The sequence below is a fragment of the Consotaella aegiceratis genome, assembly GCF_036541425.1.
GTDB lineage: Bacteria > Pseudomonadota > Alphaproteobacteria > Rhizobiales > Rhizobiaceae > Consotaella > Consotaella aegiceratis.
Window position 1 is genome coordinate 114,838 of the sequence record NZ_JAZHFT010000005.1, and the last position, 48,764, is coordinate 163,601.

Sequence of the window (48,764 nt, forward strand, 5' to 3'; positions counted from 1 at the left end):
CGAAGACGTAGGCGCGCGCCAGATAGTCGAGAGGCGGGATATTCGACAGCCGCATCAGGGCCAGCGTGAGCGCCAGGACGGCCCCGAGCGAGGTCGAGAGAAACGCCAGTTCCAGTGTCAGCGGGACACCGGGCAGCAGCGTCAGGAGGGTCTCTCCGAGGAAGGCGAAATCCATCAGGCCCGCCTCACACCGCGATTGAAATAGCCTTCGGCGCGCTGAAAGGTGAAGCTGGATAGGCTGGTGATGACCAGATAGAGGATGGCGGCGGCGAAGTAGAAGGTGAAGGGCTGGCGCTCCGACCCCGCCCCGACCTGGGCCTGGCGCAGCAGCTCGACGACGCCGGTCACCGATACCAGGGCCGATTCCTTCAGGATGATCTGCCAGACATTGCCGAGGCCCGGCAGCGCGTGGCGCAGGACCAGCGGCGCGATGATGCGGCGAAACCGCAGGAACCGGTGCATGCCGGCGGCGATGGCCGCCTCGATCTCGCCGCGCTGGACGGCGAAATAGGCGCCGCGGAAGACTTCGGTGTGCTGCGCCCCGGAAACGAGGCCGATCGCCATGGCGCCGGTGGCAAAGCCCGGCAGGCCGATGAAGCCCTCATAGCCGAACAGACGGCCGATCGAGGTCAGCACCGAGCTGCCGCCGAAATAGAACAGATAGATGACGAGCAGATCGGGGATGCCGCGCAGCACGGTCGTATAGACGTCGGCGATCGTGCGGGCGATCGGGCCGCCCGCGACCTTGGCGAAAGCGGCGATCGCGCCGAAGACGGCTCCGATGGCAAAGCCGCACACGGCCAGCGCGAGCGTGACCGAGGCGCCCAACAGCATGACGGGCCCCCATCCGCCGGGGCCAAAGCTCATCAGTTCGAAAAAACCCGGATTTTGCATCGCGTTCCGTGGCTGGCGTCGGTCTCGAAGAACCGTCTTTCGATGGTGACGCGGCGGCCCCGAGAGGCCGCCGCGTCAGGCTGGGCGGTCTATTTCGACAGAGACTGCTCGGGCGTCAGATCGAGCTTGCTCCATTTGAGCGACAGCTCCTTGATCGTGCCGTCGTTGGCGGCCTCGTCGATCGCCTTGTTGAAGATCGCCGCGAGGTCGTCTTCACCCTTGCGCAAGCCGAGCGCCACGTTGGTCGCCAGCATCGCCCCCTTGAGCAGCGGGCCGGTCATCTTGAGATCGTCGTTGCCGGGTTCCGACAGCATGGAGGTCTCGTAGATGCCGCTGTCGAAGCCGGCGTCGATGCGCCCGGCCCTCAGGTCGAGGTCGCGCTCGCCGGAATTCGCATAGGTGCGCACCGTGACGGCATCGCCGAAATAGGCGTTGATCAGCTGTTCCTGGCTGGTCGACTGGACGACGCCGACGGACATGCCGTCGAGCATCCCGCCGATCTCGTCCATCACCGGATCGGCCTTGTCCTTGTCGTTGAGGTTCAGCCGCTCGCCGGTCATCGGCATGTCGGCGAAGTCCGTCGGCACCAGGAAGGAGGCCACGCCGTTGGCATAGGGCGTGGTGAAGTCGATGACCTCCTTGCGCTTGTCGTTGATGCCGATCGTCATGATGACGTCGTACTTGCCGGCCTGCAGGCTCGGAATCATCCCGCTCCAGGGACCGGAGATGAGCTCGCATTCCAGTTCGGCGCGGGCGCACAGGTCGTTGATGAGATCGACGTCGAAGCCCGCCAGCTTGCCGTCGGCGTCCATCGTGTTCCAGGGAGGGAAAGCGCCCTCGATCCCGACTTTGACGTGGCTCCAGTCCTTGGCCGAAGCGGCCCCCGACCAGACGGCCGCGGTCGCGGCAGCCAGGATCGCAAGCATGGTGGTGGTCTTCGTCATGGGAGGCCCCTTTCGGTGGACAAACATTGCAGTCTTGGTTCGCCGGCTCGACGTCGAACGAAAGAAACGGGCGATCCTGCGCAAGGCGAAGCAGGCCGGAACTTGCCCGCCCCGGCCGATGGCACGACCGCGATCACCGGGCGGCCGGTTCGACGGCCCGTGGCAGCTCCGGCTCGACGCCGTCCGGGATCGGATTGACGAAGGGCCGGCCGGCGCGACGCTTGGCGAAATCCATCTTCGCGGCCTCGATCTCGGCGGGATCGGAAAACAGCGCGACGGCGGTCGCAGCCATCACCTTGGCGGCGTGCTCCATGCCCTTGTGCGCGGCCGGCATCTTGCCCTGGGCGACGAGCTGCCAGGAGTGACCTGGCGTGCCGACGGCATAGGTGGCGCCGCGCATCTGCACCGTGGGCACGACCCAGCTCACGGTGCCGACGTCGGTCGAGCCGACATGAGTGCCGTCGCCTGCGCCGAGCGGAGTGACTGCGTCGCACAGCGGAACATCCAGACGCGGCTCCAGCCCGAAACGGGCATAGGCGGCCTCGATATCCTCCTGGCTGAGCGTCGACTGGATCTCGCGGGCGAAGGTGCGATCGGCCTGGTCGAACTGCGGCGGGCCGAGATGCTCCAGATGCCGGTGCATCAGCGCCTCCAAAGGCGTGTTGCCGATCAGGTTGGCATCGCCGCTGACGATCTGGCTCTCGACCATGGTCTCGGTCATCAAGGCGGCGCCTTGGGCGACCTTCTCGACGCGCCTGACCAGCGCCTGCATGGCCGGCAACTCGCGATCGCGCACCAGATAGCGCACCACCGCCCGGGGCTGGACGACATTGGGGGCAACGCCGCCGGAGTCGATCACGGCATAGTGGATGCGCGCCGTGGACGGCATGTGCTCGCGCATGTAGTTGATGCCGACACTCATCAGTTCGACGGCGTCGAGCGCACTGCGTCCGAGTTCGGGCGACGCAGCCGCATGAGCGGCCCGGCCCGTGAAGATGAAAACGATCTCGTTGCAGGCGAGCGAGATCGGCTTGTTGACGCCGGCAAAGGGGGCAGGATGCCAGGAAATCGCGATGTCGGCGTCGTCGAAGACGCCAGCCCGCACCATGAAGCCCTTGGCCGAGCCGCCCTCTTCCGCCGGACAGCCGTAATAGCGCACGCGGCCCTTGAGACCCTTGGCGGCCAGCCAATCCTTGACCGCGGCGGCGGCGAGCATCGATCCCGCTCCGAGAAGATTGTGGCCGCAGCCGTGCCCCGCCCCGCCGGCCTCGATCGGCCGATGCTCGGCGACGCCGGCCTCCTGGCTCAGCCCCGGCAGGGCGTCGTATTCTCCCAGGATGGCGATCACCGGACCGCCCTCCCCGGCTTCGCCCATCACGGCGGTGGGAATGCCGGCGACGCCCTTCACCGCCTTGAAGCCCTGCCCTTCCAGCATCGCCATATGCTCGGCGGAGGACCGCGTCTCGCCGTAGTTCAGCTCCGGCGTTTCCCAGACCCGATCGCTCAAGCCCACGAAGGCGTCGCTCAGGGCGTCGACATAGCCCCAGATTTCGTTCGCGTTGGCCACGGGCTTACTCCTTGCTGCCGCACGCCCACGCCCAACGGTTTTGCGCATTTCGATCTGCGCGCGACCTATGCCGGCGGAGGGGCGGCGTGGTATTGGCACTAAAATTGGTGCCAATAATGCATGCTTTGCCTCTATGTGCAACCGATATGCATGTCTAAATTTCAAGCAGGTATGCGGCCTGCACGGCAAGGGGACACTCGGCTCATGGATAAACCATCGGACGCGGTAGCGGCGGCTTCGAACCCTGTCGCCGAACGGCTCGCCCGCGATATCCAGGCCGGACGATTCTCGCCCGGCACGTGGCTCAAGCAGATCGACCTGCAGCAGCGCTACGGCGCCAACCGCTCGGAAATCCGCAAGGCGCTGGAGCATCTGGCGAGCAAGCGCCTGATCCAGTACCAGCCCAACCGGGGCTACTATGTCCACGACGAGGACGACGCGGCGGCCCGCGAGATTCTGGACATCCGCATCATGATCGAGACGGCGGCCGTCGAGACAATGGTGGCGAACGCCACGGAGGATCAGATCGTCGAACTGGAGGCGCTCGCCCGCCGGTTCGAGGCGCTTCTCGACGTCGGCACGATGGTCGAGATCTACGACACCAACCTAAGCTTCCACCGCGTTCTGCTCGGGACGACGCAGAACCGCAGCCTCGTCGAACTGGTCGACGAACTGCGTCTGCGCACGTCCCCGGCGCCGGCCTCGCAATGGTCGACCCGCCAGCGCATGGAACAATCCGGGCGCGAGCATCTGGAGATCGTCAAGGCGTTGCGCGAACACGATGCGGATCAGCTCCGGCGCACGATCAGGAATCATATCAGCCAGTCCGCCCTGAACTGAGCCCGCTTCGATAGCGGCGCCTGCCCGGTGCAGCCGCTGCCGCCGCGCCACAACGGACAGTTCGACTCGCCTCGGCCCGAACGGGGACTTCAACCGCTTGCCGTGCGCGCCAGCTGGCGCCGCAGCAGCATGCCGTAAAGATCGCGCGGCTCGTCCGGATCGGCGAGAAGGTCGAGCCGCTCGCAGCGGCCCGATTCGAGCAGCATGTCATGGACATAGCGGAGTGCCGAGAAGTCTTCGGTGGCGAAGCCGACACTGTCGAAGAGGGTGATCTCGGTCGCGGAGCGGCGCCCCGCTGCCTGGCCGGTCATCATCGTCCACAGCTCGGTCACCGGATGGTCCGCCGGCAGTTGCTGGATCTCGCCTTCGATCCGCGTCTGCGGCGGATATTCAACGAAGATGCTCGACTTGAGCAGAACGTCGCGGTGCATCTCGGTCTTGCCCGGACAGTCGCCGCCGACCGCGTTGATGTGAATACCGGCACCGACCATGTTGTCGGTCAGGATCGTCGCGTTCTGCTTGTCGGCGGTGGCGGTGGTGATGATCTCGGCGCCTTGGACGGCCGTCTCGCCGGTCTCGCAGACCTGGATGTCGAGCCCGAGACCCGACAGGTTGCGCGCGCAGCGTTCGCTCGCGGTACGATCGATGTCGAAAAGACGCAGTTGCTCCACGCCGAGCAGTGCCTTGAAGGCGAAAGCCTGGAACTCGCTCTGGGCACCGTTGCCGATCAGCGCCATGGTCCTGGCGTCCTTCGGCGCGAGATATTTGGCCGCGACGGCCGAAGTGGCCGCCGTTCGCAGGGCCGTCAGAATGGTCATTTCCGAAAGCAGAAGAGGATAGCCGCTGTCGACGTCGGACAGGACGCCGAAGGCCGTGACTGTCTGGCGTCCCGTCCTGGTGTTTTTGGGATGGCCATTGACGTATTTGAAGCCATAAAGCCGCCCGTCGCTGGCCGGCATCAGCTCGATGACGCCGTCCTTGGAGTGCGAGGCCACGCGGGCCGTCTTGTCGAACAGCTCCCAGCGCCGAAAATCCTCCTCCACATAACCCGCCAGTTCACCGAGGAAGCGCTCGATGCCGATGTCGAGCACCAAGTCCATCATGCGTTCGACGCTGATGAAGGGAACCAGATTGAGGTCCTTGAGAGCGCTCATCCGAAGCTCCTTGTGGGGCGGTCCATGACGGTGCGGCCCATGAGACTGGCCGTGAGCTCGACGAGCAGGATGGCGGTGCGGCCGCGCTCGTCGAGGAAGGGATTGAGCTCGACGAGGTCGAGGCTGGTGACCAGGCCGCTGTCGTGGAGCATTTCCATCACCAGATGGGCCTCGCGAAAGCTGAGGCCGCCCGGCACCGTGGTGCCGACGCCGGGGCCAAGCGACGGATCCAGGCAATCGACGTCGAAGCTGACGTGCAGGAGGCCCTGGGCCGCCTCGACCTCGGCCAGAAAGCCGCGAAGCAGCGCGGCCACGCCATGCTCGTCGATCGCCCGCATGTCGTGAATGACGATCTCCGTCCGGCGCAAGGCGTCGCGCTCGGCCGGGTCGACGCTGCGAATGCCGATCATGCACACGCGCGCCGGATCGACCGGCGCCGTCACCTCCGGGAAATGCGGCGCGAACGCGGGCCTGCCGGTGAAGTAGGCCACCGGCACCCCGTGCAGGTTGCCGCTGCGCGTGGTCTCCAAAGAGTGGAAGTCGGTATGTGCGTCCAGCCACAGAACGAAGAGCGGACGCCCGAGCTCGGCGGCGCGACGGGCGAGGCCCGTGACGGTTCCCGCCGACAAGGCGTGATCTCCGCCCAGAAAGATCGGCATTCCCGCGGCGCTTTCGCGATAGGCCGTTTCGCCGACCAGCCGGGTCCATTCCGCGACGCTGCCCAGATTGCGGAGCGCTCCGTTCGGATGCGATCGGGGTTCCACCGAAGGAACCGCCAGATCGCCGCAATCCGAAACATTGTGGCCGAGGTCGCGCAACGCCTCGCCAAGTCTCGCGATGCGAAGCGCCGCCGGTCCCATTCCACAACCGAGCTGTGCGGCACCCGCTTCGAGCGGGACACCGATCAATTTGCAATGCATGCCTCAATCTCCTGTTCGCACCAGCTAAGCAGAGGACGGCGGCAGATCGAATAGGCATAATTGCCAAAGAGATGAGAGTTTCTTATCAAAACGGAGGCTTGAATGGACATCCTGGCATGGACGACCTCGACACGAATCTGATCACGCTGTTGCGTCACAATGCGCGCCGTTCGATTTCGGACCTCGCTGCGGCGCTCGGCACCTCGCGCGCCACGGTTCGCGCGCACCTGGAAAAGCTCGAACGGTCCGGCAGCATCATCGGCTATACGGTGATCCTTCGGGCGGATGCGGTGGACCTGCCCGTGCGCGGCATCATGATGGTCGCGATCGAAGGGCGGGTGACCGACCGCGTGATCAATGCACTGGGCGGCTTTCCGGAGATTTCGGAGATCCACACCACGAACGGCCGCTGGGACCTCATCATCGAACTCGCTGCGGCAACGCTGAGCGAGTTCGACAGCGTCCTGAGGCGAATTCGGCTGGTTCCCGGGATCGCCGCCAGCGAGACCAACCTGCTTCTGGCCACGCCACGCAGCACGCGGGCGCGGCTTTAGAGCATGCCGAAAAGTTGCAGACTTTTCGGACCCACATCATGGGGGGAAAACAAGAGGCTAGAGCGACATCATGATCGGGCGAGCGCTGCCGGATCATGCGATCGCCGACGTGAGCCGCACGGCTTCAAATCCATCGTCCAAACCGCGCAGACGAGGCCGGCATGAGACCTCCCCGGCACTGCCGGATTGGAGGCCTCAGTCGCGGCAACTCTAGCCAGCGGTCCCCTCGCGCAGCGCCGCAAGGGCTTCGCGCAAGGCGTGGCCCACCCGATTGCGCGTCCGCCGCGCGTGAGCCACGTAGAACGGCGTCTCTTCGGCATCTGCGTCGAGGCGGGCCAGTTCACGCAATCCTTCAAGCGAAGGCCACGGCCTGTTGGGCAGAGCCGAATCGTGAACGAAGCGGTCGCCCTCGGTGTAGTTGATCGGCACCAGCGAGCGGGAGGCGCGCATCAGGGCTGCATCCGCCCGCCGGGCGGCATCGGGATCGGACACCGGCGATGCCGCGAGGACCTCGGCCGCGCGTTTCAGGTCCTCGGCCTGCGCAACGAGCTTCGACAGATCGAGCCGCGAGCCGATCGCCTCGGCGAGACCGGCGAGTTCCTGGCGCAGAGCGTCGGCATAATCGCCATAGGCCAACGGCAGCACCGGCGCCGTGAGCAGCCGGCCGAGCACATGCAGAATGACGCGGGTGTCCCTGTCCAAATTCTCCGGGTCGATGTTCTCGGCAAGGTCGAGCGGCGTGTGCCACCACCAGCCGAGCGGCACCAGCATCTTCTCCTTGCCCGGCGGCTGGTGGCTGAGGCTGCCGAACATGGATGGAATGCCAACGCCCCAGAACGACTGGTCGCCGGCACGCGACTGCCGCCGACCGGCATGCTGCTGGCCGCTGATCGCGGCGACGGCATCGGCGGCGACCGCCTTGAGCTCGTCGACCACCCCCGAGCGCGTGAGCACGCTGGCGCCTTTGCCGCCCGTCGAGTCGAGGTTGACGTGCACGGCGCATCGCCGGTCGAGTTCGTCCCAGAATTCGTCGGCATACCAGGCGGAGCCGGAATAGCGGCCGTGCGAATGGCCTGACCAGAAGCAGACCCGAAGGCCGCGACGCCAGTGGGCGGCTTGCGCGGCGAGCAGACGCGCCGCCTCCAGCATCGAGGCATTGGCGCCGCCATTGTCCATGACGCCGTAATGCCAGGTGTCGTGATGGCCGGAGAACATGACGAAGGGCGCCTCGTCGTCGCCCGCAAGATGGCCCGGCATGAGATCGGCCACCAGCAGCGGGGTCTTGCACCAGCCGGTGTCGACCGTCGTATGCATCACCGCGTTCAGCGTCTCGCCGGCCTGCAGCCGGGCGCGCAGCCGCTCGCCGTCGTCCCGGGAGACGGTGCAGACCGCCGTCACCGGCAGTCCCTCGCGGGTGTGCTGCGAGGGGCTGCCCCAAACGGCCGAGATGCACATCTCGTAAAGGTGCTCGGTCGGGCTGATGTGAATCTCGCCAACGGCGCCGGCCGCGCGGGCCGCCACCGACACGTCCTCGACCGCGATGCCATCGATCAGCGCGATCTTGCCGCGAGCATCGATGGCTCGGAAGGCCGCCTCGTCGCCTTCGCCGGCATAGACCAGTTCGGCCTCGAGACCGCCCGCCGGCGTCGAAGCCGCCATCGACTGGGTGATGCTGGCGATCTCCTGCCCCGCCACGGTCAACCGTGAGGCACCGGGCAGGCTGATATAGGCATCGTGGGACAAAAGCGTCGTCTGGAAGCCGTATTCGCGCATCCTGCGTTCCAGATAGCGAAAGCTCTCCAGCTCTTCAGGGGTGCCCGAAAGCTTGATGCGCCGCGCAAATTCGTCGATGTGCTCCATCAGCTTTTGCCGGCTGACCTGCTGCACGAGGTTGTCCAGGTCGATGGATGCGTCTGTCTTGTTCATTGCCGTTCCACTGCACTGCGCTGTGATTTCATCAAGGTTTCGAGCCGCCGACACGATTGCATCCGCGGCCCTCGGATATGCAATATCGATGGCGGCGTTTTTTCTGCCGCGCCGGAAGCCGCAAAGGATGAGAGGCAAGGCGTTTCCTGCACCACGCCGCCCGGCCGGAAAAAGCGGGATGCTGCGCCCGAGCGCCATCAGACGGGCTGCAAGGTTCCCGCCGTTCCCAGAGCAAGAAAGATCGCAGCCCCGATGGCAATCAGGAGCAGGGGATTGAGGCGGGTATAGAAGAGGGCCGCGGCGGAAGCCAGCGCCAGTCCCTGCGCCAGCCAGCCGCCCTCCAACGCCTGCAGGAGTATCCATACCGCTGACAGCAGCATGCCCGCGGCGACCGGTCGCAGCCCGGCCTCCAGCGCCAGAAGAATGCGTGCGCCCTTGAAGCGCGCCCAGAGATGGGCGACCCCGTAGATCAGCAGCGACGTCGGCCCGAAGATGCCGAGACCGGCGGCGACGGCTCCTCCGATGCCGGCGACCTGCCAGCCGATGAGGCAGGCGAGCAGCGAACCCGGGCCCGGAGCCATCCGCGAGATGGCGAAGTCGTTGACGAATTGCGTCTCGCTGAGCCAGTGGTGCACGTCCACCACCTGCCGATGAATGTCTGCGATCGCGCTCTGGCCGCCGCCCACGGTGATCAGCGACAGTGGCGCGAAGACCAGGAAGATCTGCCAGATCAGGCTCATGGCCGCTCCCGCCGACCGAGTTCGCGATAGGCCATCGCGACACCGACTGTGCCGGCGATCAGGACGGTCGAGACCAGCGACCATCGCAACACCCCGACGGCGACGAACGTGGCCGCCATGAGGGCGAGCGGGAACAGCTTCTTCGGCACGTTGCGCGCCGCGGTCAAGGCGACGGACAGGGAGAACCCAACGGCGGCGGTCGCCGCGCCCATCAAGGCCCAATGGGTCGCCTCGTACTGGCTGATCGAAGCGAAGCCGATGCCGATGGCGATGAGGACGAAAGCGGGCGGCACGATGATGCCGAAAAAGCCCGCAATCGCGCCGGATCGGCCACGCAACCGGTAGCCGATCCAGATCGCCATGTTCTTCACATTGACGCCCGGCAAGGCCTGCGACACAGCGAGGCCGTTGAAGAACTCCTCCTCGGTCAGCCAATGCCGATCCTGCACGAACTCACGCAGCAGCCAGGCGCTGATGCCACCGCCGAAGCTGGTCAGTCCGATCCGGCTGAAGATCAGAAAAAGCTGCAGCACGGAGGGGGCGTCGCCGGCCGGATTGCGCGTCTCGCCGCCGGATCCCGTGCCGTCGCCGGCGTCCTTGTCCAAGGTCAGAAACCGGCGGCCTGTCCGTCCTTGCGCGGATCGGAGCCGGCGACATAGCCGCCCTCGATGCGATGGATCAGTTGCGCGCCGCCGAAGCCGAAACTGGCGTCGGGCGCCTCCAGCTTGACGGCATGGCCGAGATCGGCCAGCGCGGAAAGGGTGGCATCGCCGAAGGCCGGCTCGATCGCCACCTCCCGGCCGTGGATGACGCGCCAGCGCGGCGCGTCGGCCGCCGTCTGCGGATCCTGGGCATGGGCCTGTGTGCGCAGAACCATCTGGACGTGGCCCTGCGCCTGCATGGGTCCGCCCATCAGCCCGAAGGCCATCAGCGGCTCGTCGCCCTTCGTCACGAAACCCGGGATGATCGTGTGGAACGGGCGCTTGGAGGGGCCGACCTGGTTGGGATGACCGGCTTCCAGCGTGAACCCGTAGCCGCGGTTCTGCAGCGCGATCCCGGTGCCCGGCACGACGACGCCCGAACCGAAGCCGGAATAGTTCGACTGGATATAGGAGACCATCATGCCGCTCTCGTCGGCAGCGCTGAGGCAGACCGTACCGCCCTCCCGAGGCGCGCCGGCGCCGAAATCCTGCGCCACATCCCGTTTCACCAGCGCTGCCCGCCGCGCCAGATAGGCGGGGTCGAGGAGATGATCGACGGTGACGGTCGTCATGAAGCGAAGCTCGGCGACATAGGCCGCGAGATCGGCAAAGGCGAGCTTCATCGCCTCGATCTGCAGGTGCAGCGCCTCCGGCGTATCCGGATCGAGTTCGGCGATGCCGAGCTGTTCCAGCATGCCGAGCGCCATCAGGGCGGCGATCCCCTGCCCGTTCGGCGGAATCTCGTGCAGGCTCACGTCACCGAATTTCTGGGAGATCGTGCCGCACCAGTCGAGCGTGTGGCTCGCCATGTCGTCGACCGTAAGGGCCGCCCCGTGCTCCTCGGCAAACGCGGCGATGCGTTCGGCCAGTTCGCCGCGATAAAAATCTTCGCCGCCCGACTCGGCGATCAGCCGCAACGTCCTCGCATGGGCTTCGCTGCGGAAAACCTCGCCAGCCATCGGCGCGCGCCCCTGCGGCATGAACGCCTCGGCAAATCCCGGCTGATCCTTCAGGACCTCGGCGCCCCGCCGCCAGCCTTCGGCGACGATCGGCGAGACTTGAAAGCCGCGCTCGGCGTAGTCGATCGCCGGCTCGAACAGGGTGGAGAAGTCGAGCTTGCCGTGCTTCTGGGACAGTTCCACCCAGGCCGAGACAGCGCCCGGCACCGTCACGCTCTCCCAGCCGCGAGAGGGCATCTGGCTTTGCCCGGCGAAGCGCTCCGGCGACCATGCGACCGGCGAACGGCCGGAGGCGTTGAGACCGTCGAGCTTGCTGCCGTCCCACAGGATGCAAAAGGCGTCGGAGCCCAATCCGTTGCTGGCCGGCTCGACGACCGTCAGCGCGATCGCGGTAGCGAGCGCCGCGTCCACGGCGTTGCCGCCGCGCGCGAGCATGCGCATTCCCGCCTGCGTCGCGAGCGGCTGCGAGGCGGCCACGACGTTGCGGGCAAAGATCGGCGAACGCCGGGATGCATAGACCGTGTTGTGACGGAACTTCATGAACCTGTCTTTCCTTTTCGTCCTCTGCGCTCGCAGGGCGCCTGCCTAGAGCGACATGCGTTCAGATTGAATCGCCATGTCGCTCCAGCCTCTTGTTTTCCCGCATGATGTGGGTCCGAAAAGTCTGCAACTTTTCGGCATCATGCTTTAATGCGGCGGCAGCATGGTTCCCGGCTCCACCACGATCGCCTCCAGTCCCGCCGCCTCGACGGCAGCGACGCCCTCCGGCGGCGTGACGAACCGGTTGCGCCCTGGAAAGGTCCGGCCGTTTTCCATGATACGGCAGCCATTGGCATAGACCAGTACCGGTTCGAGCCTGTCCATGTCGAGGACGGTGATGTCGGCGTCGGCGCCCGGCGCCAGATGCCCCTTGTCCGCAAGCCCCAGGGCGCGGGCGGGCATCAGGCTGGCCTTGCACGCGAACTCGGCAAGGGTCAGCGCCGACATCCGCACCAGAGGCAGGCCGCGCTGCACGATGTCGTTGCGCGGAATGCCGCCGCCGTCGGTGGCGAGCGCATCGACGGCAAAGCCGCCATCGGCTTTCTTGGCGGTGACGAGATGAATGCGTGGCTCCGGCGGATTGACCATGAAGCTCGCGCCGATGTTGGTTTGCGCGTCCTTCCAGGCGGCCAGTCCCTCGGCACCGGTGACGAGCACGATCACGCCGTCGATGGCCTTGTGGATATGGGTCCAGCCGGCCTCGATCGACTGCGCGACGCCGGCTTCCGTCGGCTCGAAGCCGCCGACCTGGACGCCACGCCGCGTCGCCAGGCTCTCTGGCACGCCATTGGCGCATTTCGCACTGACGCCGTTGAAGGGCGCGAGATAGGATTCCGACCAGATCGCGGGATGGCGCGCCAGAACCTCGACGGCCTCGACCCCCTCCTGGATCGCCGGCTTCACGAAGCCCCGCGCATAGCTGTTGATGTGAGCCAGGTGCAGGGGATGGCCGGCGGCGAGTTCGCAGGCCTCGACCATCGTGGCGATCGACGGCGCCGGCGTTTCGATCGTGCCCGCGTGGAAGGCCACATAGGCGCCCCGCTCGGCCGCGGCCGCGATCGTCGACGCCGATGCCTGTTGCGTCAGCGGGAAATGACCACCCAGGAGCTTCAGGCCGATCGCGCCCTGGGCCATGGAGGCAGCCAACGTATCGCGAAGCTCGGCGGCGCCCGGGTCGGACGATCCCACCGTATGGCCGGACCGCACATAGTTGATGCAGGCGATGGACAGTCCGGCTCCATGGCTCGCCGCAATGTCGACGACGCCCTCGATGGGCCCGGCCATGTCGAGCGCCGTCGTCACACCGGCGAGCGCCAGCATGCGGTGGCCGAAGGCGCCGCCGAGCCAGGGCGACAGATGCACGTGCATGTCGACGATCCCCGGCATCACCACCTTGCCGGTGAGATCGTGCTCCAGCATGGCACTGCCCGAGATGGTCGGCTCGATCCTCGCGATGCGGCCGTCCTTCACGGCCACGTCCATGACCGCCTCGATGCCGTTGCGCGGATCGACCAGCCTGCCGTTGCGCAGAATGGCGTCGAAGTGTTCAGCCATGAGATGCCTCTCTCCTTCCGGAAATCTAGAGAGCCGGCGGGACCCAGCTTGTGTCGGCGTCCATCGGCGCCACGGGTCGCGGCAGCCGCTTGAAGTCCAGCCGCGAGAAATTCGCGCTGACGAGGCCCGGCACGTCGATCTCGTGGATCTGTTCGGGCGGGAAGAATTCGTCGAAGCCGGCGCGGAAATGGCCGCGGCTCTTGACCGCCAGACAGCGGAGCTTGGCGATGTCGATCCCGTGCATCTCCAGCATGCGCGGCTCGGCCAGTTGGCGGCGCAGGCTTCCGACGACGACCAGAAGACCGGATTCCGTGAGACGCAGAAGCGCCGACGGCCCCATGGCGAACTGGCGGCCGGCCGAGCTGCCGCGCCGCCCCACACCTTTCCCATCGGTCAGGCACAGGATTTCGGCCTCGGCCTCGAAGCGCTTGGAATAGGTGCTTTCGACACGGTTGAACACGGCGTGGAAGCGTTGTCCTTCGCCTAGGGTATGGGCCTCGGCCGCCAGCGCGGGATCGACGAAGACCCCGAGTGCGGAATCGGGCAATCGCGCCTCGTGCAGCGCCGCCAGCACATAGGTGGTGTTGCCGCGCCCGCCGCCGCCGGGATTGTCGGCGACATCGGCAAAGATCACCGGCTTTTCGGCGGAGCGGGCGGTCTCGATCGCATCGTCGAGGCTCAGCATGTGGGTGACGTAGCGGTGGCGATCCGCCCAGGCCTGGCTTGCGAGGTCGAGGGCGATGCGGTTGGCCAGCGCCTGATCGTTGCGGGTGGTGACGTTGATCGTCATGCCGCATTTCGGCAGGTCGCTCTGCGCGAAGCTGCCGGTGATCGAGACGTTGGCGATGGGGCCTTCCCCGGGCGTCTGCATCAGCGCCTCGCCCTTGTGGATCATGTCCGCATAAGGCCCGGTGCTGGTCAGCAGCGTCACAGAGGGCGCCACCAGCGGCAGGCGGATGAAGGCGTTGGTCATTTTCGTCCCGGCCAGCATCTCGTGCAGAAGATCGGCGGCTTCCGCACCGCGCTCGCGCATGTCGACATGCGGATTGGTGCGGTAGGCGATCAGGGCATCGGCCGCCGCGACCAGACGTTCCGAGACGTTGCAGTGAAGATCGTGGGTGACGACGATCGGCACGTCGGGCCCGACGATCTCGCGCGCGAGGGAGACCAGCGTGCCGTCGCTGTCGTCGTCGCCGGTCGCGAACGATGCGCCATGGCTCGCCACATAGACCGCGTCGACCCGCATGGCCTGCTTCAGGCCGGCCACGACGGCATCGCGGATCTTTTCGAAGACAGGCTGCTCGATCGGGCCGCCCGGCGGCGCCGAGGCCGAGATCAGCGGCACCGGCTGCCAGGGACCGATCGCGTCCATGCGCGCATAGAAACCGGGCCATTCGGACGGCAGCGGGCTGACCTCGCGCGCCATTCGCGAGATGTCCTCGCCTTCGGCCCAGCATTGCTGGCGGAAATCCTCCTCGACCGTCGGCGGCGCGAAGGCGTTGGCTTCCAGATGCATGCCGAATAGAGCGACGCGGGGGCAGTCGACCATCCCGATGTCCTTTCTCTAGTAGAGGCCGCCCAGGGCATGGCGCGCCACGAAATGGCCGTTGCCCACGGCCACCAGCGGCGCCACCGCGGGCTCGTCGCCGACGGCCCGCACCGGGCTCGGGATTTCGGCGGTTTCCAAGGTCCGTTCCGGCCGCTGGCGCGACGGATCGGCGATCGGAACGGCGGCCATCAGCTTCCGGGTATAGGGGTGCTGCGGATTCTCGAAGACCGCGCGGCGCGGCCCGATCTCGACGATCTGGCCCAGATACATGACCGCCACGCGATGGCTGATGCGCTCGACCACGGCCATGTCGTGGGAGATGAACAGATAGGCGATCCCCAGTTCCTGCTGCAGATCGATGAGCAGATTGACGATCTGGGCCTGAATGGAGACGTCGAGCGCCGAGACCGCTTCATCGGCGACCACGACCTTGGGATTCAAGGCCAGCGCCCTGGCGATGCAGACGCGTTGGCGCTGTCCGCCGGAAAACTCGTGCGGGTAGCGGTTCGCCATCGCCGGCGACAAGCCGACGCGGTCCAGGAGCCAGTTGACCCGGTCGCGCGCCTCCTTTCCATGGGCGATACCGTGGATCGTCATCGGCTCCATGATGGAGCTGCCGATCGATTGGCGCGGGTCGAGCGAGGCGAAGGGATCCTGGAAGATGAGCTGCACGTTGCGGCGCAGATCCTGCAGTCCCACGCCCCTCGAACGGGTGATGTCCATCCCGTCGAAGACGATCGCTCCCCCGCTGTTTTGCACAAGCTGCAGGATCGATCGCCCCGTCGTCGTCTTGCCGCAGCCCGACTCGCCGACGAGCGACAGTGTTTCTCTCGGATAGAGATCGAAGGAGACTTTTTCGACCGCATGGACGCGCCGTTTCGTCCGGCCGAGGATGCCGCCCTTGATATCGAAGCGCGTTACCAGATCGCTGACCCGCAGCACGGGCTGGGCGGTCATGGGCGGCTTCATCGGCGCTTCCGGCGCAACCGGAGCCGGTTCGGCTTCGCTCGTCTTTTCGCTCTCGACGGCCAGAAGCGGGAAGCGCGCCGGCGCGTCCTTGCCGGTCATCGCGCCCAGGCGCGGCACGGCGGAAAGAAGCGCCTGGGTGTAGCGATGGCGCGGATTGGCGAACACCGTGCGGGCGTCCGCGCTTTCCACGCACTCGCCGCGATACATGACGAGCACACGGTCGGCGACCTCGGCGACGACGCCCATGTCGTGGGTGATGAAGATCACCCCCATGTCCATCTCGCGCTGCAATTCGCGGATCAACGTCAGAATCTGCGCCTGGATGGTGACGTCGAGCGCCGTGGTCGGCTCGTCGGCGATGAGCAGCGACGGGCGGCACGACAGCGCCATGGCGATCATCACGCGCTGGCGCATACCGCCCGACAATTCATGCGGGTAGCGGCCGAGCATCGCCTGCGCATTGGGAATGCGGACGCGATCGAGGATCTCGACGGCGGCGGCACGCGCCTTGCGCTCGCCCATGCCCTGATGCAGGCGGATCGCCTCGGTGATCTGCCTGCCGACGGTGAACACCGGGTTGAGCGACGTCATCGGCTCCTGGAAGATCATCGCCATGTCGCCGCCGCGCATCGCGCGCAAGAGTGGCGTGGGTGCAGACCTCAGGTCGACCGTCTCGCCGTTGTGGCGATGGAACTGCAGACGTCCGCCGGCGATCCGGCCACCGCCATATTCGATGATGCGCATCAGCGCGAGCGAGCTGACCGACTTGCCGGAGCCGGACTCGCCGACAATGGCCAGGGTCTCGCCGCGATCGACATGAAACGACAAGCCGCGAACGACGTCGGAGGGCGCCTCGTCGCCGCCGAACCGGACGATGAGGTCCTCGACGTCGACGAGGCGCTTTTTGGGCTCCGTTTCGAAGCGGGAACCGGCGGTTTCGATGGGGGCGTAGGCCGTCATCGCTGGTCTCCCGCTCAAAGCCGTCGCGTCATGCGCGGGTCGAGCGCATCACGCAGGCCGTCGCCCAGCATGTTGATGGCGAGAACCGTGATCGACAGGAACAGCGCAGGAAAGAAGATGATGTAGGGCTTGATCTGCCACAGCGCGCGCCCCTCGGCCATGATGTTGCCCCAGGAGGGCGTGGTGGGCGGCACGCCGGCACCGATGAAGGAGAGGCTCGCTTCGGCGATGATGGCGACCGCGCAGATGTAGGTCGCCTGCACCACGATGGGGGCAAAGGTGTTGGGCAGGATGTGGAAGATCACGATGCGCGTGAGGCTGGCGCCGGAGACACGCAGCGCCTCCACATAGGCCTCTTCGCGCAGCGACAGGACGATGCCGCGCACGAGCCGCACCGTGCGCGGCGTCTCGACCACGGTGATCGCAATGATGACGTTCCACATCGAGGCGCGCGTCAGGGTGATCAGGGCGATCGCCAGAAGGATCGACGGGATCGACATCAGACCGTCCATGATCCGCATCAGGATCGCGTCGAGCCAGCGGATGAAGCCGGAAAAGACACCGATCAGGACCCCGATGACGGTCGACAGGACGGCCACGGAGAAGCCGACGATCAACGACACGCGAGTCCCGTAGACGACGCGCGAATAGACGTCCCGTCCCAGCATGTCGGTGCCGAACCAGAAGGCCGCGGACGGGGGTTTGGTCCGGTCGAAGGGGGAGACGGCCTGCGGATCGACGGTGCCCAGCCAGGGCGCGAAGATGGCGATGCAGACGAGCAGCAGAATGATCGACGCGCCGAACGCCGTGCCGGGATGGCGACGGAGGAGCGTCGACCAGGAGCGCTTCGGAGCGCCGGTCGTCTCGAAGGTCACGGCAGTCAATAGCGGATCCTCGGATCGAAGACGGTGTAAAGGATGTCGACGAGCAGGTTGATCAGCACGTAGAGAAAGCTGAACAGCAGGATGACGCCCTGGATGACCGGGTAATCCCGCCGCAGGATGGCATCCACCGTCAGCCGCCCCACGCCGGGGATGGCAAAGACGGTCTCGGTGACGATCGCGCCGCCGATCAGGAGCGCCACGCCGCTGCCGATGGTGGTGATGATCGGGACAGAGCAGTTCTTCAGCGCGTGCCGGAAGACCACGTCTCGTTCCGCCACGCCCTTGGCGCGGGCGGTGCGTACATAGTCCTGAGACAGGCTGTCCAGCATGGTGGCGCGCGCAATACGGGCCAGAAGGCCGACATAGACGGAGCCGAGCGCCATCGACGGCAAGAGCAGGCTACGAATGGCCGGCCAGAGCCCCGCCTCCTCCAACGGCTTGAACCCCTGCACCGGCAGCCATCCGAGCTTCAACCCAAAGGTGTAGGCCAGGAGATAGCCGACCACGAAGGACGGCAGCGAGAAGCTGAGGACGGCCAACACCATGACCGCGCGATCGACGATCGTGTTGTGGCGCCAGGCCGCCAGCGCGCCGATCGGCACGGCGATTCCCACCGAAATGATCATGGTCATCAGCATCAGAAGGAACGTCGGCTCCATCCGCTGCGCGATCATCCCGAAGACCGGCTGGTTGGTGAAGATCGAGTGCCCGAGATCGCCGTGCAGGAGCGCCCAGATCCAGGTGCCGAAGCGGATGTAGAACGCCTGATCCAGGCCCAGCGTCGCGCGGATGCGGTCGACGGCGGCCGGCGATGCGGTATCGCCGGCCATGATCGCCGCCGGATCTCCGGGCGCCAGATACAGGAGCCCGAAGACGAAAAGCGCGACGATGGCCATGACCGGAATCGCGGCCAGCAGGCGCCGGACGACGTAGGTGCCCATCGAGCCCTCAGTCCGCGGGCTTCATCGTGAAGTAGATGGGCAGTTCCGGCGGAATGTCCGTCCACTTCTTGTTGTAGGCGGACACGGAGGTGTAGGCGCCGAGCGTGACGTAAGGCACCTGATCGAGCGCGCTTTCCTGGATCTGCCGGGCGAACTGCTTCTGCTCGTCGACACTCTCGGCGAAGAACCACTTCATGCGCAGGTCCTCGATCTCCGGGTTGTCGGGCCAGCCGTACCACGCGTCGTCGGCATTGCCGCGCAGGCCGAGCTGGCCGGCCGGATTGAGGTTGTTCGGGCCGTTGAGGCTGGTGAAGAAGATGTTCCAGCCCCCCTCACTCACCGGCTCCTTGATGGCGCGTCGCTGCACCACCGTGCCCCAGTCCATGGTCTGCAGGTCGACGTTGAAGCCGAGACGCTTGAGAAGGTCGTTGGCCAAGAGGGCGGCGGCATGGGACGAGGCGCTGTCGGCGGGGTCCAGGAGAACGATCGGCGAGCCGTCATAGCCGGCGTCGATGATCTTCTGCTTGGCGGCCTCGATGTCGTGGTCGCCGGTCACGAGATCCAGACCGGCGTCGTTGGCCATCGGCGTTTCGGGCGTGAAGACGCCGACGCCCGCCAGCCAGATGTCGGAATTCTCCGCGCCGAACATGGCCGTCATGAAGGCTTCCTGGTCGACGGCCGACTGGACCGCGCGCCGGATCTCGACATTGTCGAACGGCGGCAGCTGCGAGTTGAAGCGCATAATCGCGAAGGAATAGAGCGAGCGCTTGATCAACTGGATATTGGGATCCTGACGCAGGATCGACAGGAAGTCGGTCGGCACCGATTCCAGGGCATCGACCTCGCCGGATTGAAGCGCCGCGACGGCCGTCGAGGGGTCGGTGATGGTGCTCCACACCATGCGGTCGACATAGGCCACCTTCGGGCCGGCGGTGAACGACGGCTCGCCGTCTTCACGCGGCTTGTAGTCCTCGAACTTCTCGAAGACGGCCTTCGAGCCCGAGACCCACTCCTCGGCGACGAACTTGAACGGTCCGCTGCCGTTCTCGACGCTGATCTTTTCGAAGGGATCGGTGTTGGCCAGCTCTTCCGGCATCATCGCGGTCATGTTGCTGACCGGCTTGCCCAGGGCGAAGGGCAGCATCGGGAAACGGCGCTGGAGCTTGATGACGATCGTCTTGTCGTCGGACGCCTCGATGGAGTCCATGATCTCGACCAGCGTCTGGCCGATCGTGTCGCGCGCGCCCCAGCGCTTGATCGAGGCGACGCAGTCGGCCGCCGTGACCGGTTTGCCGTCGTGGAAGGACAGACCGTCGCGCAGGGTGATCGTCCAGGTCTTGCCGTCTTCGGAGACCTCATGGCCCTGAGCCATCTGCGGCTGCGGCGCATAGTTGGAATCGTACCCGTAGAGGCCGTCATAGACGACGTCGGCGTAGATCCCGACGATGAGAGCCGTGGTCCAGATCGGATCGAGCATATTGAGATCGTTGGCCGGGACGATGGTAAACGTGACCTTCTCCTGGGCCAGCACCGGCGATACCGAAAATCTCGGCGCAATGACCAGGGCGGCTGCGGCCGTACCGGCCTTCAGCAGATCGCGTCTTTTCATGTGTCTTCCTTTCGGTGATCCCTGGCTTCATCGAGCCGTTGATGGGTTGCTCGTTTCGATTGCCCTAGTGAGCCGAGACGGACTCGCCGCCGAAGGCATTGCGGTAGGCGAAGAGCCCTGCCGCGCCGCCGGTGTGCACGAACAGGACGTTTTCGGATTTCTTGAATCGGCCGGCCCGGATCAGACCGATCAGCCCGGCCATGCCCTTGCCGGAATAGACCGGGTCCAGCAAGATTCCGTCGAGCGCGGCAGCGAGCCTGACGGCCTCGGCCATGCCGGGCGTCGGCACGCCATAGCCGTCGCCGACATAGCCGTCGTCGACCTCGACTGCCGACGCGGGGATGTCCTGCCGCAGCCCGAGATAGTCGGCGGTTGCACCGACCAGGCGATGGACATTGGCCTCCTGCCTGGCCTTGGGCGCGCGCACGGAGATGCCGATGACGGGGATGCCGCTGCCGGAGCCTTGCAGCCCGACCACGAGGCCGGCCTGGGTCCCGGTGCTGCCGGTCGCATGGACGACATGGTCGATGCGCAGGCCGCGATCGTCGGCCTGGGCGACCAGTTCCTGGGCGCAGGCAACGTAACCGAGCGCCCCGACCGGGTTCGACCCGCCGCCGGGGATGATGTACGGCCTCTCGCCCGCCACGCGTAGCGTATCGGCGAGATCGACCATCTCCTGCTGCATGTCCGCGCCGCCCGGCCGCGTATCGAGATCGGCGCCCAGCAGGCGATCGAGAAACACGTTGCCGTTGGCCAGATAGTCCTCGTCATCGGTCTCGATGCGATGCTCGAGCAGCGCGCTGCACTTCATGCCGACGATCGCGGCGGCCGCCGCCGTCTGGCGGACATGGTTGGACTGGACCGCGCCCTGGGTGATGATCCGATCGGCACCCAAGGCCTGCGCCTCGCCGATCAGGAACTCCAGCTTGCGGGTCTTGTTGCCGCCGGTGGCGAGCCCCGTACAATCGTCGCGCTTGATCCAGATTTGTGGACCGCCGAGATACTGGGTCAGGTTTCGCATCGGCTCGATGGCTGTCGGCGCATGGCAGAAGCGAACCCGCGGGAAGCGGGCAAGGTGCACGAGGGCCTCCTGTGGAATGCGCTGATATCGCAGCGAATTGCAGCCGAGCTTATGAAGCGGTTTCCAGGCCGGCAAATGCCGTTTCAGCATGAAGCTGTGCCGAACCCGCATGCACCAGGCCCGTGACCGACGAGGGGATGGCGGGCCGCCGATCGTGGCCGCGCACGAGCCAGTTCCACAGCTCGTTCAGTACCGGCTTGCGGTTGTCGGCGGCGCGATAGAGCCGTACTTCCAGGGGGGCGCTCCAACGCCGCGCCGCGGCATCGTCGATGCCTTCCGGCAGGGCGCTGACCAGTTGCCCCTGCTCGATCTCCCTTTTGACCGCCGACAGGGGAAGCCAGCCGACACCCCTTCCCTCCAGCATCATCGCCTTCAGGGCCTGAGCCATGTCGGTGGCATAGCTGCGCTGAAGAAAAACGGGCTCCGGCGGCCGTTGCAGCAGCGTGGTGATTGCCCGCCCCATGAAGATCGTCGGCGTATAGGAAAGATAGGGGACCGGCTGGCTCGCCGCCCCCGGCAAAGCATGAAGCGGCTTGCCATCCGGCCGAGGTGCCGACAGCGGCACCATCCGGTCGCGGCCGATGGCCAGATACGGAAACTGCTGGGGATCGAGATCGACCGTCAGCTGCGGATGATGGTAGCTGATCAGGATGTCGCAACTTCGGTCGACGAGCCGCAGGATCCCTTCATGGGAATTGACGGCAATCAGGCTCGAATCGAAGTTGAGAGAACTCGCCGAGAGCTCGGAGATGAACTTCGGATAATAGTGGATGCCCAGCGTGTGGGAGGCGACCACCGTCAGGCTCGAGGCGGGGCGGCGTTCTTCGTCGCGCAGCACGATGCAGGTGTCTTCCAGGCGCTTTACGATGTCCGTCGCCACCTGCAGGAACAGCTTGCCGGCAGGGGTCAAGTTGGGACGCGCGGCCTCGCGATCGATCAGATCGACGTTGACCCATTCCTCGAGCGCGCGGATCCGGCGTCCAAAAGCGGGTTGCGTCACGTGTCGGAGCGTGGCGGCCTGCGAGAAACTTCTCGTTTCTGCGAACGCCACGAAATCCTCGAGCCACTTCAACTGCATCGGCTGGGTTCCCGTCATGCCGGGCTTCGCTGGGGCGAAGACGTGGTTGCGGTTCAACTTGATGTCATTTTAATCGCCCTGTCTAGATGCACATTTATTGGACAGCGCCCGATCGGGCAGTTCGAGACGAAGGCTGCGTCGGCCCGCCCCCTGATATGCAAGGACTTCGCGGCGACGGCCGCTGATTCCATTCCTTTTTCGACTGGCCTCATTCCCGATTGGCGTTGGACAAGGCCTGGAGGGATCTCAACAATTCGGCCAGACGGGCGGCGATGGCCGCGACAACGAAGAAGGCAGGACGCGATGAAGAACAGCGAACCGATCTGGGATCATGTGGACGCCCATCGCGAGGACCTTATCGGGTTGAGCGACCGCGTCTGGAGCATGCCGGAGCTGCTCTACGCCGAATACCGCTCGTGCGCGGAACACACGGCGATGCTCGGCCAGAAAGGATTCCGTGTCACTGAAGAGGTCGCGGGTCTGCCAACCGCCGTGATGGGCGAGGCCGGAAGTGGTGGCCCCGTCATCGCGATCCTCGGCGAATACGATGCCCTGCCCGGCCTGTCGCAGGTGGCGGGCATCGACACTCCTCAGCCCCTGGAAAACGGCGCGGCCGGTCACGGCTGTGGCCACAATCTCCTCGGCTCTGCGGCCCTGTTGGCGGCGACCGCCTTAAAGGACTGGCTGGAGGCCACCGGCACGCCGGGACGCGTGCGTTACATCGGCTGCCCGGCCGAAGAAGGCGGCGCGGCCAAGGCCTTCATGGTGCGCGCGGGCGTCTTCGACGACGTCGATGCGGCGATCACCTGGCACCCTGCGACCATGACGCGGGTGAGCGAGGCGGAGAGCCTGGCGAACACCCGCATCGACTTCGTGTTCACCGGCCGCTCCAGCCATGCGGCCGCCGCACCGCACCTCGGCCGCAGCGCGCTGGACGCCGCCGAACTGATGTCGGTGGGCGTCAACTACCTGCGCGAGCACGTGCCCCAGGAAAGCCGCATCCACTACGCCTATCTGGACGCCGGGGGAACGGCACCGAACGTCGTGCAAGGGCGGACCAAGGTCCGCTATGCGGTCCGCTCGACCACGTTGCGCGGCATGCTGGAGCTCAACGAGCGCGTGAAGGACGTGGCTCGCGGTGCCGCGACGATGACCGGCACGACGGTCGACATCTCGATCATGAGTGCGGTCTCCAACATGCTGGGCAACACGCCGCTCTCGGAGGCCATGCAGTCGGTGATGGACATGCTGGGCGGCGTGCAGTTCGACGACGCCGATCGGGACTATGCCGCGCGCATTCAGGCGACGCTCAGCCCTGAGGACATCGCCTCCAACTATCGTGCCGCGGGCCTGAAACCGCGCGAGGACGAACCGCTCTGCGACTACGTGGTGCCGCTCGACAGCCGCGGCGCGAAGATGATCGGCTCGACCGACGTCGCCGACGTGTCCTGGAAGGTTCCGACCGTGGAGGCCCGTGTGGCCACCCACGCGATCGGCACCCCTGGCCATTCCTGGCAGATCACCGCGCAGGGCAAGGCGCCGGCCGCGCACAAGGGTATGGTCTATGCGGCCAAGGTGATGGCGCAAATGGGCCAGATGCTGGTCTCCGACGAACTCCTGCTGGCCCGGGCGAAGAAGGACCATCAGGAGCGCCTGGCGGGCGAGCCCTATGTCTGCCCGATTCCCGACGATGTCGAGCCGCCGTTGCAGCCGCGGCCGATGGCGGCGGAATAGCGGCGACGTCGATGAGCTCCGTCATCGAGGATATCGCCGCCTGGTCGGCGGCCGGGCAGGACTTCTCAGCCGTCGCCCGACAGCGAGCCGTTCACGCCATTGCCGACACGATCGGCTGCATGATCGCCGGCGCCGATGATTTTTCCACCGAGGCGGTACGGCAAGGCCTGTCATCCGCCATCGGTGCGAACGGTCCCGCCCATGTGGCCGGCGGCGGGACCGCCGAGCCGACGGTCGCCGCCCTGGTCAACGGCACCGCCGCCCACGCCCTCGACTTCGACGACAATTTCGCGCCCGCCATGAGCCACGCATCGGCGGTGTTGGTTCCGGCGATCCTGGCGGTTGCCGAGGCCACCGATGCCGGCGGCTCGGAGCTGATCGACGCCTACCTGATCGGCCTGGAAGCGCAAGCCTGGGTCGGCCAGGGCATGCGACCTTGGCATTATACCGCCGGCTGGCATGCGACGGCGACGGTCGGCGCGATCGGGACGGCGGCAGCCACGGCATGGCTCGTCGGCCGCGATGCGCCGACCATCGCCCGCGCCATGTCGCTGGCGACGAGCACCGCCTGCGGCCTCAAGGGCCAATTCGGCACGCCCGTCAAACCGTTCCACGCCGGCGTGGCGGCGCGCGCCGCCGTCGAGGCGGCCCTGTTCGCCAAGGCCGGCCTGACCGGCCGGCTCGATATCCTTGAAGCCCCGCAAGGCTTCCTGGAGCTGTTCGGTGCCGGCGAGGCGCCGGGTTGGTCGGACGCGGGCCCTGGAGCGCGCCATGTGATCGAGGAAGACGGCTTGATGCCGAAGCGGCACCCTTGCTGCGGCTCGACCCATCTGGCCGTGGACATGATCCTGGACCTGCGCCGCGAGCACGGGTTCTCGGCCGAGGACGTGGCGTCGATCGCTTTGCGCGTCGGCATCGCCAATGCCCGCAACCTTGCCTATCCCGATCCGCAAAACGAGATGGAAGCGCGCTTTTCCATGCAGTATTGCGTGGCTCGGGCGCTGCGGCAGGACGTCCTGTCAGTCCGCGACTTCACGCCGGAAGCGGTGTTCGATCCAAGTGTTCGCGCTCTCTTGCCGATAACCTCCATGACCCCCTTCAGCGTCGAGGAAGAACGCGCGGAGCCGCGGCGGGCGCACGAGATCACTCTATCCCTCAAGGATGGACGCCGCTTCTTCGCCAAGCGCAAGCACGCCAAGGGAACGATCCAGTTTCCGTTCACCGATGGCGAGCGGCTGGCCAAATTCCGCGATTGCTGCGGCGGCACGCGACAGGCCGACGACCTCTATGCGGCCATCGACGATCTCGATCAGGCCTCGACCGTGGCCGCGCTCGGCGCCGGCCTGTCAGGCGACGATCGCCTCGTGCAGCAGGCCGCGCTCGGCTGACAGGTCGCACGCCACCTGCCAGATGCGCTCCACCACAGGACGGCCTCGCTTGCGCCGCCGCCACAGTTCGATGTCGGCCTGGAGCGTCCATTCCTCGCCGCCGGCCAGCACCAGCCGGCCGGCGGCCAGATCCTCGGCGGCCAGGCTTTCCGGCACCCAGGCCAGGCCGCAGCCGACCAGCGCCATCGACTGCAGCCCCACGCTCATGCTGTTGGCCGCGACGACCTTGAGCGGCAGCGGCCGTTCCGCAAAAAAGACGCTGAGCGCATTGGCGAAGAAGGATGCGGTTCCGTAGCTCAGGTAGCGGATCGGCTTCTCGCCGCCGATGGCATGCAACGGACGCCCGTCAGGCCCCGGCGCCGAGACCGGCAACACGCGCTCGCGGCCAAGCGTCAGCACGTCGAGCCCGCTGGTGTCGAACCCGGACGGCACCCTGGGATGGGTATAGGTCAGGAGAAAATCGACCTCGCCGTCCTGCACCATCTTGACGTTTTGAACATAGGCGGAGTTTTCCCGGGACGGCTCGATCTTCAAGGGCCCCGTCACAGCTTCGATCCGGCGCCGCCAAACCGGCATGAACGTCACCAGAAGCGTGTGCAGCGCCGCGAAGGTCACGGCATCCGAAGGCGCGTCCGACGAGCGGACCCCGGCCCTCATCTCGTTCATCGCCTGCACGATCTCGCGCGCCTGCGGCAGCATGGCCCGCCCTTCCGCCGTCAGGGCGATCGGATAGCAGGAGCGGTCCACCAGTTCCGCGCCGACCCATTGCTCGAGCGCCCGGATCCGTTTCGACAGGCTCGACTGGGTGACGTTCCGCTCCTCGGCGCTCCGCGAAAAGCTGCGAAGGTCGCTCAGGCACAGGAAATCCTCAAGCAGCTTCAGTTCCATCCACCGCTCCAATTCCATCGGCAGAAAGAACGATTAGGCCGAAGATCAGCGTCGCGGTCAATCCACCCGAAATCGTTTGATGGCGATCGAGCGATCCGACGCGTGTCTCTTCGGCGGTGCGCCCCGGACGAAAAGCCCCATCCTCACCTCTGATCCCGCGCGCCAGGTGGAACGGCCCGATGCCCGCAAGTGCGAGTGGGAGGCCGCCGGAACATTCGCGCCGCGCTTGCGGTCCATCCGGGACACCCCTTGGAGCACAAGGACGTCATCGAACCTGCCGATCTGCACCACCTGCCGTTCGTCGCCCTGGCACCGGAAGACACGACGCGGCATGAGGCGGAAGCAATCTTCGCCAGGCACGGCGTCGCTCCGAAGGTCGTCATCGAGACCGCGTTTTCCTCCACGATCTGCGCGCTTGTGCCCAGAGGCGCGCGCCTTTCCGAATCGGCAACTTGTCCTATAAGGTAGTCAAGTTCCGTCATGGTCGTCGGCAAGGCAGGGAGCCCTTCATGCAGCTTTCGATGTGGACCTATCCCTGGGATCTCCAGGATCAGGGGATAGCGGAGGCGCGCGGCGAACTCTGCAATCGTGCCGGCCTCAACATGGTGAGCCTGGCCACCTCCTATCATGCGGGCCGCTTCCTGCAGCCGCGCAGCCCGAACCAGAAGGCCTATTTTCCCGAAGACGGCACAGTCTACTATCAGCCGGACGAGTCGCTGTGGCAGGACAAGGAGATCCGGCCGCTGATGGCACGCAATGTCATCGAGCGCGGTGACATGCTGTGCCGCCTGGTTGAGGAGCGCGAACGCGGCGGCCCGCAAGTGTCATGCTGGACCGTCTGCCTGCACAACACGCGGCTGGGCATGAAGCATCCGGAGCATGTCACGCGCAACGCCTTCGGCAACCCGAACTACTACAATCTGTGCCCGTCGAGCCCTGCCGCACGCGCCTATGTAACGACGATGGCGCGCGACATCAGCCGCTACAAGCCGGACCGGATCGAACTCGAAAGCCCCAACTTCATGGGCTTCGCGCATGAATATCACCACGAGAAGGATGGCGTCGGGCTCAACGAGGAAGACGATTTCCTTCTGTCGCTGTGCTTTTGCGAGCATTGCATGGCGCGGTCGCGACTGGCCGGCGTCGACGGCGAGGCGGCACGGCGGACCGTTCAGCGCCTGATCGCCGACCTTTGCGAGCGCGAGGTTCCGCACAAGCAGTTTCCCGATTTTCCGAAAGCCGGGATCGACGCCTTTGTCGCGCTGCCCGAACTGCACGCCTATCTCGCTTGGCGCCGCGAGCCGGTGACCAGCCTCATCGCAGACATCCGCGAGGCTACAGATCCGGCCACCAAGGTCGTACTGATCGACCTCAAGGACGGCTGGCTGGGCGGCGTCGATCTGGCAGCGGCGGGGAGGCAGTGCGACGGCGCAATCCTGTGCTGCTATTTCATGCCGCCCGAGCAAGTGCGCGAATTGATCGCAGAAGGGCGGGCCGCCTTGGGCCCCGACAAATTCCTCGGTGCCGGGTACCGCGTGTTCTATCCGGAGGTCACGAGCGCCAGCGCCCTGGCTGCGCGCGCCAAGGCGGCGGTCGATGCCGGGGCCGACGGAATCAACTTCTACAATTACGGCCTGATCCCCCAGAAGCGGCTGGACTGGGTGCGGACCGCCGTCGACGCGCTCCGCTCCTGACGGGAGGCGTCCGCTCGCCTTACCGGCCGATCGCAAGTGGAGGAAGGCCGCGCCTTCGCCCCGGCCTGCCCCCTTCGTCCGACGTGACAACTCTTGTCCCCGCAAGCGCCGGGCGGCGAGCCGAATTGCCGCATTCCGCGACGCGCTGACTTTTTGAGCAATCCTACTTGACTACTTGTATAGACAAGATAGCATCCAGATCGTTATCAACCGAGCGCAGCGCGCTAGGCAGAGAGGACCGCGCATGACCTGGATGAAGACCTGTTTGGCGGCGACAGTCGCCTTCGGCTTGGCCGCGTCGGCGGCTCAGGCGGCAGACAAGGCCAAGATCGGCTATGACATCTATTTCAGCGGCAATTCCTGGTCGGTGCAGTTGTCCAAGGAGTTCGAGGCCGAGGCCGAACGGCATGCCGACGAGGTGGAGGCGACCTATACCGAGTCGGAGCTGAAGACCGATAAGCAGATCGCCAATATCGAGGATTTGATCACCAAGGGCGTCGACGCCATCATCGTCACCCCGATCTCGCCGACGGCCCTGATCCCGGTTCTGAAGAAGGCGCGCGCCAAGGGCATCAAGGTCGTCCTGCTTGCCTCCAAGATCAAATCCCAGGACTACGACCTGCTGGTCACCGTCGACGATGTGGACTTTGGCAAGGCCGGTGCCGAATGGCTCGCCGACAAACTCGGCGGCAAGGGCAAGATCATCGCGTTGAACGGTATCGCCGGCATCTCGGCCAGCGACGACCGCTGGGCCGGCGCGCAGGCCGTCTTCGAGGAATACCCCGATATCGAGATCGTCAGTTCGGTCGATGCCGGCTGGGACTACGCCAAGGCCAAAGTGGCGGTGTCCAACCTGTTGGCGGCCAATCCGGAGATCGACGGCATCTGGTCCCAGGGTGGCTCGATGACGCTCGGGGCGATCGACGCCCTGCAGGCCGCCCAGCGTCCTCTGGTGCCGATGACCGGCGAGGACAACAACGGATATCTGAAGCGCTGGGCCGCGCTGCAGGACGAAGGCTTCGAATCCGTCGCACCCTCCAAGCCCACCTGGCTCGGCTCCGAGACGCTGTTGGCGACGCTGAAGCTGCTTCACGGCGAAGAAGTAGAGAAGGACGAGACCCTGCCGGTGCCGATGATCACCGAGACCAATCTCGACGAGTATGTTCGACCCGACCTGCCGGATTCCTTCTGGAACAACACCCGGCTCTCGGACGAGCAGGTCCGCGCGACCTTCCAGGACTGACGCAGCCGGCCTCCATTGTCGTGAACCAGCCTCCCCGCCCCTCCGAACAGCCTCTGGTCCAGGTGACCGGATTGTCCAAGTCGTTCGGACAGAACAGCGTCCTCAAGAACGTCTCGTTCCGGCTGGAGCGCGGAGAGGTGCTGGCTCTCGTCGGCGAGAACGGCGCCGGCAAGTCGACGATGATGAACATCCTTTCGGGCGGTCTGTCTTACGACGATGGCACCATCACCCTGGCCGGCCGAAGCTATCGGCCGGCCAGCCCGCAGGAAGCGATACGATCCGGCATCGCCCTCGCCCATCAGGAAACGGCGGTGATGCCCGATCTCACCGTGGCCGAGAATATCTATTTCCGGCGCGAGCCGAAAAACCGCTTTGGCCTCATCCGCCAGAAACAGCTTCATGCCGACTGCGCGACCTTGTTCAAGGATCTGGGCTTCGACATCGATCCGTCCCGTTTCGGCTATGACCTGACGGCCGCCGAACGCCAGATCGTCGAGATTTCGCGCGCCATCCTGCGCGAGCCGCAGATCCTGATCCTCGACGAACCGACCGCCTCGCTCTCGGCCCAGGCCGCCCGGCACGTAATGGACCTGATGGCGCGTCTCAGCCAGGGCGGTACGTCCGTCATCTTCATCTCGCACCGTCTGGACGAAGTGATGACGGCAGCCGACCGGGTGGTCGTGCTCAAGGACGGGGAACTCACCCTCGAAGCCCGGCGCGGCGACTTCGACCGGGACAGTCTGATTCAGGCGATGGTCGGGCGCACACTCACCAACGTCTTTCCTGAACGTCCGGCGATCGAGCCCGATCGCAAGGTGGTGTTCGCCTTGGAAGACGCGGCCAATGCCGAGATGCCGCCGATCAATCTGGCGGTGCGTAGCGGCGAGGTTTTGGGGATCGCCGGTCTGGAAGGCCAGGGTCAGAAACCGCTGGCCGCTGCGCTTTGCGGCGACCGCCCGTTCACCCGCGGCCGCGTGGCGCTCGACGGCGCACCGCTCGCTCTGTCTTCCGTGGCTTCGGCGATCAAGGCCGGCATCGCCAGCATTCCTGACGATCGCAAGCACGACGGACTGGCGCTCGGCCTGCCCATCCACATGAACATGAGCCTGTTTGCGATTACCGCCGAGACGCGCTCGGGGCTGTTGCCGCTGGGCCGCGAGATGGCGTTCTGCGAGGACGCACTCTCGCGTTTCTCGATCCGCTCCAGCGACGTCCATCAGCCGGTCGGCGAGCTGTCGGGCGGCAACCAGCAGAAGGTCGTGTTCGCCCGTTGGCTTGCCCATGTCCCCAAGCTTCTGGTGCTGTTCGAGCCGACGAAGGGCGTCGACATCCAGTCGAAATCCGAAATCTACAGGCTCGTCGGCGAACTGACGGACCAGGGTGTCGCCGTCGTCCTGATCAGTTCCGACCTCTTGGAACTCATCGGCCTCAGCGACCGCATCCTGACGCTTTTCGAACGGCGCATCACGGCGGAAGTGCCGCGTGCCGACTTTTCGGAAGAAACGATCATGCGCCATGCCGCGGGGTCACGAACCAGGACCGAGGAGGCGGCCGATGCTTAGGGGGTCCGCCAGCCGCAACTGGATGCTGTCGCTGCCGGCGTTCGTTCTGGCGCTCTTGCTCGCCACGCTGACGAGCCTTCTTTCGCCGTCCTTCCTCACCGACGCCAATCTGGCCAACCTGGCCAATCGCGCTCTGCCGCTCGGCCTCGTCGCGCTGGGGGAAGCCATCGTCCTGTTCGCCGGCCGCATCGACCTGTCGGTGGGGGCCACCATGAGCCTGGCGACCGCGCTGATGGCGACGCTGTCGCCGACGCTCGGCTGGCTGGCGGTACCGCCTGCCCTCGGTGCCGGCGCCCTGGCCGGAGCCGTGACGGCATTCGGCGTGTTCGCGCTGAGGATCAACCCGTTGATCATGAGCCTGGCGACGGGCGCGATCATCCAGGGGGCCGCGCTTCTCGTCCTGCCGTCTCCCGGCGGCGAGGTGGACTATGCCTTCTACGCGCTACTGTTCGAGGCCGACCGTCTGCTCGGCCCCGCCCTCTTCATCCTCGTCGCCTGCTATGCTCTGGCCACGCTCGCCATGGGCTGGACGCGACCTGGCCGGGTCCTCTACGCCTTCGGATCGGATGCCCATGCGGCGTTCGCCAACGGCATCGCCACCTCGAGGGTGGATCTGTCCGCCTACGTCCTGTCCGGCCTCCTGGCCGCTGCGGCCGGCGTGATCCTGTCGATCCGCATCCTCTCCGGCGATCCGCTCATCGGCGTACCCTACACGCTCGACGCGGTGGCGGCGGCCATCCTGGGCGGCGTGGCCTTGAGCGGCGGTCGTGGTGCGCCGCTCGGCGTGCTGTTCGCCGCCGTCTCGCTGGTCTTCATCGGCAACATGTTCAACCTGCTCGACCTCGACACCAATCTCCAGGCGATCGTGCGCGGCCTGATCTTCATCCTCGCCCTCGTCTTCTTCATGCGCGGCAAGGCCGCGGAGGGTGTCTCATGACGATGCTGGCCGCCCGCCTCCACCCGATCCGTCCCTCCAGCGCGACGCTTCGCGCCGCGCTGCTGCTGGCGGTGCTGATCGGCATTCTGTTCTGGGCTACCGGCCGGGTATCCGTGCCTCAGGTGCTCGATAACGCCCGGCAGGCTGCCCCTCTCGGCGTCATCGCCTTGGGGCAGGCGTTGATCCTGATGATGGGTCGCCTCGATCTGTCGGTGGGAGCGACGGCCAGTCTCGCCAACGTGGTTCTGGCGACAGCCTTCGCCGGCGACATCGACAATCTGGCCTTGGCGTTGACGCTGACGCTCGGCTGCGGACTGGCGGTCGGTCTGGCGAATGGCCTGCTCGTGGTGGTTCTGCGGATCCCGGCCTTTCTAGCGACCCTCGCCTCGTCGCTGATGGTGACCGGCATCGTCCTCTACTTCACCGGCGGCAGCCCGCGCGGCTCGATCCCGGTGGAGTTCCGAGTGATCACCGAAGGCTGGCTGGGCGGCGTCGTGCCGTGGTCCGTGGTGATCTGGCTCGTCGTGTCGATCGCGCTTCTCGTGCTCATCCACTTCACGCTCGCCGGCCGCAAGATGCTTCTGTCTGGTGCCAACGCACGCGCGGCCCGCCTCTCCGGCATCGCGGCCGATGCGCTGGTGATCCTGTCCTTCGTGCTGGCAAGCCTGCTGGCGACGCTTGGCGGCATTCTCCTGTCGGCAATCACCGGCATGGCCACGATCGGCATCGCCGACGCCTACACCGTCGATTCCATCGCCGCGGCGGTGATCGGCGGCGCCCTCTTCACCGGCGGGGTGTTTCTGCCCGCCGGCGCCATGGCTGGCAGCCTGATCCTCTTCTTCCTGCAAAGCCTGCTTTACGTGCTGTCGCTTCCCTCGGCCGCGCGCTTCATCCTCCAGGGCGTCATCATCATCGTCGCCCTGGCTCTCGCCAACCTGCAACGGAGGCGTTGACCCATGCCGTTCATCCGCACTCTCACCGGCGACATCGCGCCGGAGGACCTGGGCGTCACCTATGCCCACGACCACCTCTACTGCATCCCGCCGCTCTGGAAGGAAAAGGGCCAGACCGACTTCCTGATCGACGACATCGAAGCCTCGATCAAGGACGTGGAGCTGTTCACCGCGGCCGGTGGCCAAGCCGTCTACGACGCGACCGCCATCGACTACGGCCGCTGCCCGCGCGAGTTGGAGACGATCTCCAGGCGCACCGGCATCAAGATCATCGCCACCGCCGGCTTCAACAAGGCGATCATGTGGCCGGGCCAGATGGCCGGCACCGGCGGCACCTTCGATCAATGGATCGCCGGCCATTCGCGGGCGGAGATCCGCCAGCACGTGGTCAACGAGTTGACCGTCGGCCTGGACGGCACCGACCTGAAGGGCGGCGTCGCCAAGTTCGGCACCGGCTACAACACCATTTCCGAAAGCGAGGACAAGGTGATGCGCGCCGTCCTCGACGCGCACAAGGAGACCGGCTCGCCGCTGCACTCCCACACCGAACTCGGCACGCTGATCCTGGAGCAGCTCGCCATCGTCAAGGAAGAGGGTGTCGATCCGACCCGCCTGACCATCGCCCATGTGGACCGCAACCCCGACCACTGGGTCCATCTGAAGGCCGCCGAGACCGGTGTCTTCGTGTCCTTCGACGGCATCAGCCGCATCAAGTACCACCCCGAGAGCGTGCTCATCGACTGCATCCTGAACCTGGTACGCCACGGCCATCAGGATCAGATCCTCGTCGGCGGCGATATCGCGCGGCGCACCATGTACCGCAACTACGGCAAGGGCGGGCTAGGGCTCGGCTACATCCTGGAAAGCTGGAAGCCGCGCTTCGTCGAACAGGCCAACGACGCCGGCTTCGACGGAGAGGCGCTGGTTCATGCCTTCTTCGTCGCCAACCCGCAGCGCGCCTTCATCTTCAAGCCCTGAGACCCGCATTGACCCTCGAAGAAACATCCGTTGCCCGCCTGAATGATGCTCAGATGCGGGCAGCCTTGGCCAAAAAGCCGGTGTTGCTGTTGCCGATCGGCGCGGTGGAAAGCCATGGCGACCACCTACCCGCAGGCACCGACAATCTTCTGGCCGAGCGGCTGGCCGAGGCGCTCGCGAAACGCCTCGCCGAGACGACGCCGGTGCTGCGCCTGCCCGTGCTGCCCTTTGGGCAGGTGTGGTCGCTCGCCGACGCGCCCGGCTCGTTCACCCTGTCCAACGAGACGGTGACGGCGACCATTGTGGAAATCGCGATGGCGGCCAAGGCCAAGGGCCTCGGCGCGATGGCGGTCATCAACGCCCATCTCGGCAATGCCGTCGCCATTCGCGAAGCCCAGCGCCGCGCCAAGGAGGCCCGCTTCACCATCGCCAGTTTCTTCTATCCCGGGTCCGGCCAGGCGATCGAGGCGGTGCGCGAGCGGCCGGAAGCCCGCGCCGGATATATGCACGCCTGCGAGATCGAGACGTCCTACATGCTTCATCTGGCGCCCGAAGCCGTGGACATGAGCCAGGCGATCGAGAACTATCCGGACTTTCCCGAAGATTTCAGCTCGGTCGCCTATCGCTGGAGCGAGTTCTCGCAAAGCCCCATTCTGGGCGACCCCCGGGCGGCCTCGGCCGAAAAAGGCCGGATCATTCTCGACGCGGTTCTCGCGGCCATGGCAAAAGAAGTCGGTCGACTGTACATGGGGCAAGACCAACGAAGCTGATCATCATTCGAGGCGTGCGTGAGAGCTGAAGCAGCCTTGGCCGGAGACCACCGGCCGATCTACATCCAGATCGCCGAGGTTCTCAGGGCCCGCATCGTCTCGGGATACTATATGGACAAGATCGACGGCGAACTGCCGTTGACGCGCGAGTGGAAGGTCAGCCGCAGAACCATCCAGCAGGCGCTCGACATCCTGGTGCAGGAGGGGCTGCTCGTTCGCCAGCACGGCATGGGCACCTTCATCAACCGCAAGGGCGTCGAGCGGCGCTACCGGGCCATCGCCAGCATTACCGAAAGCATCGAGGCGCAAGGCCTGAAGCCCGTCTTCACGGTCCTGGAAAGCGGATGCTTTGCGGCGTCGGAGGCCGAGGCCGAGTTTTTCCGTCTCGGCTCGGAGGCGCCCGTCTACCGCCACAAGCGTCTCGTGGCGGCCGATGGCCAGCCCTTGGCCCTGGTGGCGACCAGTCTGAACCTGTCGCTTCTCGACGGCCTCGAACTCTCCCATCTCGACAGATCGCTCTACCAGACGCTGCGGACGCAGTTCGGCCGCACCATTGTCCAGGCCGAGGACCAGTACGTGCCGGCCGTGGCGGACGAGGACACCGCCGCCCTTCTGAAAATCGTGCCGGCGAGCCCGATCTTCATCGCCGTGCGCCGCGCCCGCGATCAGACCGGGGCGGCCATCGAGCTGTCACGCATCTCCATGCTGCCGGTGCCGCTGGACATTTACATTCGTCACACCGGCTTCCTGTTCGAGCCCGATGAGAGCTTAACCGAAGAGCCGCGCCAATGGAGCTATGCCATCGGCTTCGGCGACTTCAAAGCGTAAGGCCGGGCGCCGGCCTCAGATGGCAACCGCGGTGAGAACATCCAGCGACGCGCGGCTGGCCACCGTGAAGCGTTCGAAGCCGGCGTCATAGGCCGATTTCATCGCGGAAGCGGGCTCGTGCCGGCGTTGCGCTCGAAACGTTGCCGCGCAGGCTTCGCCGATGGTCTCGTAGTGCCCGTTCGCGACCATGGCGCACAGGGCCGCGCCCTTGGCGCCGAACTGGGTGCCGTCCGGAATCTCGACCGGCGCGCCGGTGACATCCGCGATCACCTGGCACCAGAAGGCGCTGCGCCCTCCTCCGCCCGACAGACGGATCGCGCCGGACAGACCGCCGATCGCCTCGAAGCAATCGCGGATGGCATAGGCCATGCCCTCGTACACTGCGCGCACCATGTCGGGACGGCCGTGCTGCGGCGCCAAGCCCAGGAAACCGGCGCGCGCCTTCGGCTCGATGCGCGGCGCGATCACCCCGCTGCTCGACAGATAGGGCACGAAGGTGACGCCGTTTGCGCCCGCCCGGCTCGCCTCGGCCTCCGCTCCGAGCGCGTCGAAGGGCGCCTCCATGGCCGCCAGATCGGGACAAAGCGTCGACAGGCACCAGTCGATGACCGCGGTGCCCGCCACATTGACCATGGTCTTCATCCAGCGCTGGCCCGGAACGATGAACAAGAGGCCCAGATCCTTGGGCTCATAGACCGCACGATCGAAGATCACGCCGTTAAGACAGGTCGTGCCCAGTACGGTCGCGGCCTGACCCGGCTCATGGCAGCCGGCGCCGAGCAGGCAAGCGCTCGTGTCGCCAGTACCGATCGCCACCGGGGTACCGGCCGCCAGCCCCGTAGCCTCTGCCGCGCCGTGCGACACGGTGCCGGCAAGGGTCTCGCCCCGGCGCACCGGTGCAAGCAGCGGCATCCATTCGGCGACACCGAGCAGACGCGCCGGTTCTTCGTCAAAGGCGCGAGTGACGGCCGAGCCCGGCGACATCGCGGCTTCCGATTCATCGGTGGCGATCTCGCCCGTCAAACGATAGCGCAGATAGTCCTTGGCACACAGCACGTGGCGGGCGCGGGCCAGGTTCTCCGGCTCGTTCTCCTGCAGCCAGGCCAGCACCGGAAGCGTGCAGCCAAGCTGCATGATCGAGCCCGAATGGGCAAACACCTTGGAGAAGAGCTCCGGATCGTCAGCCCACTTGCGATCGACCAGAGCCTGCGACCGGGCATCGTTCCACAGGATCGGCGGACGGACGATCGCGCCGGTATCGTCGATCAGCCACGCCCCGACCATTACGCCGGTGATGCCGATGCCGGCGATCTCCGAAGCGCTTGCCCCTGCCCGAACGAGAAGGGCGCCGATCACCTCCACCGCCGTCTGCCAGACAGCCTCGCCATCGACTTCGGACCAGGCCACGGGCGCAGGCCGAAGCCGCATCCGGCGCGTCACTTCGGCCCGTTCGCGGCCGGTTTCATCGAACAGCGCGGCTTTGAAAACCGACGTGCCAACGTCCAATCCGAGATACATCGCCGTTTGCCCAACTTGTCTACATAGACAGACAAGCTAGCGTAGATTTCGGCTCGATCTCAAGGGTCGAGGCCGATCGATGCCAGCTTTTCGTTACCGGCCGCCACCCTCTTCCTGAATGCGCCCGTCACATCCGTGCCCCGGCAATAGGCCGCGGTCCCCGATGATCTGGAGACTGGGCGGCCGATACCCCGCCTGGCAGCATCCGGGTGTCGATTTGCGGCCAAGAAATCTCATGCCCAAGCCATTCGGCAGCCAAACTGCCGTTCGGTCAGTCCCGTTTGAAGACGATGCGGCCGAACCAGCCGGTGAAGATCGCCAGGAAGACGGCGAACACACCGTAGAGATAGCCGTCGCGCACCGCATAGTCCTGGATCAGGCTTTCGAGCCCGGTCTTGACCACCCAGAGCGGCTCGGAACGCGCCTGCTGCATGATGCCGTCGCGAAACAGGAAGGCACGCGCCATGTGCTGACCGACCGGCAGATCGGCCGGCAGCGCCAGATCGGCTCGAAACAGTGTCGAGCTGACGAAATCCACCGAGCCGTAGGTTTCGGTGTAGAGGCCGGTCGTTTCACGGATGTGCCGGAGCGCCGCTTCGAACTCGTCGCGCTCGGCGGTCTCCTCTGCGGCGTCGCGCGGCAGGCCAAGGCGCAGATAGCTGGTGCCGAGCGAAAGCTGGCGCAGCGTCTCTTCGCGCGTCGCATCGGTCAGCCGGCGGGTCGAGGCCAGCGAATAGGACGCCGGCGCGGTCTCGAAGCTTTCGGAGTCGCGATTGATCCAGAGCCCGAGGACACGCGCCTTCTTGCGCACCACCACGGGACGTCGCGGCCCTTCCAGCGCGACGACGATGTCGTAGCGGCCCTGGCGCAGCAGCTCGTAGTCGGCGTTGTCGAGCACGCCGAAGATTACCAGCCGCGCCCCATTGAAGTTCGAGGTGATGGCGATCCGGTCCGTCGACAGCCCGATCTCGAACGATTCGCGCTGCTGCGCCATCGCCGGCTCGCCCGCCAAGCCGGCGAAGAGAAAAAGGGCGAGCAGCCGGATAGCGCCGAGGATCACTGGAGTTCTCCGGCAGGAGAGGTCAACGAATAGGGATTGTCCGGCGTCAGGACGAGTTCGACGCCCAGACGCACGCACACGGCGAGCACGAGAATGGCGAGCAGCGCGCGCAGCTGGTCGCCGCGCAGCCTGCGCCCCGCCTGCGCGCCGAACTGGGCGCCGACCACGGCGCCGACCATAAGCAGGAAGGCCAGCACGATGTCGACCGTGTAGTTCATCCCCGCCTGCAGAACGGTGGTGATCGCCGCCGTGCACATGATCTGAAACAGCGAGGTGCCGACGACGACTTTGGTCGGCACCCGCAGCAGATAGATCATCGCCGGCACCATGATGAAGCCACCGCCGACGCCCATGATGGCCGCGAGCAGCCCGATCAGGGCCCCCAGGCCGAACACGGGAATGACCGAGACGTAAAGCTTGGAGCGCTTGAAGCGCATCTTGAAGGGCAGGCCGTGGATCCAGCTGTGATGGGACTTGTGGCGAACCTCGCCGGTCCCGCCGCCCTTCGAGCGAAACATGGTGTTGATGCTCTCGACCAGCATCAGCCCGCCAACGGTGCCGAGGAAGACGACGTAAAGCAGCGAGACGGCGAGGTCGAGCTGGCCGAGACGGCGCAGTACCGTATACAAGGCAACGCCGGCGACAGAGCCGATCATGCCGCCGATCAGAAGCATGATGCCGAGCTTGAAGTCGACCGCGCCGCGTCGGTATTGCGCCAGCGTGCCGGAAAACGACGACGCCACCACTTGGTTGGCGCCGGTCGCCACGGCCACGGCCGGCGGAATGTTATAGAAGATCAGCAGCGGCGTGATCAGAAAGCCGCCGCCCACCCCGAACATGCCGGACACGAACCCGACAGCTGCCCCCATCCCGATGATCACGAACACATTGATCGAAAGTTCGGCAATCGGCAGGTAAAGGGTCACGGTGATATCAGTCCAGACTGCCGAGAACGTCGGCCATCGTTATCATAGAGACGTCGCTGTTTGCCCCAGAACGGGATGAGGGCATTGCAGAAGTGCCGCGACTCGGTCGCCCACTCCGAAACTCTGCGCACGCCGATAACGGCCTTTTAAAGATCACGCCTCGCGCCGAGCTCGGACCGGGACAGCCGTTGCCATCTTCACCTTTCCTGAGAGGGCCGATAGAACGCCGAAAAGCCGGCCGAAACCTTAGAGCGTCCTTCGTCGATGCACCATGTCTCGGTCTCTACATCATTGAAGGCGACGACGCGAGGCGGCAGATCAAAGACCGGGGATGGCCGCTCGTCCGCTGCGAGCGCAGAGTGGACGGACGGCCGGACGGACCCATTGCGCAGGCTCGATCGCGGCCACTCGCACGGAGGGTGCGGCATCGCCCCATCCTCCCGTTTCTGCCTCGCGGCTTTCGCCCTGTCGATCGTCTCAGCAGCGCTTCGGGCGAGGCCCTTGATACCAGGCTTGAGCGCTTCGGCTCCGGCGCTCAACCGGCTGCGCTCTGCTGCGAGGCGAGCGCGGTCGCGAAGTCGCGATAGGAGTGGAGCGGGCGGCCGAGGAGCTCGGTCAGGCGCTCGACGTCACCCGCTTCCGGGATCATGCCGTCGCTGACGTAGCGTTCAGCCATCAGGCGCATTTCATAGGCCGTCCACTTCGGCATGACGCCGGCCATGGCCTGCTCGAAACCGCTCGGGTCGTCACCGCCATAGGCAATGGGACGACCGAGAACCTCCGACCAGATCGCGGCGACCTCGGGGCCGGTCAGCGTGTCGGGGCCGACCAGATTGATGGTCTCGACCGGCAGCTTGCCCGGCGCAGAATCGCGGCGGATCAGTTCGATCGCGGCGACCTCGGCGATGTCGCTTGCGTCGACCATGGCGACGCCCTTGCTGCCGATCGGCATGGGATAGACGCCGTGATCGAAAATGACCTCCTTGTCGATGAAGTAGGTCGGGCGCAGGATCGTGGCGCTGAAATCCATGTCGACGAGCATCCGCTCGCCGCCGGCTTTCACTGCGAAGTGCGGCACGTTGACAGAATGATCGGCGTTGAACACCGACAGATAGACGACCCGCTCGACACCCGCCTCGCGGGCGATGTTCAACGTGATGATCGCCCGTGTGAATTCGTCGCCGGTCACCGCGTTGAGCAGGAAGAGCGTCCGAACGCCTTGGAACGCAGCGCGCAAGGCATCGAGATCGAGCAATTCGCCCTCGGCGATCTCCACGCCGGTCGGGAAATCGGCCTTCGAGGCATCGCAAAGCTTGCGATTACCCACAAGTCGGGCCGGGATGAAGTTCGGTTCCGATATGAATGTCGATGAGCCGCCGCCATCCTCGCCAGACGACCATGTTGCCAGGTGGAGGATCGGACGCCCTGGCGAGATAGCCGCCGAGACGGGCCAGCTTGATCATGTAGAGCTGAAGCGTGCCCGGTTTTGCTCCGCGGTTGCCGCTGTCAGCGAAGAGGCGATCAAGGATGGCGATTTCCCCGGGCGTCAGCGCGGTGGCCGGGTCAGCGTCGGGCGCGGCGCGAGCGATCATGGTCATCCACATCACACGCCAACTGACGATGGAAAAGAGCGCGACGAGATTGGCGAGACGATCGGCCGTGCGCAGCTTGGCATCCTCGGCTTGGCATCCCGACTTCAGGATCTTGTGGAAGAGCTCGATCTTCCAGCGCATGGCGTACCAGTGCAGCTTCTCGACGGCCTCGTCGAGGGAGGCTACATCGATGTCCGTGACGAGCTTCCAGAGGATCGGTTTGCGGCCGTCCGAAACGCCAAAGCAGGTCCGCGAATCGACGGCCGAGACGAGCGTCCTTGAACGCCCGGGCATCGACCTCGCCTTCCGACCAATGCTGCAAACGTGCCGACCGTTGCTCCTTCATACGCGCCATTGAGCACCTCACCGCATCATCAGGTGCTCACACAGGAATCATAGCCGATTCATCGGGTTCAAGAACTTTGGCCCAAAATCCCGAAGGCGGTCCCGGCACTTATGGGTAATCGCAAGCTTCGCCGCAGGATTACCGCTGGGCCGCCCCTTGCGCTTCATCGTCACCGCAGGCCAGGTGGGCGATGTCACCCAGGCTCCCGCCTTGCTCGAAGGACAAACAGGCGAGGCCGTGCTCGCCGACAAAGCCTATGACAGCAATGCCTTGCGCGCCATCATCGCCCGATCCGGCGCCGAAGCGGTGATCCCTTCAAACCGCACCCGCAAGATCGCCATCCCACACGACGCCGTCGTCTACAGGCAACGCAATCGGATCGAGCGATGCTTCAATCGCCTCAAGCATTTCCGCCGCTTCGCAACACGCTACGAGCGACGCACAATCCACTTCGTCGGCTTCGCAGCCCTCGCCGCTATCATGCTCTGGATGGCCTGATTGTCGATCCGTCCTAGGGCTTTTGGCGTTCGCGCCCCCTTGCTCGTCACGCGGCAACGAAAACGAAATAATTCAATTATTGAACGATAATAGCTGTTCTCTTGCGCCGTAATGACACATAAACTACATATCCGACAAGGTGTATGGGTGGTGATCGGAATCATTTGGGAGGCCAGCGGATCGAACTCGTGCCTTTGATGCTGAACAGGCGGATCTGCGCCGACGTAGAAGCGAACGCGTTGCAACTCCTGAGGGGCGAAAGAGATCCGACAATTTTCGCTAAACAGCAACTTGGGTTCGGATTCGGGTCAGCCAAAATATAAATCAGAATTATTCGAAATAGGAGGAAATAATATGTTTGAGAACTTTCTCATCAGGTCGAACAGCTTAAGGAATGAAAAAAAAGACGATAAGATTATTGGGTTCACGCTCGCGGTGCGTCATGCCAACTATCGCGGTGTATACCTGTCGTTGCACAACGGCTACTACATTGAAGTCGATGCTCGCGAATATCCCAGGGAAGCCCAGCAGTTCGAGATTAACGGGCAGCCGCCAAGATCCTTTGAGGATCTTAAGGCGGCAACCTCCGAACACTGGGACTATGACGACGAGGCGATCCTCCATGTGGCCTCGCCCGGGGGGCTGGCGCCGGGAATGCATACGATCCGCTTTCAGCAGTCCGTCTTGGCGGCGTACGGCTACCTTCCGACCGACGAGGAATGGGTCCGCAATCCTCCAAAGCCGGGATCCGGCGCAGGATCCGATAAGACCCCTCAGATCGTCGCATATTCACTCGTTTTGAATACGGATGAGGAGTCTGGACAATGAAGCGCGGGGTCTCTCTCTACAGTTACCAGCAAACGCAGTTCTTCAAAGAGCTGTCTTTGGAAGAGCAGATCGCTGAGGTTGGCAATAACCTGCATGGTGCCACGGGAATCGAAATTGTCGACGAGATGTCGCTTCGATATCCCGATCCGGGAGATGCGTTCGTCCATCAATGGTTTGCATGGATGGAACGTTACGGAACAGAGCCCGTCACGATGGACGTCTCCATGGACGTTCTGCAGTTCCGCGACCATGTCATGAGCATCGAGGAGTGCGGCGAGAGGCTCAAACAGGACCTTCGGCTCGCCAAACGTCTCGGATTTCGCAATGTGAGGGTGCTGTCGGTCGTTCCACTGAGCGTCATGCTTGCGGCTCTGCCGGACGCCGAAGCTCTCGATATCCGGCTTGGAAAGGAGATCCATCAACCAATGCCCCTCGAGGGGCAGCAGGTGACGGAAATCGTCGACTTTATCGAAAAGTCGGGGACGAAGCATCTCGGAATCGTGCCGGATTTTGGAATTTTCGGGCGCCGGCCGTCGGAGGTTCATTTGGCCTGGTTCGAGCGCCGTGGAGCCAAACGTGAAGCCTGCGAAGCTGCCCTTGAGCTCGCGGAACTGCTCCATGGCGGCAGGGCTCCGTTCGGCTTTGTTGATATGTCCTACGCGACCGCCGGCAATTTGCGCGCCGATTTCGGGCGCTTTCTCAAGACAGGGGAATGCCAGCCTCAGTTCGCCGATGCCTTTGGCGGCGTGAAGGCCTTTGCTGATCGAGCTTTTTCCGAGGCGACGGAGCTCGATTATACGGTGGTTTCCGAAGCATTGATGCTTTCTAACACGTCTCCCGAGGTTCTGCGCGAGCTTACAGCCGCCGGCCATGTGGTGAGTGTCCACGGCAAATTCTACAACATGTCGCCTATTCCAGATCGCCCAGGCGAATTCCAAGACATGTCCATCGACTACGAGTCGGGCATCAACGCTCTGAAGTCCGGAGGATTCCAAGGTTATATCAACTCGGAATACGAGGGGCAAAGATACTTTCAAGATCGGGGTCGAGAAGAGATGATGAGCGAGGTTGAACAGGTCCGCCGCCATCAAGAAATGCTGAGGAGGATTATCGGAGAATAGTAGATCTCTGATGGCGTTTATTGCGCAAATTTAAGCTGAGTTGAGGAGGGAAATCTTTGAAAATGACCAGAAGACAATTTACAGCAGGTGCTGCCGCTGTGGCAGCTGCTGCGGTTGGCAATCGAGAGGCTTCGGCCGCCAGCGCGTCTCAAGGTGAACTACATCGGCTGATCGCCTATGTAGGCTCTTACAAGAATGGACCGACCCCCGGAGGTGGCGGCGTCTTCTCGTTCGAGGTCGGGTGGGACGGCAGTGCGCTGACGCCATTGGCTCGGGTTACCGAGCCGAATGACGCGGGCTATCTGGTCTATGCGGCCAATACCCACACGCTGTATGTGGCCAACGAGCACAAGAACGACGGTCGAGGCCCGGTGGATCCGCCGGCCGCGGTTCATGCGTTCTCCGTATCTCAAACGGATGGCGGCTTGACTTGGCTGAACTCGGAGCGGACTCCGGGCGCGAACCCGTCCTACTTGTCCGTCGCCAAGGAGCGGGGCGCTCTTTTCGCTGCAACGCACGGCGGTTTCGATCACATCGAGCACGTCGTGAAATCTGCCGAGGGTACCTGGGGGTCCGAATACCTTTACGATGACTCGACCGTCATCATGTTCGATCTGGAGACGGACGGTCGGATCGCGGCAATCCGGGATCTGATCGCTCTGGAAGGACATGGCAACGATCCCAACACATCTCCTCAGGTAGGCGGGCACGCCCAGGCCAGCGCGCATGCGCATTGCGTGGTCGTCGATCCTTCCGAGGGTTTCGCGATCGTTTGCGACAAAGGCACCGACCAGATCTTCGTCTACCGTCTGGGCGTGACCCTGGAAGAAGCGTCCGTCTTCCGTACGCCTGACGTGACCGGTCCCAGGCACATCGTCTTTGATCCCAAAACGAGTCGCGCGCTGATGACATGCGAACTCTCGTCCGAACTGATGTCATTCGACTTCGACGCGACCACCGGCACGCTGGCCCTCCTGGACAAGACGTCGACTGTCGCAGACTCGTTCGACGGGTACAATGAGCCAGCGGATTTGCGGCTGCATCCGAACGGTTCCTTTGCCTACGTGAACAACCGGGGTGAAGACTCGGTCGCCTGGTTCAGCGTCGATGAACGAGGGAAACTCACCCGGCTCGGTTCTGTCCAACTGGCAAAGTCGGTTCATCCCGGCTTGGCCGCAAGGAGCTTCGTGCTGGATCCAACAGGAACTTTCATGCTGGTTGCTGATCGACCAGCCAATCTCGTGCGCTCCTTCGCTGTGAACGAACACGACGGGAGTTTGAGCCCGCTTACCGAAATTTCCGTTCCCGAACCGGCGTTCATCGTCTTCGCCGAGCTGCCGGCATCTGCCTAGCCACAAGTGATGTGCCCCGCTGGAAGCCGATCTTTTGGCGGGGCAATCGAGGTCCGAAATGAACAACACGAAGTACGATGCCATAGTAATCGGCTCGGGAGTGGCCGGCAGCATTGCTGCAAAGGAGCTGACCGAACGGGGGCTGCATACGGTTCTGCTCGAGGCTGGGCCATTCCTTGGCGAGAAGGATTTTCCACCCTCGATGGATGCAAAGACGCTCAAAGGCGTCGATGTTCTTTCTCGTATGAAAATTGCGCTTACCGGGCAGATGATCCAGGCGCGAGCGACTTACATCAGCGACGAAAATCGACACTTGTTCGTCAATGACCGGGAGAACCCTTATACTACACCGCTTGGTAGGTATTTTTTATGGATAAGAGGCCGTCAGCTTGGCGGTCGGTTGCACACCTATGGGCGCGTGCTACTGCGGATGTCTGATTATGATTTTAAGGCTGCGAGCCGCGACGGCTATGGCCAGGATTGGCCGATCAGCTATTCAGATCTTGCCCCGTATTATGATCGTATAGAAGAATATATCGGCGTCTATGGCTGCGATGATCATGTTCCAAACTTGCCGGACGGTCACTATATTAAATCCCCGATACTGACTGAATCTGAGAAAAAGTTCAAACGGAACGTCGAAGCCAAGTGGCCCGAGCGTAAAGTCATCAGCTGGCGTTTTGCTGGCCCGAATTTGCGCCGTGTACCGCGCGGCGTTCAGTCTGCAATCGACACTGGATTGCTCGATCTGCGCACCAACGCGGTGGCAAAGAGGTTGGCTATCGATCCGAGCTCCGGCAAAGCAACCGGAGTTGTCTACGTCGACCGAAAAAGTCGGGAAGAACGTTCCGTTCATGGAAAAGTGGTCGTCCTCTGTGCATCGGCGATCGAATCTGTCCGCTTGTTGCTGAATTCCGCATGTTCGAGTCATCCGAACGGCGTTGGGAATTCCTCAGGGCATTTGGGCCGGTATTTCATGGACCAAACGCCGAGCTTGGTTGTGGGCTCGGTTCCCGACAGCCAAGGTTGGTATGAGGACGACACAGTCCCGCAAGATCCGTCGCGTCGTGCCGTCGGCGGCATCTACGTCCCGAGGTTCCAAAATCTGGACACGGTGACACACCCCGATTTCATCAGAGGATTCGGCTACCAAGGCGTTGTCGGTCGATGGTTCGTTCCTGACGGGCAGCCGTCTCAGTTTGGCTTGATGGGGTTCGGCGAGATGCTCGCGCGGGAAGAGAACCGCATCACGCTCGACCGGAGGACGAAGGATGCCTGGGGTATCCCAGCCCCGCGCATCGATTGCACGCTCGGAGAGAACGACTTGAAGTTGATGAAGGAGCAGCTTCGATGCGTGAAGGAAATGGTGCTTGATAACGGATTCAAAATTGACTTTGCCGGCACGGCTTTGGGGCTAGACGAGCCTAATACGGCAATGCGCAATAGTTCTCAATTGATGCGCCTATTCTTTCGCTATTCTTTCGGGAAAAGTCTCGGCATTGGAGCCGCCATCCACGAAAGCGGCGGCGCACGAATGGGCAACGATCCGAGCAATTCGGTTGTCAATCAACACAATCAATGTTGGGACGCGGATAATGTTTTCGTCACCGACGCGAGCAGTTTCGTTACAGCCGGCACGGTGGGGCCGTCGCTTACTATAATGGCTATAACTGCAAGAGCATGCGAATTTATTGCCAGTAGGCATAGTTGCTAAGAAGTTCTACTCACTATCACCTTGTCTCCGACGCGGCGCCCTATGAACCACGAACGGGTCGTCTCGATGAGATTGCTATGGCGCGAGAAGTTTCTGAGACCCAGGGGGCATTTCAAATGAGTGACCCGCATATTCGTGTTGGCATCGTCGCCGCCGACCACAGTGACGCTGTAAGAAACCTACATCGACAGGCAATCCTTTCCTGTCCTCGCTTTCGGGTCGTTGCGGAGGTGGCGCTGGAAGACGCGAATGTCAGTGCTGACGAGCCTAGGCAATTGGGGTCAGTCGTGTCACAGGGGGGTGCCCATCAGTCGGCGGAGCAAATGCTCTCGGCGCAGGCGCTTGACGATAACCCTATTGATGTCGTGTTGATCATTGCCGATGCGGAACGATCGGCGCCCCTTGCTTCGCTCGCCCTGGCAGCGGGCTGCCACGTGATCTGTGAGGCTCCTCTCGCGAGTGATAGCAAAACGATCCGTGAACTCGCTCGACAAAGCATCCATGTCGAACGACTGGCTCTCGTGTCAGATCGTCTGGTTGGGTGTGAGCAACTCATTTTTCTTCGAGAGCTTATCGAAAGCGGAGTCTTGGGGCGTGTAGGAAAGATCGTCGTCGAAGTGGCTGATAATCGAGAATCTGGATTCAATACAGCCGATTTTGGTCTTCACTCGATACTTCGAAAGGCGGTCAGTATTAGCGATTTGATCGCGGTAGAACGCCTTGATCACGTTTTGGCGGATACGTCTGGGCGTGAGGCTGGCACGATCAATGGAGACGTCGCGCAGGTCTTCTTGCGCTATGCATCTGGAGCAAGGGGCGCTCTCCTCGCGTGGCGAACGCATCCTGGGATTGAGCTCTGGGCTCAAGCTCGAATCTATGGCGCCTCGGCCTCGGTGACATGGAGATCCGAAGAGCCCGAGAGACTATGGATTGATCGGGCCGACGGTTCAAGTGCAATATTCCGCGGAAGGGTGCAAGAGGAAATTGCAAGTGAGCCGCCACCACCGCACTCATATGCCAGGGAGCTCGGTGCGCTGGCAAATATATATTGTGGTTTGGCTGCCGCAATAGACGCACCAAATTCAGCCATCGGGCGGACGCAACTGCTGCGAACCGCGCAAAAAGCGGCAATCTATGAAGAGATCATCGAAGCATGCCGTCGGTCTGACCAACGCGGTTGCGTTTGGGAGTCGATTGCATCTTAACGATACTGTCGCGTACGAAGCCTATTCGCGGATCAATAGAATAATATAATATGGACAAATGGTTACCTTGATTATTTCGTCTCGTCCGCGATAGTTATATAAAAATCGAAAAAGATCGTTGGTATTTCAATGATAAATCTAACAAAATCCAAGATAGATTTTCTGGTAAAAACACTCTCATGATCGGTCCAATTATTAATTCTTCATGTGTGTTCATTGGCGGAGTCATTGGCGGACTTACCGGTAACCGATTGGGCGAAAAATTCCGGAAGCAACTTCCGTTGACATTCGGAGCTGCGTCCATGGGGATGGGTATCCCAATGATTGCAAATATGCACGCACTGCCAGCGGTCATTGGGTCTCTTTTGTTCGGTGCGATTATCGGAGAGATACTCTCAATCGAAGCGAAAATCGGTCGAGCAGCTTCTGCTGTCCGGATATTTATAGATAAATTTTCTCCAAAAAAACAAGGATCCACACTATCGCACGAGGCGTACCTGGACCTGTTTACGGGGATCCTGGTGCTTTTTGTCGCTTCTGGAACCGGAATTTTTGGATCGATGAACGAGGGTCTTACTGGGGACCCGACGATACTTTTCACCAAATCGTTACTTGATTTGCTTACTGCAACCATTTTTGGAACTTTGCTTGGTCTGCCGGTCGCGTTGATCGCCATTCCTCAGTTCATTGTACAGGTCGTCCTGTTGATCTTGGGTCAAGCAATCCTCGCGCTGACCACTCCAGCGATGATGACCGACTTCTCGGCGCTTGGCGGGATCATTATGCTCGTAACGGGGCTCCGTGTTTGCGGCATTAAGTCGTTTCCAATCGCCAACCTCCTTCCGGGCCTAATTATTGTTATGCCGCTGTCGCATCTCTGGGTAAGTATCGTCGTGCCAGCCATCCAAAGGTTGAGTTAGCCGGGGTACTGACTGGTGCCCGCTCGCCAGCGTCGCGGCTGCGGCGATGATACCTCTCCGAAACCACCCTCAAAGCGAGCGCGCGGTGCGCTCCGGGGATCGGCGAAGGAGGCGAATAATGGAGTTCTATGCGGGGCTGGACATGTCGCTCGAGTCGACGAGCGTGTGCGTGGTGGATGGCGAGGGCAAGCTGGACAGTTCTTCTGTAACGGGCCGTCCTGGGTCAACCCCAATTTCCCTACATCCTGTCGCCGAGGTCATGCTTCTGTCCGCAGTCGCTGAAAGGCGCTGCATGATGGAGTGGGAATGGGACCAGCCGATCGATCTAAAAAGCGCAGTCACCTG

General features: G+C 64.1%; 44 protein-coding genes and 1 pseudogene (1 of these 45 running past the window's edge). 21 read left to right on the plus strand and 24 right to left on the minus strand.

The window, feature by feature from the left end; translation table 11 throughout:
- The 4 genes from SMD10_RS05850 to SMD10_RS05865 all read right to left on the minus strand — a co-directional run.
- Positions 1–175, minus strand: partial view of an ABC transporter permease gene (locus SMD10_RS05850; protein ID WP_331684721.1) — the start only. It extends 560 nt beyond the left edge of the window; 175 of the gene's 735 nt are visible here — the first part of the coding sequence; the start codon lies at positions 173–175; the stop codon falls past the left edge of the window.
- Positions 175–894, minus strand: a complete 720-nt coding sequence (locus SMD10_RS05855) for an ABC transporter permease (RefSeq protein WP_331684722.1) — start codon at positions 892–894, stop codon at positions 175–177. Before SMD10_RS05855 ends, SMD10_RS05850 begins: the two co-directional genes overlap by 1 nt.
- Positions 895–983: 89 nt before the next feature.
- A complete protein-coding gene (locus SMD10_RS05860) occupies positions 984–1,838 on the minus strand; it encodes a transporter substrate-binding domain-containing protein (RefSeq protein ID WP_331684723.1) in 855 nt (284 codons plus the stop codon).
- Positions 1,839–1,971: 133 nt separating this feature from the next.
- Positions 1,972–3,405, minus strand: a complete 1,434-nt coding sequence (locus SMD10_RS05865; RefSeq protein ID WP_331684724.1) for a M20 family metallopeptidase — start codon at positions 3,403–3,405, stop codon at positions 1,972–1,974.
- Positions 3,406–3,609: 204 nt separating this feature from the next.
- On the opposite strand from SMD10_RS05865, the gene SMD10_RS05870 reads away from it, so the two are divergent.
- Positions 3,610–4,245 carry a GntR family transcriptional regulator gene (locus SMD10_RS05870; protein ID WP_331684725.1) on the plus strand — a complete coding sequence of 212 codons (636 nt, stop codon included), beginning with the start codon at positions 3,610–3,612 and terminating at the stop codon, positions 4,243–4,245.
- Positions 4,246–4,334: 89 nt separating this feature from the next.
- Here SMD10_RS05870 and ocd read toward each other — a convergent pair whose 3' ends face one another.
- Complete coding sequence (gene ocd / locus SMD10_RS05875) at positions 4,335–5,399, minus strand: ornithine cyclodeaminase (protein ID WP_331684726.1); 1,065 nt, start codon at positions 5,397–5,399, stop codon at positions 4,335–4,337.
- Entirely contained in the window at positions 5,396–6,319 is a 924-nt protein-coding gene (gene rocF / locus SMD10_RS05880) for an arginase (RefSeq protein WP_331684727.1), read from the minus strand. Before rocF ends, ocd begins: the two co-directional genes overlap by 4 nt.
- 116 nt (positions 6,320–6,435) lie before the next feature.
- Here rocF and SMD10_RS05885 point away from each other — a divergent pair, with 116 nt between their 5' ends.
- On the plus strand, positions 6,436–6,873 hold the full coding sequence (locus SMD10_RS05885) for an Lrp/AsnC family transcriptional regulator (RefSeq protein ID WP_331684728.1): 438 nt from the start codon (positions 6,436–6,438) through the stop codon (positions 6,871–6,873).
- A gap of 210 nt (positions 6,874–7,083) precedes the next feature.
- Here the strand turns inward: SMD10_RS05885 and SMD10_RS05890 are convergent, their stop codons facing one another.
- From SMD10_RS05890 to SMD10_RS05945, 12 genes are all read right to left on the minus strand, one after another.
- Positions 7,084–8,799 (minus strand): M28 family peptidase, encoded by a 1,716-nt coding sequence (locus SMD10_RS05890; protein ID WP_331684729.1) that lies wholly within the window; start codon positions 8,797–8,799, stop codon positions 7,084–7,086.
- 197 nt (positions 8,800–8,996) lie between these two features.
- Complete coding sequence (locus SMD10_RS05895; RefSeq protein WP_331684730.1) at positions 8,997–9,539, minus strand: chromate transporter; 543 nt, start codon at positions 9,537–9,539, stop codon at positions 8,997–8,999.
- Positions 9,536–10,144, minus strand: a complete 609-nt coding sequence (locus SMD10_RS05900) for a chromate transporter (protein WP_331684731.1) — start codon at positions 10,142–10,144, stop codon at positions 9,536–9,538. Before SMD10_RS05900 ends, SMD10_RS05895 begins: the two co-directional genes overlap by 4 nt.
- 2 nt (positions 10,145–10,146) lie before the next feature.
- A complete protein-coding gene (locus SMD10_RS05905; protein WP_331684732.1) occupies positions 10,147–11,739 on the minus strand; it encodes a gamma-glutamyltransferase family protein in 1,593 nt (530 codons plus the stop codon).
- A 147-nt stretch (positions 11,740–11,886) separates the two neighbouring features.
- Complete coding sequence (locus SMD10_RS05910) at positions 11,887–13,293, minus strand: amidohydrolase family protein (RefSeq protein ID WP_331684733.1); 1,407 nt, start codon at positions 13,291–13,293, stop codon at positions 11,887–11,889.
- 25 nt (positions 13,294–13,318) lie between these two features.
- Positions 13,319–14,842 (minus strand): M81 family metallopeptidase, encoded by a 1,524-nt coding sequence (locus SMD10_RS05915; protein WP_331684734.1) that lies wholly within the window; start codon positions 14,840–14,842, stop codon positions 13,319–13,321.
- Between the two features lie 15 nt (positions 14,843–14,857).
- Entirely contained in the window at positions 14,858–16,771 is a 1,914-nt protein-coding gene (locus SMD10_RS05920) for a dipeptide ABC transporter ATP-binding protein (protein WP_331684735.1), read from the minus strand.
- Between the two features lie 14 nt (positions 16,772–16,785).
- A complete protein-coding gene (locus SMD10_RS05925) occupies positions 16,786–17,655 on the minus strand; it encodes an ABC transporter permease (RefSeq protein WP_331684736.1) in 870 nt (289 codons plus the stop codon).
- A complete protein-coding gene (locus tag SMD10_RS05930) occupies positions 17,652–18,596 on the minus strand; it encodes an ABC transporter permease (RefSeq protein WP_331684737.1) in 945 nt (314 codons plus the stop codon). The genes SMD10_RS05925 and SMD10_RS05930 overlap by 4 nt, the downstream gene beginning before the upstream one ends.
- Positions 18,597–18,603: 7 nt before the next feature.
- Complete coding sequence (locus tag SMD10_RS05935; protein ID WP_331684738.1) at positions 18,604–20,205, minus strand: ABC transporter substrate-binding protein; 1,602 nt, start codon at positions 20,203–20,205, stop codon at positions 18,604–18,606.
- Positions 20,206–20,269: 64 nt separating this feature from the next.
- Positions 20,270–21,286, minus strand: a complete 1,017-nt coding sequence (gene cuyA / locus SMD10_RS05940; protein ID WP_331684739.1) for a D-cysteate sulfo-lyase — start codon at positions 21,284–21,286, stop codon at positions 20,270–20,272.
- Between the two features lie 49 nt (positions 21,287–21,335).
- Positions 21,336–22,382 carry a LysR substrate-binding domain-containing protein gene (locus SMD10_RS05945; protein WP_331684740.1) on the minus strand — a complete coding sequence of 349 codons (1,047 nt, stop codon included), beginning with the start codon at positions 22,380–22,382 and terminating at the stop codon, positions 21,336–21,338.
- A gap of 285 nt (positions 22,383–22,667) precedes the next feature.
- On the opposite strand from SMD10_RS05945, the gene SMD10_RS05950 reads away from it, so the two are divergent.
- Positions 22,668–24,098, plus strand: coding sequence for an amidohydrolase (locus SMD10_RS05950; protein WP_331684741.1), 1,431 nt, complete (start codon positions 22,668–22,670; stop codon positions 24,096–24,098).
- Between the two features lie 11 nt (positions 24,099–24,109).
- On the plus strand, positions 24,110–25,486 hold the full coding sequence (locus tag SMD10_RS05955; RefSeq protein ID WP_331684742.1) for an MmgE/PrpD family protein: 1,377 nt from the start codon (positions 24,110–24,112) through the stop codon (positions 25,484–25,486).
- Here SMD10_RS05955 and SMD10_RS05960 read toward each other — a convergent pair.
- Positions 25,445–26,374: a LysR family transcriptional regulator gene (locus SMD10_RS05960; protein ID WP_331684743.1), complete on the minus strand. Its 930-nt coding sequence runs from the start codon at positions 26,372–26,374 to the stop codon at positions 25,445–25,447. The genes SMD10_RS05955 and SMD10_RS05960 overlap by 42 nt on opposite strands.
- A gap of 195 nt (positions 26,375–26,569) precedes the next feature.
- Here SMD10_RS05960 and SMD10_RS05965 point away from each other — a divergent pair, with 195 nt between their 5' ends.
- The 9 genes from SMD10_RS05965 to SMD10_RS06005 all read left to right on the plus strand — a co-directional run bounded on the left by SMD10_RS05965 (position 26,570) and on the right by SMD10_RS06005 (position 35,339).
- Positions 26,570–26,842 (plus strand): LysR substrate-binding domain-containing protein, encoded by a 273-nt coding sequence (locus SMD10_RS05965; protein WP_331684744.1) that lies wholly within the window; start codon positions 26,570–26,572, stop codon positions 26,840–26,842.
- Between the two features lie 41 nt (positions 26,843–26,883).
- The gene (locus SMD10_RS05970) at positions 26,884–28,068 is read left to right on the plus strand and encodes a hypothetical protein (protein ID WP_331684745.1); all 1,185 of its coding nucleotides are present in this window, start codon (positions 26,884–26,886) and stop codon (positions 28,066–28,068) included.
- A 244-nt stretch (positions 28,069–28,312) separates the two neighbouring features.
- The gene (locus SMD10_RS05975; protein WP_331684746.1) at positions 28,313–29,311 is read left to right on the plus strand and encodes an ABC transporter substrate-binding protein; all 999 of its coding nucleotides are present in this window, start codon (positions 28,313–28,315) and stop codon (positions 29,309–29,311) included.
- Positions 29,312–29,331: 20 nt separating this feature from the next.
- Positions 29,332–30,873: a sugar ABC transporter ATP-binding protein gene (locus SMD10_RS05980; protein ID WP_331684747.1), complete on the plus strand. Its 1,542-nt coding sequence runs from the start codon at positions 29,332–29,334 to the stop codon at positions 30,871–30,873.
- Positions 30,866–31,810: an ABC transporter permease gene (locus SMD10_RS05985; protein ID WP_331684748.1), complete on the plus strand. Its 945-nt coding sequence runs from the start codon at positions 30,866–30,868 to the stop codon at positions 31,808–31,810. The genes SMD10_RS05980 and SMD10_RS05985 overlap by 8 nt, the downstream gene beginning before the upstream one ends.
- The gene (locus tag SMD10_RS05990; protein ID WP_331684749.1) at positions 31,807–32,763 is read left to right on the plus strand and encodes an ABC transporter permease; all 957 of its coding nucleotides are present in this window, start codon (positions 31,807–31,809) and stop codon (positions 32,761–32,763) included. The genes SMD10_RS05985 and SMD10_RS05990 overlap by 4 nt, the downstream gene beginning before the upstream one ends.
- Before the next feature lie 3 nt (positions 32,764–32,766).
- A complete protein-coding gene (locus tag SMD10_RS05995) occupies positions 32,767–33,741 on the plus strand; it encodes a phosphotriesterase family protein (RefSeq protein ID WP_331684750.1) in 975 nt (324 codons plus the stop codon).
- Between the two features lie 8 nt (positions 33,742–33,749).
- A complete protein-coding gene (locus tag SMD10_RS06000) occupies positions 33,750–34,511 on the plus strand; it encodes a creatininase family protein (RefSeq protein WP_331684751.1) in 762 nt (253 codons plus the stop codon).
- 18 nt (positions 34,512–34,529) lie between these two features.
- On the plus strand, positions 34,530–35,339 hold the full coding sequence (locus SMD10_RS06005; protein ID WP_331684752.1) for a GntR family transcriptional regulator: 810 nt from the start codon (positions 34,530–34,532) through the stop codon (positions 35,337–35,339).
- Positions 35,340–35,354: 15 nt separating this feature from the next.
- Here SMD10_RS06005 and SMD10_RS06010 read toward each other — a convergent pair whose 3' ends face one another.
- The 5 genes from SMD10_RS06010 to SMD10_RS06030 form a co-directional block, all read right to left on the minus strand.
- On the minus strand, positions 35,355–36,857 hold the full coding sequence (locus tag SMD10_RS06010) for an FGGY-family carbohydrate kinase (protein WP_331684753.1): 1,503 nt from the start codon (positions 36,855–36,857) through the stop codon (positions 35,355–35,357).
- Positions 36,858–37,128: 271 nt separating this feature from the next.
- Positions 37,129–37,917, minus strand: coding sequence for a TIGR02186 family protein (locus SMD10_RS06015; RefSeq protein ID WP_331684754.1), 789 nt, complete (start codon positions 37,915–37,917; stop codon positions 37,129–37,131).
- Entirely contained in the window at positions 37,914–38,843 is a 930-nt protein-coding gene (locus tag SMD10_RS06020) for a sulfite exporter TauE/SafE family protein (protein WP_331684755.1), read from the minus strand. Before SMD10_RS06020 ends, SMD10_RS06015 begins: the two co-directional genes overlap by 4 nt.
- 535 nt (positions 38,844–39,378) lie before the next feature.
- Positions 39,379–40,170 carry an NmrA family NAD(P)-binding protein gene (locus tag SMD10_RS06025; protein WP_331684756.1) on the minus strand — a complete coding sequence of 264 codons (792 nt, stop codon included), beginning with the start codon at positions 40,168–40,170 and terminating at the stop codon, positions 39,379–39,381.
- Complete coding sequence (locus tag SMD10_RS06030; protein WP_331684757.1) at positions 40,163–40,729, minus strand: hypothetical protein; 567 nt, start codon at positions 40,727–40,729, stop codon at positions 40,163–40,165. The genes SMD10_RS06025 and SMD10_RS06030 overlap by 8 nt, the downstream gene beginning before the upstream one ends.
- A gap of 112 nt (positions 40,730–40,841) precedes the next feature.
- Between SMD10_RS06030 and SMD10_RS06035 the strand changes: the two genes are divergently transcribed.
- The 8 genes and pseudogenes from SMD10_RS06035 to SMD10_RS06070 all read left to right on the plus strand — a co-directional run.
- On the plus strand, positions 40,842–41,279 hold the full coding sequence (locus tag SMD10_RS06035; protein WP_331684770.1) for an IS5 family transposase: 438 nt from the start codon (positions 40,842–40,844) through the stop codon (positions 41,277–41,279).
- 354 nt (positions 41,280–41,633) lie between these two features.
- Positions 41,634–42,107, plus strand: coding sequence for a C-glycoside deglycosidase beta subunit domain-containing protein (locus tag SMD10_RS06040; RefSeq protein WP_331684758.1), 474 nt, complete (start codon positions 41,634–41,636; stop codon positions 42,105–42,107).
- On the plus strand, positions 42,104–43,228 hold the full coding sequence (locus SMD10_RS06045; protein WP_331684759.1) for a hypothetical protein: 1,125 nt from the start codon (positions 42,104–42,106) through the stop codon (positions 43,226–43,228). The genes SMD10_RS06040 and SMD10_RS06045 overlap by 4 nt, the downstream gene beginning before the upstream one ends.
- A 62-nt stretch (positions 43,229–43,290) precedes the next feature.
- On the plus strand, positions 43,291–44,580 hold the full coding sequence (locus SMD10_RS06050) for a lactonase family protein (RefSeq protein WP_331684760.1): 1,290 nt from the start codon (positions 43,291–43,293) through the stop codon (positions 44,578–44,580).
- Between the two features lie 58 nt (positions 44,581–44,638).
- Positions 44,639–46,294, plus strand: coding sequence for a GMC family oxidoreductase (locus SMD10_RS06055; RefSeq protein ID WP_331684761.1), 1,656 nt, complete (start codon positions 44,639–44,641; stop codon positions 46,292–46,294).
- A 77-nt stretch (positions 46,295–46,371) separates the two neighbouring features.
- Positions 46,372–47,499, plus strand: a complete 1,128-nt coding sequence (locus SMD10_RS06060; RefSeq protein WP_331684762.1) for a Gfo/Idh/MocA family oxidoreductase — start codon at positions 46,372–46,374, stop codon at positions 47,497–47,499.
- 179 nt (positions 47,500–47,678) lie between these two features.
- A complete protein-coding gene (locus SMD10_RS06065; protein WP_331684763.1) occupies positions 47,679–48,419 on the plus strand; it encodes a DUF554 domain-containing protein in 741 nt (246 codons plus the stop codon).
- Between the two features lie 118 nt (positions 48,420–48,537).
- A pseudogene (locus SMD10_RS06070) lies at positions 48,538–48,764 on the plus strand (hypothetical protein); the annotation flags it as partial.

What these genes read in the sequence shown, in the direction of transcription:
- SMD10_RS05930 (WP_331684737.1), bottom strand. Translation starts at nt 18,596, where the DNA reads ATGGGCACCTACGTCGTCCGGCGCCTGCTGGCCGCGATTCCGGTCATG.
- SMD10_RS05945 (WP_331684740.1), bottom strand. Translation starts at nt 22,382, where the DNA reads ATGACGGGAACCCAGCCGATGCAGTTGAAGTGGCTCGAGGATTTCGTG.
- SMD10_RS05890 (WP_331684729.1), bottom strand. Translation starts at nt 8,799, where the DNA reads ATGAACAAGACAGACGCATCCATCGACCTGGACAACCTCGTGCAGCAG.
- SMD10_RS06040 (WP_331684758.1), top strand. Translation starts at nt 41,634, where the DNA reads ATGTTTGAGAACTTTCTCATCAGGTCGAACAGCTTAAGGAATGAAAAA.
- SMD10_RS05855 (WP_331684722.1), bottom strand. Translation starts at nt 894, where the DNA reads ATGCAAAATCCGGGTTTTTTCGAACTGATGAGCTTTGGCCCCGGCGGA.
- SMD10_RS05960 (WP_331684743.1), bottom strand. Translation starts at nt 26,374, where the DNA reads ATGGAACTGAAGCTGCTTGAGGATTTCCTGTGCCTGAGCGACCTTCGC.
- SMD10_RS06010 (WP_331684753.1), bottom strand. Translation starts at nt 36,857, where the DNA reads ATGTATCTCGGATTGGACGTTGGCACGTCGGTTTTCAAAGCCGCGCTG.
- SMD10_RS06055 (WP_331684761.1), top strand. Translation starts at nt 44,639, where the DNA reads ATGAACAACACGAAGTACGATGCCATAGTAATCGGCTCGGGAGTGGCC.
- SMD10_RS06030 (WP_331684757.1), bottom strand. Translation starts at nt 40,729, where the DNA reads ATGCCCGGGCGTTCAAGGACGCTCGTCTCGGCCGTCGATTCGCGGACC.
- rocF (WP_331684727.1), bottom strand. Translation starts at nt 6,319, where the DNA reads ATGCATTGCAAATTGATCGGTGTCCCGCTCGAAGCGGGTGCCGCACAG.
- SMD10_RS05915 (WP_331684734.1), bottom strand. Translation starts at nt 14,842, where the DNA reads ATGGTCGACTGCCCCCGCGTCGCTCTATTCGGCATGCATCTGGAAGCC.
- SMD10_RS05905 (WP_331684732.1), bottom strand. Translation starts at nt 11,739, where the DNA reads ATGAAGTTCCGTCACAACACGGTCTATGCATCCCGGCGTTCGCCGATC.
- SMD10_RS05985 (WP_331684748.1), top strand. Translation starts at nt 30,866, where the DNA reads ATGCTTAGGGGGTCCGCCAGCCGCAACTGGATGCTGTCGCTGCCGGCG.
- SMD10_RS05870 (WP_331684725.1), top strand. Translation starts at nt 3,610, where the DNA reads ATGGATAAACCATCGGACGCGGTAGCGGCGGCTTCGAACCCTGTCGCC.
- SMD10_RS06060 (WP_331684762.1), top strand. Translation starts at nt 46,372, where the DNA reads ATGGCGCGAGAAGTTTCTGAGACCCAGGGGGCATTTCAAATGAGTGAC.
- SMD10_RS05975 (WP_331684746.1), top strand. Translation starts at nt 28,313, where the DNA reads ATGACCTGGATGAAGACCTGTTTGGCGGCGACAGTCGCCTTCGGCTTG.
- SMD10_RS05885 (WP_331684728.1), top strand. Translation starts at nt 6,436, where the DNA reads ATGGACGACCTCGACACGAATCTGATCACGCTGTTGCGTCACAATGCG.
- ocd (WP_331684726.1), bottom strand. Translation starts at nt 5,399, where the DNA reads ATGAGCGCTCTCAAGGACCTCAATCTGGTTCCCTTCATCAGCGTCGAA.
- SMD10_RS06045 (WP_331684759.1), top strand. Translation starts at nt 42,104, where the DNA reads ATGAAGCGCGGGGTCTCTCTCTACAGTTACCAGCAAACGCAGTTCTTC.
- SMD10_RS05895 (WP_331684730.1), bottom strand. Translation starts at nt 9,539, where the DNA reads ATGAGCCTGATCTGGCAGATCTTCCTGGTCTTCGCGCCACTGTCGCTG.
- SMD10_RS06065 (WP_331684763.1), top strand. Translation starts at nt 47,679, where the DNA reads ATGATCGGTCCAATTATTAATTCTTCATGTGTGTTCATTGGCGGAGTC.
- SMD10_RS05955 (WP_331684742.1), top strand. Translation starts at nt 24,110, where the DNA reads ATGAGCTCCGTCATCGAGGATATCGCCGCCTGGTCGGCGGCCGGGCAG.
- SMD10_RS05920 (WP_331684735.1), bottom strand. Translation starts at nt 16,771, where the DNA reads ATGACGGCCTACGCCCCCATCGAAACCGCCGGTTCCCGCTTCGAAACG.
- SMD10_RS05990 (WP_331684749.1), top strand. Translation starts at nt 31,807, where the DNA reads ATGACGATGCTGGCCGCCCGCCTCCACCCGATCCGTCCCTCCAGCGCG.
- SMD10_RS05950 (WP_331684741.1), top strand. Translation starts at nt 22,668, where the DNA reads ATGAAGAACAGCGAACCGATCTGGGATCATGTGGACGCCCATCGCGAG.
- SMD10_RS05910 (WP_331684733.1), bottom strand. Translation starts at nt 13,293, where the DNA reads ATGGCTGAACACTTCGACGCCATTCTGCGCAACGGCAGGCTGGTCGAT.
- SMD10_RS05935 (WP_331684738.1), bottom strand. Translation starts at nt 20,205, where the DNA reads ATGAAAAGACGCGATCTGCTGAAGGCCGGTACGGCCGCAGCCGCCCTG.
- SMD10_RS05860 (WP_331684723.1), bottom strand. Translation starts at nt 1,838, where the DNA reads ATGACGAAGACCACCACCATGCTTGCGATCCTGGCTGCCGCGACCGCG.
- SMD10_RS05995 (WP_331684750.1), top strand. Translation starts at nt 32,767, where the DNA reads ATGCCGTTCATCCGCACTCTCACCGGCGACATCGCGCCGGAGGACCTG.
- SMD10_RS05970 (WP_331684745.1), top strand. Translation starts at nt 26,884, where the DNA reads ATGCAGCTTTCGATGTGGACCTATCCCTGGGATCTCCAGGATCAGGGG.
- SMD10_RS06050 (WP_331684760.1), top strand. Translation starts at nt 43,291, where the DNA reads ATGACCAGAAGACAATTTACAGCAGGTGCTGCCGCTGTGGCAGCTGCT.